Genomic DNA, 57,671 nt, shown 5'->3' with positions numbered 1-57,671 from the left:
CGCGAGATCCACGCCACCGAGTAAGTCGGCCTTGTTCTCGCGATCAGCCAGCCAACTGGCCGCCTCGCTGCTGGCCGCACCATGGGAGATCGTATAGACCGAAGACCCCTGCGCCTCCGGGTTGTCATAAGCATCGGCATGAATGGACACGAAGAGATCGGCTTTGTGCTCGTGCGCGATCAGCGTGCGCTCACGCAGTCCGACGTAATAGTCGCCATCGCGAATCATCACGGCGCGCATTCCGGACTCGCGCTCGATCAGTCGCGCCAGCTTGCGCGCGATGGACAGCGTGACATCCTTCTCGCGCGTGCCACTCGATCCGATGGCGCCTGGATCCTCACCGCCGTGACCGGCATCAATGGCGACGATGGCCGTGCGCTTTTGACTCGACCAGGCCATCGGCGCTGAAGACGCCGCCGAGCTGGAGACCGGGAGCAGACCGCCCGCCTCACCTGACGCCGACGAGCGGGGAATGAGTTCGACGATCAAGCGGTTGGTCGGCCCGCCTCCAGCTTTGGCGGCAAAGCTCTTGACGCGCACCGGAGTCTTGAGGTCGAGCACGAGTCGCAGTTCGTTGTTGGCACGCACCCCGGCACGCACCCCGATCAGCACCGGATCATCCGTGCGCGCTGCCGGCAAACCACCGACAAGCCTGGCGCCGGCAATATCGATCACGACCCGATCGGGCTGATCGAGGGTGAAGATCCGATGCGGGGCCGGAGCCGTTACGTCGAGCAAGAGCTGTGTCTTGCCCGAGTTCGCTGGACTCCAGTGACATTCGACCTCGACCGCAGAGGTGACTGCGGGGAGTGAGATCAGTAGCAGAAAGAGCACGATAAGCCTGTTCACGATGCCGCCTCGAAGCCTGGATGGGGTGCGAGCGTCGCTTAAAAGATAGCAGGTCATCGGCAATCTTTCCAAATTGCTTCCGTCGATTAGATGATATTCCTCAAGTGCTGGATCGAGGCTGTGGCGGGAAAGCGACATCCGCCGTGAAAATCATGTCCGACAGCATGGACTCGCCCACTGGACTGCTGGGGGTCAAGACCAGACGGCGCCCCGCATCGAGATGGGTGATCTCGATCAGCAGATCGGGTTTCGGCAGAAAACCAGTGCCGCGTTCGGGCCATTCGACGATCCAGACGGTTTCGCGCTCCAGCAGATCGCGCAACCCCAGATATTCCAGTTCCTCCGGGTCGCCCAGACGGTAGAGATCGAAGTGATAGAGTTCGAGGTCCGGCAGTGCATAGGGCTCGACGAGGGTATAGGTCGGACTGCGTACCGAACCCAGGTGTCCAAGGCCGCGCAGAATACCACGAGTCAGGGTCGTCTTGCCGGTGCCCAGATCACCCTGCAGAAAAATCACGCTGGGCGGACGCAGCGCGGACGCCAGCCGAGCGCCGAAATCCATCTGAGATTCAGGTGTATCGAGTTCGATCTCCATCAATCCTCTCCGTCGAGACCATTGGACAGGCCGCGTAGTGCGGCGATGATATCGCCGGCGATCAGACCGCGCTCGCCGGTGTGCGCGGCACGGTCGCCGGCCGCCGCGTGCAGACAGACGCCGGCGCGTGCGGCCTCCTCGGCGTCCAGTCCCTGAGCGCGCAGTGCCGCGATCACGCCGGTCAGCACATCGCCCGCGCCGGCGGTCGCCATGCCGGGGTTGCCCTGACTACAGACGGCCGGCAGGCGCGGCGCCGGTCCACGTACGATGGTCCCGGCGCCCTTGAGTACCACCACGCCACCAAACCGCTCCTGGAGTCGCCGTGCGCTTGCGAGCCGGTCGGATTCGATCTCGGCGGTCGTGACGCCGAGTAAACGTGCGGCCTCGCCCGGATGCGGAGTCAGCACCCAGTCCGGCCCGCAACCAGGCGTTTCAGCCAACAGATTGAGCGCGTCGGCATCCACCACCAGCGGCCGCGACAGAGCACGCATCCGCGCCCAGAGTCCACGTCCCCAGTCCGTGCGTCCTAATCCAGGACCGATCGCGACCACATCGGCCCGCTCGATCAGGGCGTCGAGATCGCCCGCCGACTCGACGCCGGAGACCATCAGCTCGGGCCGGTCGAGATTGAGCCACTCGGCATGACGCGGATGGGTCGCGACCGTCACCAGTCCGGCGCCCGCGCGCAGCGCCGCCTCGCCGGCCAGACGCGCCGCGCCCGACATCCCAGGCGCACCGCCGACGACGAGCACATGACCGCAATCGCCTTTGTGCGCGATCCGCGAGCGCGGCGGCAGTGAGCGCGACTCGCGCGCCCAGTCGATCCGCGCCGCCGCCAGGATCTCGCCGGCATAGACCCGAGCCGGGAGATCGAGCGCGCTGAAATGGAGCTCGCCCCGGTACTGAGCGCCGGCCCCGACGAACAGCCCCAGCTTGAGTCCGATGAAGGAAACGGTCGCACTCGCCCGTACCGCTGCGCCCATGACCCGCCCGGTATCCGCATGCAAACCCGATGGCATGTCGAGCGCCACCACCGGCGCGCGCTGGGCGTTCAGGGCTGCAATGACCTCGGCCCAGCGTCCAGTCACCGGACGCTCCAGTCCGGTACCGAGCAGCGCATCGACATAGAGGTCAGTCGCCGGCGGCAGCTCGCGCGCCGCTTCGATGACACCACCGGCGTTGCGATACGCGCCCAGACTCAGGGCCGCCTCGCCGCGCACCCGATCGGTTTCACCCAGTTGCAGTACCCGAACCGCCAGACCATCGGCCTGCGCCAGCCGCGCCACCACATAGCCATCACCGCCATTGTTGCCCGTCCCCGCCAGCACAGTGATCCGGCGCGCCTGCGGCCAGCGCGCGCGCAGCACCCGATAGGCCACAGCCCCGGCACGGTTCATCAACTCGATCCCTGGAATGCCGAACACCTCGATCGCAAGACGATCGAGGCGGCGCACCTGATCGGCGCGATAGAGCGCATAAGGCAGGCGGTCAGTGTCTGGAAGCGGACGGTAATTCATCGAGCGGCTGGTCGTTGGCGGTGGACAGTTCGAGCTTGAACCTGTCCTTGAATCCACGCAAGCTTGGCGCAAAAGCGGATTGATTCCAATCGATCGCGATCTATGGGGACGGTTTCTGCAACCCGAGTGACTGAACGTTCAGCATGACCATCGAGACAGCATTCACCACGTCGGACCAGGCACTGGTCGAACGCCTCAAGGCTTGGGGCCACGAGCTGGGTTTTCAGCAGATCGGCATCACAGATACGGATCTGACAAGCGCCGAGCCGCGCCTGCTCGACTGGCTCGCGCGCGGCTATCACGGCGAGATGGACTACATGATGCGTCATGGCGCCAAACGCTCGCGCCCGGCCGAACTCGTCCCTGGAACCCTGAGCGTGATCTCGGCGCGGATGGATTATCAGCCCGAGTCCCACGCAACCATGCACGAGCGGCTCGCCGACCCGGCCAGCGCCTTCATCTCGCGCTATACGCTCGGACGCGACTATCACAAAGTCCTGCGCCGGCGGCTGCAACGTCTGGCCGACCGACTCGCCGCCCACATCGGCCCCTTTGGTCATCGCGTCTTCGTCGACTCGGCCCCGGTGATGGAAAAACCACTGGCCGAAAAGGCCGGACTCGGCTGGATCGGCAAGCACAGCAACCTCGTCAACCCGCGCGCCGGCTCCTGGTTCTTCCTCGGCGAAATCTACACCGACCTGCCGCTCCCACCCGACCGGCCCATGGCCGATCACTGCGGGCGCTGCCAAGCCTGTCTCGACGCCTGCCCCACAGGCGCCATCGTCGCCCCCTACCAGGTCGACGGCCGGCGCTGCATTTCCTATCTCACAATCGAACTCAAGGGCGCCATCCCCGAACCGCTACGCCCCCTGATCGGCAACCGCCTCCACGGCTGTGACGACTGCCAGCTCGTCTGTCCCTGGAACCGCTTTGCACATCGCACCGAGGAGACCGACTTTCTGCCGCGTCACGGACTGGACACCGCTACCCTGATCGCCCTCTTCGCCTGGGACGAACCCACCTTCCTCACGCGCACCGAGGGTTCAGCCATCCGCCGCCTCGGCCACGAACGCTGGCTACGCAACCTCGCCGTCGCACTCGGCAACGCCCCGCCATCGCCAGCAATCCAGACAGCACTCACCGCCCGCACCGACCATCCCAGCCCACTGGTCCGCGAGCACATCACCTGGGCGCTAGTGCAACACTGTTAAAGTCCTGAGACCGCCCCTGGGCTGGAAGGTTATCATAGGCTTGAAAGTGACTTTTATAGGCGGACGGGTGCCCTGAAACATGACCGAAGCGATTCATCTGACGGAGAAAGAGCGGCGTGATCTGAACGCACTGGTGCGCGAACGGCTGGCACCGCAGTCGCTGGTGGAGCGGGCGCGTATTCTGTTGCAAGCCGATGCCGGTGTGAGTATCCGCGCGACGGCCCAGCGCCTGGGACTGGGGCGGATGACGGTGCAACGCTGGCGTCGGCGGTGGTTGCAGTCGCCGGTGGATTGGACGGTGCGTGAGCGCCTGAGCGATGCCCCGCGCAGCGGCACACCGCCGAGCTTTTCGCCGGAGCAAATTTGTTCGATCCTCGCCTTGGCCTGTGAGCCGGCGCGTCGCGGTGAGCGCGAACTGGTGCGCTGGACACACGCGGAGTTGGCCGCCGAAGCCATTGAACGCGGGATCGTGACGTCGATTTCCGCCGACTCCGTTGGGCGCTTCCTGCGTGAGGTCGACATCAAGCCTCATCATGTGCGTGGTTGGCTCAACACGCCGCGCGATGAACAGTTCGATGAGAAGTGTCATGATGTCTGCGAGACCTACCGCCTGGCCCCCGAGCGGGCCAAGCAGGGCATCGAGACCCGGAGTATCGATGAAATGACCGGCGTGCAGGCGCTGGAGCGCGCCGCGCCCACGTTGCCGGTACGCCCGGGTTTGGTGGAGCGGCGCGAGTACGAGTACATCCGCCACGGCACCCTGACGCTGATCGCCTCCTTCGATGTGGTGACCGGTCGCGTCTCCTACCACCTCGGCCCCACGCGCACCGAAGTGGATTTTGCCACCTGGTTGGCCACGATGCTGGCCGAGCGTGGTCCGCACACGGCCTGGCATCTGATCATGGATAACCTCAACATCCATTGCTCGGAGTCGCTGGTGCGCCTGGTGGCTGAACACTGTGGGCTCGATCTCCCCCTCGGCAAAAAAGGACACTCCGGAATCCTCAAGTCGATGGCCACCCGCGAGCGTTTCCTGCGCGATCCCAGTCATCGCATCGTGTTCCACTTCACGCCCAAACACGCCTCCTGGCTCAATCAGATCGAGATGTGGTTTTCGATTCTGGCGCGCAAAGTCCTGCGTCGGGGACACTTCACCTCGCTGGAGAATCTGCATGAAAAGATCACCGCGTTCATCACGCACTTCAATGCAACCCTGGCCAAGCCGTTTCGCTGGACATTCCGGGGTAAGCCACTCGCCGCTTGAATCATAAAGAGGTATTGGGACTTTCACAGCGTTGCACTAGCCAGACTCAAGCATCGCTAAGAACGCCCACCGCAACCACCCACCACCTACCGCCCAAAGCGTCTCGGGTGACGGTGGTCGGGGGCGTCGACGGCATGGATGCCGTCGTCGAGCCTACAGGGACGTATTCACGGCGCCCCCCGACCGCCGTCACCCGAGACGCTGCCACCACCGCCGCCACGCTCACACAGCCCCCGCTCAACCGCGATCACCGCCGCCTCGACCCGCGAATGCACATCGAGTTTGCGCAGAATCGCCTTCACATGCAGCTTCACCGTCCCCTCCGAGATCCCCAACTCGCGCGCGATGGTCTTGTTACTCTGCCCTTCGGCGAGATGGCAAAGGATCTCCTGCTCGCGCGGGGTCAGATCAGCCGCACCGCCACCCACCACAGGCACCGGCTTGGACTCACCGCGCACCGCCCGCGCCAACACCCCCGTCAGCTCGGACGCCACCACGGTATGTCCCAACACGATTTCACCGAGCGCCGCGATCAGCGCATCCGGCTCCATATCCTTGAGCAAATAGCCCTGCGCCCCGCTCTGGAGCGAATCGATGACATCGCGCTCCTCAGCACTGGTGGTCAGCATCGCAATCGGCATCGATTGATGCGCCGCGCGCAGTTGGCGCAACAGCTCCAGCCCGTTCAGCCCCGGCATCCGCATGTCCAGCAACACCACATCCGGGCGCGTCTCGGCCACCCGCTCCAGTCCGGCGCTCGATTCGCCCACCGCCGCCACCACCTCAATCCCGCGCCGCTCCAGCAATTCCTGGAGACCAAAGCGAAACAGCGCATGATCGTCGATCAGGAGTACGCGCATCGCTCCGCCTCCAACGTTTGAGTCTGACGCCCCGGACGACGGCCAACATCAAAGATGATCTCCACCCGCGTCCCCTCCCCCGGCTCGCTCTCGATACGCAGTTCTGCACCGATGCGTCGCGCGCGCTCCTCCAGGATCGACAGCCCGATGCGCTCGCCCGGCGGCGATTGCTCATCCGGCGGGCTGAAGCCGACCCCATCGTCCTCGATCAGCAGCACATGCCGCCCGCTGCTCTCGCGTGTCAGCAGCACCCGCACCGTATGCGCCTGAGCATGCTTGCGGATGTTGGCAAGCGCCTCCTGAGCGATGCGCAGCAACTGCAACTCCTCGGTGGCTGACAGCTCGAAAGGCCGGCTATCGTTCTGGAACAGGACATGGGCGCCGGTCTCGCGTCCGAGCCGCTGCGTGAGTTTTTCCAGCGCCGGCACCAGCCCGCGCCGGTCGAGTGGCGCGCGGAAACTCGACAGCAGCTCGCGCAGCTCGGTGTGGGCCTCGTCGAGACCATTGCGGATACGCGCCAGATCATTGCGCGCCTCGGGCCGGATCGGACAACCGACCAGCGAGTCATCCAGCATTCGGCACTGGAAGCGCAGACTGGCTAGGGTCTGCGCCAGCGAGTCGTGCAGTTCATGCGCCAGCGCATTGCGTTCCTCGACGATCGAGAGCCGCCGTGCCTCGGCATCCGAGCGCTGCTTGGCAATGGCCACGCCCAGATGGTGGCCGACGGTGAACAGCAGTTCCAGAATGTCCTCGCGGCCCTGGAGTCCGGGGCGATCGATGAAGAGTGTATAGACGCCGAGCAGCGCGTCGCGATGCTCCAGCGGCACGGTCACCACCTCGATCTCGGAGCTGGCGAACATACGCCGGCCATAGATGCGCGAGCAGTAGCGCGCGTCGTTGTCGCAGAGGATGTCGCCGGGAGCGAGCACATTGCCGCACAGACAGAGATCGACCGGCGTCAGGTCCGACTCGCGGACCAGATCATCATTCAGACCGATCGAACCGATCAGACGGCGCGTGCCGTCCGGCAGCACCAACCGCACGGTTGCGGCACGCGCGTTGATCATTTCCTTGAGCACGCGCAGAAAGCGCAACAGCAATTCCTCGACGCTTTCGGTCTGATGGATGCCGGCGGCCACGTCGTAGAGGATCTTGAGCGAGGCGGTCTTTTGCGCCAGACGCCGTGTCTGGCGTGCGACCCGGTTGTCCATATCGTCGTAGAGGTCGGTCAGTTCTTCGTTGAGACTGCGGATGTCCTGGGCGATGCCGCGCAGCACGCCGGTCTCGCTCAGGCTGTCGCTGGCGCCAGGCTCGCCCTGACAGACCTGGGCCAATGAGTGCTCCAGCCGCGCCAGCGGACGCAACAGCCGGTCGCGCAGCCGCTGCCAGACCAGTGCGGCCCCCGCCAGTGCCAGCGCGAGCAGACCGAACAGACCCCAATGCACCCAGTCCGACTCGGGCCACACCCACTGAGCCGCCAATAAAACCGACATCCCCGCGAGCGCCAGCGCCAGTATCCAGAATGGACGCGCCAGATCGGCCACGCGCTCGATCTCACGCGCGCGTATCTCCAGAAACGCCGATCCAGCACCCTCTGAGCGGTGTCCCGGACGTCCTTCAGTCGTCACAGCCGCGCCCGCACCATCGTGACCAACTCCAGGGCTGACTCGAAGTCGAAACCCGCGATCAGGTTCTCGAGTTCGGCCTGCTCGTCGGGCATGAGGATCGCGAGCCGGGCCGATTCACGCTGATAGATCGTGAGCGCGAACGCGTTGTCCTCGCTCAACAGCCTGGCCAACTCATCGAGCAGGATACGCCCCTGCTCGGGATCGAGCGTCGCATCGGCTGGACTGACCGGCTGGGCCGGTATCTGGGACTGCTCGACGGCATTGCGCAATGACAACAGGGCATGGTCGATGGCGTCGATCGCTTCGATCAGCGTCTCCGGATGCTCGAGTGCTTCTGGACGGCGCGCTACTTCCAGCGCTTTGGCCTGCTCAGCGATGGCGACCAGACCCAGGGTGCCGGACACGCCCTTGAGACTGTGCGCCAGACGCGCCAGCCCCTCGCCGTCGCGGCTCGCCAGCGCCTCGGCCAGACGTTTGGGATCATCGGCATGCGAGCCGATGAAGCGCCCGATGAGCTTGAGATATTTCTCCTGACTCCCGCGCAGACTCGCGAGTCCCTGGCGCAGATCGATACCGGGCAGGACGCGAATGGCGGCCAGCAGATCGGCGCGACGCGCGTTGGACAGTGACTGTGACGCTGACGTTTCGGGGGTGGTCGGATTCGCGGCAGACAGCGATAGACTGGCCGATTGCGCTCCGGCCGACTCCGGGTGTCGCTCCGGCAACCAGCGCAACAGCGCGTCGAACAGATCCAATGGCTCGACCGGCTTGGGCACGAAGTCGTTCATGCCGGCGTCCATGCAGGCGCGACGATCCTCCTCGAAGGCGTTGGCGGTCAAGGCCAGGATCGGCTTCTCGCGCCACTCCGGCAGGGCGCGAATGGCGCGCGTGGCCGTCAGTCCATCCATGAGCGGCATCTGCACGTCCATCAGGATGAGATCGTAGTGCCCGCGGCCGGCCATCTCCAGAGCGATCTGACCGTTCTCGGCGGTCTCCACGTTCAGCCCGACACTGTTGAGCAACTCCAGCGCGACCTCGCGATTGATCGGATTGTCCTCGGCCAGCAGCACGCGCCCGCCGGCGCAGCGGTCGCGCATCTCGGACTCAGCGGCCAGTCGATGCGCATGCGTAACGAGCAAACCCGGCTGGCCGGACTGGAGTTTGACCTTGAACCAGAAGGTACTGCCCTGTCCCGGCACGCTCTCGGCGCCTGCCTCGCCGCCCATCATGCGTGCCAACTGCGCCGTGATGGCCAGACCCAGTCCGGTGCCGCCATAGCGACGCGTGGTCGAGGCGTCAGCCTGTTCGAAGGCATGGAAGAGCTTGGACTGCTTGTCCGGTGAAATACCGATGCCTGTGTCTTCGACCTCGAAACGCACCTCCAGTCCATCGGCATCACGCCGCAGCAGATGGATGCGGATGGTGACGCTGCCGCTATGGGTGAACTTGACGGCATTGCTGGCATAGTTGAGCAAGGCCTGGCGCAAGCGCGTCACATCACCCCGCATCCAGGGCAGATCCGGGTCCAGGTCGACCTTCAGAATCAGGCCCTTGGCGCGTGCCTCGTCGAGGATCAGCGAACTGACCTGATCGACCAGCATGGTGACCGAAAAATCCTCCTCAGACAGTTGCAGCTTGCCGGCCTCGATCTTGGATAGGTCCAGGATATCGTTGATCACGGTCAGCAGATGGCGCGCAGCACTTTCGATTTTGTCGAGCCGGTTGATATTGGCCGGATTGATCAGTTCACGCCGCAGCAGATGGGTCAGACCGAGGATGGCGTTCATGGGCGTGCGGATCTCGTGGCTCATATTGGCCAGGAAGGCGCTCTTGGCGCGCACCGCGCTCTCGGCCAGTTCGGCGCGGCGCGCCAGCTCGGCTTCCATCTCGCGCTGAGGTGTGATGTCGCGCGCAAAGCCGACGGTTCCGAGTATCTCGCCGCTGTCATCGATGATGGGGGCCTTGAAGGTCTCGTAGAGCGCGCCTGGATTGGTCAGGCTCGGCTGTTCGAGCGTGCGCTGGCAGCCGCCGTCCATGACCTCGGCGTCATCGATCCGATAACGCTCAGCCATCTCGTTTGGCCAAAGATCGTAATCGGTCAGACCGATGATCTCGCTGGGCGTGCGTCCCTTGGACTCGGCAAAGACCCGATTGACGGCAACGAAACGTCCCTCGCGGTTCTTCATCCAGGCCATCTGGGGCAGATTGTCGATCAGGGCCTGGAGCGAATGGCTCTGCTGGCGCAAGGCCAGCGTGCGCGCCTCGACCATTTCTTCGAGGTGATGGCGATATTGATCCAGCTCTTCGGCCAGACGCTTCTGCTTGGTGATGTCGGCCTTGATCGCCAGATAGTGGGTGATGCAGCCGTTGGACTGCCGAATCGGCGAGATACTGACCAGCTCGGTATAAATTTCGTCATTCTTGCGCTTGTTGACCAGCTCGCCGTGCCAGACACGCCCCTGGAGCAGATGTTCCCAGAGATCCTCGAAGACCTCCGGCGGCGTCTGCCCTGATTTCAGGAGACGCGGATTATCCCCCATGACCTCGTCGCGTGAGTAGCCGGTGTTGCGGACGAAGGCTTCGTTGACATACTGGATGCAACCATCCAGATCCGTGATGACGATACTCTCCGGACTCTGCTCGACCGCCAGCGAGAGCTTGGTCAGCTCGGATTCGATCTGCTTGCGCTTGGTGATATCGCGAAAGACGCCGCGCCGCCCGAGATAGCGGCCATCGTCGCTGAGCACTGGATTGCAGATATGTTCGAGCCAGTACTCGCCTCCGTCGCGCGCGATCAAGCGCACTTCCATGGCCTCATGGTCAGGCTGCTCGGAGCACCGCGTCTCCTGAAAGTGCTGGGTCCAGATGTCCAGATCATCGGGATGGATGAGACGGGCAATGAGGTTCGGGTCATTGATGAAGTCTTGCGCCTGATGGCCGCTCAACCCAAAGCAGGCCGGCGACACATAGCGGTAATGCCCGTCGGGGGTGAGCCAGTATTCCCAGTCGGGACTGTATTCGGCCAGCACCCGATAGTGCTCGCGGCTCTCGCTCAGACGACGCGCGTCGCGTTGGCGCTCGAAATAGACCGCGATGTGCGAGGCGACCGCCTCCAGGAGTGCCTGTTCCTCCTCCAGAAAAACCGCATCCTCGACATTCGATGGCAAGTCGCGATAGATGATCTGGATCTCGCCTTCTCCGACACCGTCGACCACGATCGGCGTCGTCTGCATCCACTCAGTCAGCCTGAAGCCCGTCGTCTGAAAGACAGCCACCGGCAACAGGATGCGCGCCTCGGCCAGCTCGGGAAATTGCCAGGCCGCCGGCAGGCGGTCGACGATCCGCTGCAGGACGTTTTCCATGGGAGCGTCGTGACGGCTAGTCTCGCGCAGGACGTCATAGAGCCCGCGGATCTCTTTGAGACGCTCCTGGAGTTCGGACTCGTGGCGCTGGAGTCGCTCGCTCGATGCGTTGAGTGCCTGACGGTGCTGTACGGACTCGGTGCGATCGATGATGGCGCAGACATACAGCTCGCTCTCGCTCTCGAAATTCAATAAGGGCGCGACATGCAGATCGCCGATAAAACAATCGCGCTCATTGCAGCGAAAGCGGATTTCCTTGAGTGTCAGGCTCTTGCGTTCGCCGGGCAGCCGCCGCTTCCAGAGTTCGGCGACCAGGCCGCGATCGTCCTCTTCGATCAGGCGCGTGAAATAATGCTGATGGATATGGGAATGTTTGAGCGCGAAGAGATCCTGTGCGGCGAAATTCGCTTCCTTGATCAGTCCATAGCGGTCGACCACCAGCTCAGCGATGGGCAGACCGTTGAAAAACCCCGTGAAACGTTCCAGGGCCAACTGGGTCTGACGCTGACTGCGTAGCAGTTCGTCGTTCTGGATCTGCAACTCCGCCTGATAGATGCGCAGACTCTCGACCATGGCAGTGAGCTCGACATTGGCCCCCTGCAACAGCTCGTCGGCGATCTGAAACCGTCCCTGATGCAGCGCCGTCAGGGCGCGCTCACGGATCTCATCAGCGGATAACTCGTCGCCCTTGCTCGGGGCATGACGCAGGTCCGAATGTCTGGAGTCGAGATCAGTGTCTTTCATACGCAATTAGAGTTCGTGCCATCGACGCGCGTCTGAACGCCCAGGCTTTGGCTATGCGCTCCGGTTCGAGGGTCGTGGACCCGGAACGTCTCGATATAGGGGAGGATATTGCACCAGTCGCGCCAGAGATTGCTATCCTTTTGAGCCAATTGTCATACGTTGAGCCTCAGGTCTCGGATAAACTTTAGCATTGTGCCGGGGTCCGTACCTTCCGACAACGCCCAGGAACTCCGCCCATCGAGTGGCCCTGTGCCCATCTCAATCTGGCAGCCCGATATCATGGTCGATCATCAAGGAACACAGCACTCAACCGACCCGTTCATGATCCGGCGCCCCTGGGTGCTCTTCCTGACCATCTCCGGCTTTCTGGCGGCCCTGACGGCGGGCGCGATCTTTCATAGCTATCATCATGAAATCACCGATTACAGCGCGCGCCTGTCGGCCATGGCCACGCTCAAGCAGCATCAGCTCGAAAGCTGGCTCTGGGAACGCGAGAAGGATAGCCGCTTCATTCACAGCAGCACTTTTCTGGCCCAGCTCTATGCGAACTGGCGCCAAGGCGATGAAGACGCCGGGGAACAGCTCCGGTCCCGGCTGACACAATTCATCGGCCCCCACACCTTCAGCGCGGTCACGCTGCTCGACCCGCACGGCCAAAGGCTGTGGGCCAGCGCCGAGGCGCCGCCCACATTGACGCCCACTGTCTTGAGTGCTGCCGCAGCGGCCAGCGCCGATCGACAACGCCACCGCTTCGACCCCTATCTGGGTCTGCGCGGCAATCCACGGCTCGATTTCATCACGCCGCTCGCCCAGATCCAGCCGGCGCCAGTGGTCGTCCTGCACAGTGATCCTGAGTACTGGCTGAGCGATAAGAGCCTGAGCGATCTGGTTGTTGGACAGACCGCCGAGACACTCCTCTTCCGGCGCGATGGCGAGCAGCTCCTGATTCTCGGTCAGATCGAGTGTCTGCGCTCCGAATCACCGCGCCGCGAGCTATCGCTCGACGCACCTGACTCTCCAGGCACCTGGATGTGGGCGGCGAGCGCGACGCCCGGCCAACCCGTCAGCGGTCTCGATGATCGCGGCCGCACGGTCATGGGCGTCGTCAAGCCCATCGAGGGCACCTCATGGTATCTGCTGGCCAAGATGGATCGCGTGGAGATCCTGGAGAGCTTTGTTCAGCGAGCCATCTGGATCACGCTCGCGGGTCTGCTGGCCATCGTCATGAGCGCCGCCGGACTCTCTCTGCTGCGCCAGCGCCAGCGGCTCCTGATCGCCGAGCAGACTCAGGCGGCTCAGGAGGAACTCGAACGCCATCGTCATCATCTGGAAGAACTCGTCGAAGCGCGCACGCTGGAACTGCGTCAGCAGAGCCATTCACTGCATGCCTTGATCGACAACCTGCCGCACCTGGCCTGGATGAAGGATCGCGAGGGCCGATTGCTGGCCATCAACCGGGTCTTCGCCGCGCAACTGGGATATTCACCCAAGGCGTTGATCGGCAAGAACACCCGCGAACTCTGGCCGCCCGAGGTTGCCGAGCGTTATCTGGCTACCGATGCGCAGGTGATGGAGACGCGCCATCAGCTCACCGTCGAGGAACCCTTTGGCGCGGACCCGAACAGTCTCTATGAGACCTTCAAGGCGCCTATCATCGACGAAACGGGCGAGGTGCTCGGGACCGTCGGCTTTGCGCGCGACATCCGCCCGCAGCGCGCGATGGAGGCTGAGCTGGCGCACCGCGCCGAGCTGGCCGAAAGCGCCACGCGCGCCAAGAGCGCCTTCCTGGCCAACATGAGCCACGAGATCCGCACGCCCATGAACGCCATCCTGGGCCTGACCCATCTGCTCCGCCGCGATGGTGTGACCCCGCCCCAGGATGAGCGCTTATCCAAGATCGAGAGCGCCACGCGCCATCTGCTCACCATTCTCAACGATATCCTGGATCTCTCCCGGATCGATGCCGGCAAACTGCAATTGGACAGCGCCGATTTTGCGCTCGAACCCCTGCTCGATCAGGTGCGCTCGCTGGTCGCTGACGCGGCCAAGGCCAAGGGATTGCAGTTGACGGCGGAGGTCGACGCACTGCCGCGCTGGCTGTGCGGCGATGTCACCCGACTGCGTCAGGCCCTGCTCAACTATGCCAGCAACGCCGTGAAGTTCACCGAGCGTGGTTCGATTGTGTTGCGCGCGCGTCTGATCGACGAAGACAGCACGAGCGTACTGGTGCGTTTCGAGGTCGAGGACAGCGGAATCGGCATTGCCGCCGATCAGCTTTCGGGACTCTTCCGTGCCTTCTCGCAGGCCGACGCCTCGACCACGCGCCGCTATGGCGGCAGCGGACTGGGGCTGGCCATCACCATGCAACTGGCGCGGCTGATGGGCGGCGAGGCTGGCGCTGAGAGCACGCCGGGCATGGGCAGCACCTTCTGGCTCCAGCTCCGACTCAAGCGCGGCCAGAATAGTCAGCACGCGCTGAGCCGTGCGGAGGTCTTGGTCGAACAGCGGTTGCGCGAGCGCCATGCGGGCGCGCGGCTGCTCCTGGCCGAGGACAATCCGATCAATCGCGAAGTGGCCCTGGATCTGCTGCAAGCCGTCGGGCTTCAGGTCGAGACCGTCGAAAACGGGCGCGAGGCCGTCGAGCAGGCCATGAGTGGCCGGTATGATCTGATCCTGATGGACGTGCAGATGCCGGTCATGAGCGGACTGGAGGCGACCCAGGCCATCCGTTCGCTGGCCGGCTGGCGTGACAAGCCGATCCTGGCCATGACCGCCAACGCCTTCGAGGAAGACCGCCAGCACTGTATGGACGCCGGCATGAACGATTTCATCCCTAAACCCGTCTCACCGCACGACCTCTTCGAGAGACTGCTCCGCTGGCTCCCCGTGACCACGAATGAACGAACACCGGCCCCGGTCATCGAGCCTCGCGAGCCGCCTGCTCGCGATCCGGCGGCCGAGGCGGCCCTTGCACGTATCGAGAACCTTTCGGGCCTGAATACGGCTCAGGGCCTGGCGGTGATGGGAGGCAACGCGCGCAAATATCTGGCGTTGCTGGACCGCTTCGTCAACAGCCATCGCGACGATGCGGGCAAGATGATCGCCGCGCTCGAATCCGGCTCCCGGACCGAGATCCGCGAGCTGGCGCATGCATTGAAAGGTGTGGCGGCCACGCTGGGGGCGAGCGACATCGCCGAGGCCGCCGCGCGGCTGGATGCGGCGCTCAAGGCGGATCCCGATCTCGACGCCGAGCACCTGCATGAGTTGATCGATCAGATCACCATGGCGTTCGCACCGCTGAATCAAGTCATGGAGGCACTGATGCGCGCCGAACCGGTTGCCGAAATGGCGCCGAATCCGACCCAGGACGATCTGGAGCGCCAGGAACAGGTCTTTACACAGCTCATCGAGTTGCTACGCGAGAACGACACCCGCGCCATCACGCTGCTACGCCAGGAGCGCGCCTTGCTGAACGCGCGCCTTGGTGAGTCGTTCGAGCGTATCGAGCGCCATCTGCTTGCATTCGAGTTCGAGGAAGCGCTCGAACGCGTGGAGCGTGCTCGTCTGTCGGCTCAATGAGCGGGCTTGACGTCTCGCTACTCAATCGGATATCTGGACGCGCGTTCCATCAGCCAGTTCGCGATCAGGATGGACAATCACGGCGGTTCCAATTTCCAGGCCGCCTCGCAACTCGGTCTGGAGCGCACCGCGATGCCCGAGCTCGACCGGGGTGAGTCGGGCGTGTTCATCGACTGCGCAAAAGAGCGCCCAGCCTTCGCCATGCCGGAACAGACTGCTGGTCGGCACCTGAAGCACGTCTTCAGCCTCCCAGAGCACGAAGCGCGCATTGACCCGATAGCCGTCACCCAGCCGTGCCCACTCGGCGCGCCGCGTGGTCAGTGCGACGATGACCCAGACCCGTTGCTCCTCGACCCCGAGCGCCGAGACCTTGGTGAAGGCGACCGGCTCGATCCGCGTGATACGACCCTCCAGGGGCGTGGGCTCGCCCCAGCGCTCGATCCAGACCCGCCTCCCGACCGCCAGCCGCACAGCATCGGCTGAAAGCACATCGACCTCGATCTCCAGCGCGCCCGGATCGCCGAGTTCCAGGATCACATCGCCGGCGCGCACGACGCGCGCGCTCTCGGATTCGCGCTTGAGCACCACGCCATCGACAGGCGCCGTCAGCTCCAGACGTCCCTGCTCACCTGGCGCCAGCTCGCCGGCGTACTTCAGTTCAGCCTGCGCGGCCAGTCGATCGCGCTCGGCGCTCTGGACGCGGAAACGCGCGGCGTCCAGTTCGGCCTCGCGGCCGAGCGACTCGGCGCGCGCCTGATCGAGCTGAGTACGCGAAACCATGCCCGGCTTGGCCAGACGCTCGATGCGCTCCAGTTCGACCCGCGCCAGACTCGCCGATGCCTCGGCGGCGGTGACGGCGGCACGGGTCGCGGCTAGCTCGGATTCGGCGCTCGCCAGACGCGCACCCGCACGCTCCTGACTGCGCCGATCCAGCACCGGCGAGACCTGGGCATCGAGGATGGCGATCACCTGCCCGGCCTGGACCGAATCGCCGACCTCCAGCTCCAATCGTCGCAACTGACCATCGACCGGTGCTGAGATTCGATAGCGCTCGACGACGCGCGTGCGGCCCTCGGCCTCCAGGGTCACGGCCAGCGGTCCGCGCACGACCGGTTCGACGTCGACCAGACGCGGCACCGGCCGAAAGCCCCAGACCAGGAGCGCGAGCAGCGCCAGGGCGCTCAACGCCTGGATGACATGACGGCGGATGGCGGTCCCTTTGGCGTTCATTCTTGGGTTTTGAGCACAGCCACCAGATCCAGTTCGCGCAGACGACGCCCCACCAGCAGGCCGGAGAGCAGCGCCGCGGCGAGGATGACGCTGGCGGCAAAGCTGAACACGCCCGGTTCCAGAATCAGCGGGATGCGATAAAGCTCAGACTCGATGCCGCGCACGATGAGCGCGATCAATCCCCAGCCGATGATGAACCCGACCGGAATGGCGATCGCGGTCAGGAGCGCCAGCTCACCGAGCAGGATGGCCGTGATTTCGCCGAGGCTGAAACCCAGCACCCGCAAAGTCGCCAGCTCGCGTGCGCGCTCGGTGAGGGTGATGCGGGCATCGTTATAGACCACGCCGAAGGCGATGCTGCCGGCCAGAAGCGTACTGACAAAAGCAAAGCTCAGCACGATCTCGGTCATCGAATCCATGAAGCTCTGGATGGCGGTGAGCCGGTCGGTCACGCCGGCCACCCGTGGCGCGGCCTTCAGCTCGGCGACCAGGGCCGCGCGCGCGCCCGGCGCAACCGCGAGCAGCGCCCCGGTCACGGCCTCGCCTTCGCCGAGCAGACGGTTGAGCGCGTCCAGGTCCATATAGGCGGAGAGTCCGGTGAACTCGCGCACCAGTCCCGAGACCACGACCCGGTGCCGTTCGCGCCGTCCCTCCAGGATCTCGACCTCGACCCGGTCGCCCACACCCACGTAGAGCAGACGCGCGAGCTGATCGCTCAGCACCAGTCCCGCAGCGGGGAGCGTCTGGACCTGGAGCTGATCGTCGAGAATGCGCCTCAATCGGCTGTTCGCATCCAGCCCCTGGATGGCGGTCGACTCGCTGGCGTTGGCGTGGCGCAGACGCACCGCGACCTGGCGCATCGGCTCGGCCCAATCGACGCCAGGGCGCGCGGCCAGTTCGAGCACCACCCGACGCGAGGTCGGTTCGCTGAAGGTCACCGTCAGATCATCGCGTTGCGCCAAACCGTATTGAACCTGGATCAAATAGTCCAGAGCGCCCTCCTGAAATCGTCCGACCATGAGGATGCCACAGGCCAGCGCGATCCCCAGAATCGAGAGCAGCGATTTGAGCGGACGTCGCTCGATGTGACGCAGGATCATGCGTGTCGGCTGGCTCAGAAAGCGCTGGAGTCCGAACCGCTCGACCAGCGTGGGCCGATAGCGTGGCGGCGGCTCGGGCCGCATGGCCTCGGCCGGCGGCAGACGCACGGCGCGGCGCACGGCGGCGAGCGTACCGGCCAGTCCGGCGCCCAGTGTCACCAGTGCTGCAATCGCGATCACCTGCGGGCGCAGACTGAACGCCAGATAGGGAAAATGGAAGAAGCCGCGATAGAGCTCGGCCATCATCAGCCCGAACCACAGCCCGGCACCCAGACCGATGATGAGTCCGAGCAGGATGATCACCAGCGCCCATTGCACATAGTGCCCGCCGATCTGCCAGGCGCTATAACCGAATGCCTTGAGGATGGCGATCTGGTCGCGCTGGGTGCCGATCAGACGCCCCAGCACCACGTTGAGCAGAAAGGCCGCCACGCCGAGGAAGACGCCGGGGATGAGCCGCGCCATGCCGGCGAGCTGTTGCAGCTCGGCGGCAAGATAACGATCCGAGAGCTGATCCGAACGCTCGATCGCCCCCAGACCGCCATAGGGTTCGAGTAAGACATCCAGACGCTCGATCACGTCCTTGGGACGGGCTTCGCGCGTGAGCCCGAGCAGCAGATCATTGAAGGCGCCATCCATGTCATAGGCCCGCGCCAGCGGCTCGCGGTTCATCCATAGCACGCCGTGACGCGCGAAATCGGGAAAAAGATCGCCCGGCTTGATCTGATAGATGTACTCGGGTGAAACAGCGATGCCGACGATCTTCAACCGCTGGAGACGACCGTCGATGATGGCGGAGAGATGATCGCCCGGACGAAAGCCATGGGCATCGGCAAAGGCCTGGCTGACTACGGTCTCGTCGTCGCGTTCCGGCTCGGGGAGCCGGCCGGCGAGCAGATGCAGCCGATTGAGTCCATCGCGCGCGGGCACCGAGACCAGCACGCCCGTGGCCGGGTCGGCAAAGTCCGGGATGTCCAGATTGACCGCCGCGACCACCCGCGTCTCGACCCGCTGCACGCCCGGAATGGCGGCGATCGGCTCACGCAGCGACTCGGGCGCCCGCTTGAGCGAAACGAAAACATCGGCGAAGCCATAGTCTCGGTAGAAAGCATCGCGCGTCAGCGTCAATGAATCGAGCGTCGCCAGCGCCATCACCAGCGTCGACACCCCGCCGGCGATGACGACCGCGATGGCGAGCACCTGACCGCGCAGTGCCCAGGTCTCGCGCCAGAGTTTGCGGCTGAGCGTGCTCACCAGTGGATCTCGCGCGGGGCACGCCGCTCAGGATTGGTACGCACCGACTGGATGCGCCCATCGGCCATCTGAACCACGCGATCGGCCATGGCCGCGATGGCGGCATTGTGGGTGATGACCGCCGTGGTGGTGCCCAGCTCGCGATTGACCCGCTCCAGCACCTCCAGCACCCGCACGCCCGTGGTCGAGTCCAGCGCCCCGGTCGGCTCGTCGCACAGGAGTACGCGCGGGCGCTTGGCGATGGCGCGCGCGATGGCCACGCGCTGCTGCTCGCCACCCGAGAGCTGGGCCGGAAAATGATCGAGACGCGCGCTGAGTCCGACCAGATCGAGCGCCGCCTCGGGCGTCATGGGATCCTCGGCGATCTCGGTGACGATGGCGACGTTCTCGCGCGCGGTGAGGCTGGGGATGAGGTTGTAGAACTGGAAGACGAAGCCGACGTCCTGGCGCCGAAAGGCGGTCAGCGCCCGCTCTCCGGCCTGAGTCAGATCGCGCCCGGCGGCAATCACCTGACCGCTGGTCGGCGAATCCAGACCACCCAGGATGTTGAGCAGTGTCGACTTGCCACTGCCCGATGGCCCGAGCAGCACCACCAGTTCGCCTGGATAGAGGTCGAGATCGACGCCCCGCAGGGCCTCGACCCGAACCTCGCCCATGACATAGACCTTGGTGAGTCCGCGCGCCTGGAAGACAGGCGCCGGAGATCCAGTGTCCTGACCCTGAATGGGTCGCGAGGTCAGACCGCGCGATCCACGCATGTCACAGGACGATCAGCCTGGCTCAGCCCTGCTCCAGCAAGCGACGCAGATCGATGATCGCCGCATTGGCGCGCGCGACGTAGGAGGCCAGCACCAGCGAATGGTTAGCCATGGGGCCAAAGCCGGTGCCGTTGAGGATCAGCGGACTCCAGATCGGACTCTGGGTCTCCTGGAGCTTGCGCACGATCTGGTTGACCGAGACCTGAGCATTCTTGCTCTTGAGCACGACCTCGAAGTCGATTGAAATCGCCTGAAGGGTATGCAGCAAGGCCCAGGTATAACCGCGTGCCTCGAAGAAGACGTCATCGATCTTCGACCAGGGTGTGCGGACCAGGGCCTCGCTGCCCTTCGGAACCTCCGGAGCGTCGGCCATTTCGCTCGCGATGTCGCTTGCGGCTGCATCACCAACGGCCTGAGACAGGCGGTGCGCCAGACTGCCCAAACGACGCTCGACCACTTGCAGATAGAGCACCAGATTGTCGGCGCGTGCATAGAAATGCGCCTCGCCGCGCGTGAGTCGATTCAGATAGCTTTCGAGTGCATCGATACCCCGACGATATTCGGATTCGCTCGAAGGCAGCATCCAGGATTCGGAGTTGTAGTTGAACTGTGGCTGCGCAATCAGGAGGTCGCGATCCTCGACCGACTGGGATTGCGAGCGCGTCAGCTCGTTGCGCAGCGAATTGGTCAGATCACGCAGCTCGGTCAGAGCGCCGAATTCCCAATTTGGGATGTTGTCCAGATAGACGCCGGGCGGAAAGAGGTCGTTGCTCAGATAACCGCCCGGCTTCTTCAGCAGGGTATCGCCGATGCGGATGGCCGTAGCAGCGGTGTAGGAACCGGCCACCAGCCGACTCTCATCGCCTCCGACCGTTGCCAGTGCATTGGCGCGCACATCGAAGGTCTCCGGTGAGCGCGACCAGAGCATCCCCAACACGACCACCACGACCAGGTAGGTGACGACGAACAGACCCAGGGTCCAGCCCATGCCCCGCTCACGCCAGACCCTTGGGTTATAGAGCTCTAGTAGCCGGGCGACTCGATCCTTGACCGACTGGATCGGGTTGAAATTTTTTAAGGATGTTTTGACACCCATTCACATTCTCCGTTGAGTTTTTATGGCTCGAATCCGCACTCCAGCCTGCCGACCATCAACATGGCGACAGGCTCGATGGACAGAATTCTATCATCCCTCGAAATCCCGCTCGACGATCTCGATCACGCGCCGACAGATCTCGCGGCCATAGTCGGTCCAGAGACCCTGGCCCCAGTACCGATAGCAGCTAGTCTGCGACGACATCAGATGGAAGAGCGCATTGCGGTAGGACGGATGGTCAGTCGCAATGCCGGGACGCAAGACCTTCTCATTGAAGCGTGAGCTGGCGTCCTCCATGGGACCGAGCACGTTCTCGTAGCCCTTGACCCAGGACAGATCACTGGTCCAGCTTCCGCCTTCCATGTGGAAGCGCCCATCTTCGCGCTTGAGTTCCTCGATCACCTGATTGAGCTTCTCGGGTCCGTCGCCGGGCTGCATCCGCGCCCAGATACGGTCGTGGAAGAGCGGCTGGACTTCGGGCAAATCGGCAAGTTCGACACCACTGGCAAAGAGATGTTCCAGATACTCGCTGGCGTTCATCATTGGCGTGGCCGAGTGACTGGACGCGCGCACCACTTCCATGAACTTGGGCGGAAACTCGTTCATCATGACCCCACCGTTCTCGCCATCGGCGATCTGGGTCACCAGCGGCGGAATCGAGTGGCCCGCCAGCTCGACCCGATTCAGCCCCTGTGCCTCGTACCAGGGCTGCATCTGGGCCACGAGCTTGGTGTCAGACCCCTGGGTCTTGATGATGGCGATGATGCTTGCCGTCTCGCCCTTGGAGTTGGTGCAGACCAGACGATGCGGGATGTGCGGGCGCTCAGGATGGCGGGCATCGGCGACCTGCTGGACCGTGTGCTCCTGAACCAGCACCCATTGATAGCCGCAGTCGACCAGCGTCTTGACGAACTCATAGGCCACGTCTGGATGGTTCGGCAGCGCCATCTCGGACGGCGAGAAGCCGCGCACCCGCTCCAACGCCTCCCAGCCGAAGATGCCCGCGAAGTGATGCTGGAAGGCGCGCACATGCAGGCGGTAGTCCTGCACCGGAGTCGAGGGCGCCACGGCATGGCCCCAGGGCATGCCGAGCCATTCCACGGCCCAGTTGTAATCCGGGTTGCAGGTGACGGTCTTGAGCGCATCGATGACATGATGCTCGCCCATCTTGCGCAACCCGTGCAGCAGGGTGCCGGAGTATTCGAGCATGCAGCGCGGCGAATGGCCCTCGCCAATCAACTGTGGCACGAACTCGCCGATGCGCTTGTAACACCAGACGAAGGTCGGCGCGTTGTGATTGTCGCCGATGTGCTGGTTCTCCATCATGTACTGGAGATTGCTGATGAGCGCGGCGGTCTGGAGATCCGCGCCACCGGCGGGGATGAGCGGCTGATGCTGATGCAGCGCAATGGCCGTAGCGGCACGGATGGCGCCGAAATCGACTCCGCCCTGTTTGATGAAGAGTTCGCGCTCGCGTCCGCGCGCGACGACCTGGGCGACCTCGGCCTCCTGGCCGGACAGATTGGGCACGTCTCCGATGTATTCGGGCATGGGATTCACGGTCGGTTCCTCAGGGTTGGGTGGTCAGTGATTCAGCGTTGGATCGGGCGGATGATGCCGGAGCTGGATCATCGGGTGATTCGACGGATGTCGCGGGTTCCTGAACAGCGGTCTCCGGTACGGGCGTGTCTGGTGCGGCCGTTGACGCGAGGGGGGCAGGCGCTGCCTCGGGCGCGGACGGCGTTTCCGCCGGCGCCGCTGTCTCGACGGATGTGGCCAGATCCACCGCGCGTTCGAGCGCCAGACGCGCGGTGTTCAGATCGGCCTCGGCGCGCGGCACCCAGGACTCGCCCCAGTAGATGTTACAACTGGTCTCGGCGCGCAGCAGATGCCACAGCGCCTCGGCGAGCGCGTCCGACTCTGGCCCCGCGGTCACGCCGCGCTCGCCGGCAAACCAGCGTGCGTCATGGATCGCGCGGCTGGCCGCGGCGTAGTCGGCGACCGTCTGACGCTGGCGCTCCGACCCCAGCCATTGGGTGAAGTCGCGTCCGTGATGCCAGCCGGTGTTCCAGGCGCCGGTGCGCACCCGCACCTCGCCGTGCGCGCCATGCGTGTCGATATAATCGCTGACGAAGGTTGGCTGGATGGCGGCCTCGCCGGCGTCGACCCGGTCGAGCAGCGGCAGATAGAAGGCGCTCCAGAAATTGGCGCCCTCGGTGACATTGCGGAACCAGCCGCCGTTCTCGCCATCCGTACAGGTGGTCACCAGCGGCGGAAAATCACACCACTTGGTGCGCTCGGCGACCTCGCTCAGGAACCAGTCTACGTCCATGCCCGACTCCTGAGCGTCAGACAGCTCGCGGTCGCGCACCACGACGATGATCTCGTCCTCGCCATAGCGGGCGATGTGCGGCCGATAGCGCAGTTCCTGCCAGCTCATCTCGTCGACCGGCTCGACATGCTCGCTGTCAACGAAGACATAGCGATAGCCGAAAGCGCGTAACAGCGGGATCAGCTCCATCGAGAACCCCATCTCGGGCGGCCAGAAGCCCTGGAAGCGCGGACGCCACAGTAGATGTCGGGCGATGTCGAGCCAGCGCCCGAGATGCTCGCGCCGGTCAGCTTCCGGAATCAATGGCAGCACCGGATGGAAGTAGCCGGTGCCGACGACCTCGAACAGCGCCTGATTCTGCAAGTGCCACAGCAAGGCGCCACAGTCGACGATGCCGTAAACGCGCTCCTGGAACAGCGGGTCGGACAGTGTCTCCAGCAGGGTTCCCGAGAGCGACAGATGCACCCGCGCCAGATCCTCGCGTCCCCAGAGGCTGCGCGGAATCCGGTCGAGGGCGAACAGGATCTCCTGGGCCTCCCAGGTCTGGGATTCCAGCAAATCCTGGAGATTACCCGGAGGCTGGTGGAGATTCAGCACGAGCGCGTGATGAGCGATGGCCATGAGAACTCCCTGATGACGGCTTGGGATGGAACTCAAGGATACCAAAGCCAGGCGTCGTGATTCACTACATACGCATAAAAGCGATGGCTCGAACCCCTTGGTCTCAAAGCCAAGGCGTCCGATCGACGGAGTCTGAACGGCACAAAAAGCACGGCAAACTGTCGATTGTTGTGTATCCTATCGACTGCCAACCCGAATCGAGAGGCAAGCGAGTGACATGGCTGACGACAAGATCGTGACCAAGAAAACGGCGGCGAAAAAGGCTGTAGCCAAGAAGACGGCGGCTCGCGCAAGCGAGACCCGGACATCCGACAGCCCGCTCGCCACACCCCATGACATGACCGAATCCAAGCCGACCAAGAAGACGACGTCCAAGTCGACGACGAGCAAGAAGACCGCCGCCACCAAGGCGACCTCGGCGGCGGCCGGCAAGCGCAGTAAATCTGACGCCTCAGCACCGCCCAGTCTTGCCGACCATCAGGGCAGTCTGCGCCAGCTCGCGACCGTCTCTGAAGACGTGCGACAGGACATGATCCGCGAGGCGGCTTACTACAAAGCCGAGAAACGCCGCTTCGCTCCGGGTCACGACGCCGAGGACTGGGCCGCCGCCGAGCGCGAGATTGATGAACTCATCGCGCGCGCCAAGGTGATGACAGGCCGCTGAGTTTCTGCCAACCATCCCTCGCCACGCTGAGACGCCCGGTGCAACGCCGTGCGTCCGGGCGCGGTGAGTGTGGTGTTCAGAGTCCCAGCTCGTCGAGCAGACTCTGATCGACGAGCGTCTGATTGCTCGTACTCGCGAGTGCATTCTCCTGTTGCTTGATTTCCTCAACGATCCGGTCAGGATCGGTCTCTTCGCGCTCGAACTCATGGAGTTGGATGAACTCGGTGCGATCCATCGCCAGCTCCATATAGAAGACATTGCGCTTGGCCGTTGAGAAGGAGACGCGGCGTGCCTGGGCGCGATCCAGATTGGTGTCGATACTGACCACCACCTCCTTGTTGATGGTGAGCATCTTGGGCTGATTCTGATTGATCGAGACCATCAGCTCACTGCCTACATTGCCCGTAAAGTCGCCGACAATCTGGTTCATCAGCTCCCCGAGCATGTTGCCGACCTCCTCGGAGGTATGCTGGGTCGCCAGCTCGGACTCCGGCATGCCCATGCTCATCATGTAGGCCCGATAGAGTTCCATGGCCGACGGGGCGGAGAAATTGATGATGACCAGACCGGAGAACCCGCCGTCGAAGAGCACGAAGCAGCCGATGTCGGGTCGCAGACAGGTGCGCGTGATCTTCTGCACCATCGGCGAATAGTTGATCTGGGTCTGGGTGGCGACTGAGAGAACTTTCTTCACGGAGCTGCACAGCATCAGCAGCACGTCATCGGTCGAGATCGCTTTTGTTTTGGCCACGAGTCTTGGTTCCTAATGTGTCGGTGTTGGCTATGGAATATCCGGGCCAGCGCGTCAGGCGAGACGTCCAGCGCCGCAGATTCTACAGTACGCGATTTGGCGTCCAACGGGGCGCTTGCGTGTTCGTCTTCGCCGGATGGTTAGCGCCGCGGATCGTCGCGGCCCCCATCCCAGCGCGCTGTAAGCGAACTGGTGTCTGGCGCGAAGGCGGCGATGAAGTTGTAACAGACGCGCGGATCGGCGGCCATTTCGAGAAAGTCGATCGCCCGACTGTTTTCGCCTCTGAGGAAATGGGTCCGGGTCATGTGCTCCATGTCACGAAAGCCCATGCTCCAGTCGACAAAGAGCCGCTTGTCTATCCCGTCCTCGAAGACGATGTGCAGATTTTGATGGCGTGGGTCACGCCGGATGCGTTCGAGTACCGCCTGGACCCGCGAGCGCTGCCCTTCGAGAATCTGCATAAAGGATTCGTTGAAGTAGAGCAGGAAGCCCGTAATACCCTGGGCGCGATTGAACTCTCGCGACTCATGGAGCAAGGCCCGTAGCCCGGCCTCAGTCATGGGCTGGGAGGCCTGGCTGACATAGAGCAGCGAATAGAGATCGTCCGAGGACGCCAGACGGCCCGTGGCATTGGACTCGCACAGCAGTGCCTGGAACTCCTCGGGTGGCAGCGGACGATAAAAATGGAACCCCTGGACATAGTCGCATCCGAGGTCGCGCAGATAATCAAACTGATTGGCGTTCTCCACGCCCTCAGCGATCACCTTGAGGTTCATGGCGCGCGCCATGCTACAGACGGCATGCACAATGGCGCGGCTGTCGTGGCGCTTGTCGAGTCCATCGACGAATTCACGGTCGATCTTGAGCTTGCTCAAGGGCAGGCGCAGCAGTTGTGCCAGCGAAGAATAGCCGGTGCCGAAGTCGTCGACCGCGACCCGCAGACCCAGATCAGCGAGCTGGTGCAGCACGCTGAGATTGAAGATGACATCGCTCATCAACGAGGTCTCGGTCAACTCCAGCAGGATGCGCTTTGGATCGGCGCCGGTCTCGTCCATCATGCGCCGGAACTCCTCGACCAGTGACTCATCGTTGAGCTGGCGGGCCGAGACATTGACGCTCACATAGGGTGCCTCGGCGCCGAACTGGTCGCGCCACTGACGTTCAGCCAGACAGGCCTGGTGGAAAACCCACTTGCCGATCGGCACGATCGAGCCGCTCATCTCAGCAATGGGGACGAAGTGGGCCGGTGAGACCTCGCCCCCGCTCGGGAACCAGCGCAGCAGGAGTTCGGCCCCGCGAATAATCTGGCTCTGGGCGCAGAGAATGGGCTGAAAACGGACCTGGAATTCATCGCGCTCGATGGCCTGACGCAGTCCGTTGGTGATGTCGAGCCGCCGGCGTGCCTGATCGTGGATCTCTTCGCTGAAGAAACGCCAGCCATCGCGGCCCTGTTCCTTGGCCTGATACATGGCTGCGTCGGCATTACGCAGCAGATCATCGGCACTGTGCGTGGTTCCATGACCGATGGCCAGGCCGATGCTGGCGGTGGCGAACAGACGCCGTCCCGAGAGATCCACGGGTTTGCGCAGCAGGTCGTTGAGCCGGTCGGCCAGATTGGCCACCGTGGCTGGAGTGTCCACCTGATCGCAGAGCACCACGAACTCATCACCGCCAAGCCGACCGATGGTGTCGCCCGGGCGCACATGATCGACCAGACGCTGCGCGATGGTTTTGAGCAGTTCGTCGCCGGCCTGATGGCCGTGGCTGTCGTTGACGAGCTTGAAACCGTCGAGATCGATGAACAGCAGCGCCACGCTGTGTCCCTGTTTCTTGGAACGGCGAAGCGCCCGCTCCAGGCGCTCGTGGATCATGGCCCGATTGGCCAGACCTGTGAGTGGGTCGTGAATGGCGCGCCAGACCAGTTCCTCCTCGGCGAGCCGGCGCTCGGTGACGTCGAGCATGGTCGCCACCATCACCCAGCGCTCACCGACCCGGATCTTGGACAGCGAGACCTCCGCTGGAAAGGTCGATCCATCCTTGCGATAGCCACTGAGATCGGGACGCTGGCTCATGCGTCGCTCAAGCGTCGATGACTTCAGAAATCCATTCACATGCGCGGCATGGGCCTGACGGAACGGCGGCGGAATCAGTTCCTGGAGCGGCAGCCCGATCAACTCCTCCACACGGTAGCCAAACATATCGCCGACGCGCCGATTGGCCTCGGTAATGACGCCATCGGCCTCGACCGCCAGCACGCCAACGTCGATGCTGGCCAGGATGTGGTCGGTGGTCTCGGGTGTCAGTGCCGTGGATCTCGCCCAGTCGCTCGCGGGAGGCAGCGGGGCCAGGGCCGCTGTCTCCAGACCCAGAGGCCTGACGGCTGGATCTGTGCTTTGACGATAGCGTTCCGGAATCTGCGGCGGCAGACAGCCAAAGGCGGTGACGATCTCGAAGTGTCCATCGAAGGTGGCGCGCGCCAGATAGGTGTTGACGTGCGCGTGATGGGTCGCCGGGTCCATACGCACCCGGCCCTGCGGCCCCTCGACTTCAACCTGCGTCAGGGCGTCGATCAGCGTCTGGGTTTCGAGTGTGGCGGCCTGGTTGCCGGCACGGGCGAAAGCATGCACGCACAGATAGACGCCTTCGCCGAAATTGGTCAGCACGCCATTGCCGTCGGGCCAGATCCCGGAGACCTCCGGAAGCGTGGCCAGGGTCTTGAGATAGCGCTGGTTGACCGGGGTGTCGAGCCCCATGAAATAGGTGTTGCAGGAATAGAATCCCTCGCGCACCTCGGGCGTGAGCGTGGCGGCCATGGCCTCGTCGTAATGGCCCATGACCACGGTGATGCGCCGCTTGAGTCCGAGCTGGGAGAAGCGGGTCAGCAATTGCGCCTGCTCGGCGCCGGCGAAATAGGGCACGAACACGTCGGCGCCCGAGCGGCGCACGCGATCGAGGAGCTTATCGATCGGCGCGCGCCCCAGCGGCAGATATTCCTCGCCCACCACCTCGCCGCCGAGATCGCTCAGGGCGTGCGTGGCCGCGTCGATCGAGCCGCGCGGCCATTCGTAGTTACTGCCGGCGAAGAACATCTTGGGTCCGATCTCGCGCGCCATGTAGGGAATCATGTGCTCGATCTGCTGATTGGGCAGGGCGGCGAAGTGAAAGAAATAGCGGCTCTGGATGCTGCCTTCGTAGAACGAGAAGTTCAGATAGGGCACCTGGCGCACCTCGGCGACCTGACTGGCCACGGCGATACGCGAGTTGGAGAGCAGATTGCCGATCAGGGCCACGCAGCCGTGTTCGTCGAGCAAACGCTCGGCGGCAGGCACGGCCGTCTCGGGCAGGCTGCCGTCGTCCTCGATGATCAGTTCCAATCTCCGGCCCTGGATACCGCCGGCGGCATTGATCTCGTCACAGGCAATCCGCCCGGCCCAGGCGATCTCCTGGCCATACATGGAGACCAGTCCGGTCAGTGGACTCATGAGTCCCAGGCGAATCGGTTTGTCGGTCGAATTGGTCATTGATGATCCAGAGGCCAGCATGGCCAGGGTTGGCTCAATCTCAGAGAGGGATTATAGGCAACTTGTCCGGTTGCCCGTTCGTCAGTCTATCAATTACGGAAAAATGTCGATTTTGTTAAGAGTTCGAGACATCCGTGTGACGATCCGCTAGCATTTCAGGTGGCTTCAGACGCGCGCCTTCGACCTCTTTCCGGACGCTTTTCCACCATGACATCCGTGCCCTCATTCGTTCGCGCCCATTCGCGTGCACTCGCCTGGTGCGCGGCGTTTCTGTTCGTGCTCGTCTGGCACGCGCTGGCCATCTGGGCCAGCGGTTATTTCCTCCAGGTCAAACCCTGGGCATCGGCCTATGCGCGCGACCTCATCGCTCATCTGCTGCTCGGCGCCGTGCTGTTTGCCATCGCCCGCTCACTCACGCGATTCATGATCGCCGCGACAGTCGTCTTCGGCGTCCTGACCTTCGGCAACGCCATGAAGCTCTCGACCCTGGGCGCGCCCGTGATGCCGGACGACTTCGCGGCAGCACGCAACATGTTCCTGCTGCTCGATGGCTGGTCGCTGGTCGCGGCCGTGCTGCTGGTGGCCGTCCCGACGCTGCTGCTCGTCTGGTCGATCGACTGGCAGCGCCGCTGGACCTGGGCCACTCTGGCGCTCATCGGCGCGGCTATCGGACTCGTCGTCAGCTTCCCGGCCGATCTGGTCCGGCTGATGGATCAGCACTTCGGACACTCGGTCTGGAACCAGCCGGCGAACTATCAGTCACGCGGCCTGCCGATCCATCTGCTTCAGGAAACCACGCGCGCGCTGGCCCGGCGTGTGCCGCCACCCACGGCCCCGGAGGTCGAGCAGGCGCGGCGAGTGGTGGCGGGCGAGCGAGCCGATGAATTCGTCAAGGTCACACAGAACACCGCCGACGCCAGTCTCGCCCCACCCACGCGCAATCTGCACATGATCGTCCTGGAATCCTTCTGGGATCCGATGGCGCTCACTGCGTCCCGACTTTCGGCCGACCCGCTCGATCCCGAGTTCCGCCGGCTCTGGGCACAGGCCGGGCACTCGCACCTGCTGGCGCCGGTTTTCGGCGGCTATACGGCCAACACCGAATTCGAGGTCCTCTGCGGCTTCCCGGTGACGGCGCACAATGTCTTCTTCGAGACCGGACTCAAGCGCGATGTGCCCTGTCTGCCGGGTCATCTGAGAGAGGCCGGCTATCACAGTTTGGCCTCGCATCCGAATGCCGCATCCTTCTGGAACCGCGTCAATGTCTATCGGCGCATCGGCTTCGAGACCTACTGGGCGGATAACGACTTCGTGCTCGACGACATGAATCGCACTTTCCTGAGCGATGCGTCGTTCTATCGGCAGGTCATGGAGCGGCTGGGGGAGACGCCCGGCAGTCCGCGCCCGCTTTTCAATTATATGTTGACCTATTTCGGCCATCTGCCCTACCCGCTCAACGAACGCCGCCCGGCAGTCATCACGGCGGCTGAGGGGCATGAGGTCGTCGCCGCCTATGCCAACACCCTCTATTACAAGTCGCGTGAACTCATGGCCTTTCTGCGCGAGCTGCGCGCGGCCGATCCGGATGCTCTGATCGTGCTCTTCGGCGACCATCTGCCGGCGCTGACACCGAACTTCGGCGGCTATACCGAGTCGGGTCTGTTGGCCAAACAGCGCGGCGAGTTTACCGATCCCATGTTCCGCACCCTGGTCGAGACACCACTCATTCTGATCGATGGCCGGCGCGGACCCGTCGCGATCGGTGACATTCCGGCCTACCAACTGCCCGCGCGCCTGCTCGAACGGCTCGGCGATCAACAACCGGGCATCCTCGGACTCGCTGCACAAGAGCGCGCGTTCGGGCGCATCCGTCCGTTGCCGGGGATGCACTTTGTCATCGCCGATGACGCGGACGCTGCCCAGGTCTGTCGCGGCGCTGCGACCGACGCTGCCGAATGCGCCGACGCGTTACGCTGGATCCAGGCCGTTGAAACTCTGCGCACCGATCTCTTCAGCGGCGAACAGCATACCTTGCTCGAATTGCATCTTCCCAACCGCCGTTTTCGCGCGGCCTTGACCCAGTCGTCTGCCAGCGCCTCACTTAACCTGCCGTAGCAGCTGGATGAGTCGCTTCAGGAAGCCAGCCGCGTTCTGGGCGGTTTTCTCGGGCAGGATCTCAACGTAGACTCAGCGCACAGCCCGATCGATGGCGACAAACAGGGACTGAGCACTGGCCTTATCGGGCATTTTGGGCAGATACTTCACATCGACATGGACTCAGCCTGGCTCGTCGTCTTTGAGGGCCTTGACCGGGCGCGCGTCCAGGTCGATGAGCGGGGCTTGAGCGCCTGGAGGTTAGAGATGCAAGGATCGCGCCTTCGCGGAACACAATCACACGGGACGCAACAGCATGAGCATCAAGGAATACCGCACCGCCGTCGAGGCCCGAGGCGGCCTGCTGGTGGTCAGACACACCCCTAACATCGCCTTTGGTGACCGGGTCCACATCGAGGACCACGCCGGCCATATCCGCAACGGCCAGGTCATCCGCGCCGCCGATGACGAGGTGCTGATCCTGGTCTTCGAAGGCACCGACGACCTGGACCTGGAAAACACCTGGGTCCGCTTCCTCGACGAGCCGATCGAAATCGCACTCTCCCCCGAGATCCTGGGGCGAGAGTTCGACGGACTCGGCGTCCCGCGCGATGGACGCCCGCCGGTGCTTTCGAGTCTGCGCCGCCCGGTCGGCGGCTCAGCGATCAACCCGGCTGCGCGCACTTATCCGCGCGAGTTCATCCAGACCGGCATCGCCACGATCGACGGTCTGAACTCGCTGGTACGCGGCCAGAAGCTGCCGATCTTCTCCGGCTCGGGTCTGCCGCACAACCGGCTCGCGGCCCAGATCGTGCGTCAGGCCAAGCTGGTCGACGAGTCCTCCAGCTTCTCGATCGTCTTCGCCGCGATGGGCGTCTCCTACGCTGACGCCAAGTTCTTCCGCGACGAGTTCGCCAACTCAGGCGTGCTGCGCAACGTGGTGATGTTCGTCAATCTGGCCGACGACCCGCCGGTCGAACGCCTGACCCTGCCGCGCACCGCGCTCACCGCCGCCGAATATCTGGCCTATGACCTCGACCGCCATGTGCTGGTGGTGCTCACCGACATGACCAACTATGCCGAGGCACTGCGCGAGGTGGCCACCGCCAAGGGCGACGTGCCGGCGCGCAAAGGCTATCCGGGCTATCTCTACTCAGACCTCGCCGAGCTTTACGAGCGCTGCGGACGCATCCACGAGCGCCATGGCTCGATCACCATGATGCCGGTGGTCTCCATGCCCTCCGACGACATCACCCACCCGATCCCGGATCTGACCGGCTATATCACCGAGGGTCAGATCGTGCTCTCGCGCGAGCTGCACAACCAGGGCGTCTATCCGCCGGTGAACATCTCGCCGAGTCTGTCCCGTTTGATGAAGGACGGCATCGGCAAGGACGACACCCGCGAGGACCATCCGCGCGTCGCCGCCCAGCTCTATGCGCTCTATGCGCGCGCGCAGGAGACACGCAATCTGGCCTCGATCATCGGCGCCGACGAGCTGTCCGAGCGCGACCGGCGCTACCTGACCTTCGCCGACGCCTTCGATCAGCGCTTCGTCGGTCAGGGCGAGACCGAGGACCGCTCGATCGAGGCCACGCTCAATCTGGCCTGGGAGCTGATGAGCCACTTTCCGCGCGACATGCTCACGCGCCTGAAGGAAACCGATCTGGCCAAGTACTATCGGGAGAGCGAGGCATGATCGCGCCATCCCAGGAGACAGTCGTCCCTGAGCCCTCTCCGGCCATCGCGATTCAGGGTGGCGTGCTCGATATCGGAAGCGTCCCGGCGGCGCCGGTCCCAGACCTCCGCATCACCTGCGACGACTGCGCCGCCGCTTGCTGCAAGCTCGAAGTCGTGTGTCTGACCGAGACCGGAGTGCCACGCCACTTCACCACGCGCGATGCCTGGGGCGCGATTACCATGGAGCGTCTGGACGATGGCTGGTGCGCGGCGCTCGACCGCGACACCCTGCTCTGCCGCATCTACGACCGCCGCCCGCTGCTGTGCCGCGAGTTCGAGATGGGCGGCCCCGACTGTCTCGCCGAGCGGGAGGGTGCATGGGACAACAGTTGATCAAGGTTCCGCCGACCAAGAACACTCTGCTCAAGCTCAAGAAGCAGGTCCGGTTCCTGGAGGACGGTCACGACCTGCTGGAGCGCAAGCGCGAGTTGCTGACACGTCTGGTCTATGAACGCATCGGTGAATATCGCCGGCTACGCGCTGAGTCCGAACAGGCGTTGGCCGAGGCCTATCAGTGTCTGGCCATCACCCATCTGCGCATGGGCAGCCGCGCCATCCGTCAGGCCTCACTCGGCGTGGAACCGGCGCTGGAGGTCGACATCCTGCCCAGGCGCGCGCTCGGGGTGGAATATCCGGCGGTCACGAGCGAGCGTCTGCCGCTCAAGCCGGTCGGGTTGCTGGGCACGGATGTGAGCTTTGATACCACGCGCGACCATCTGGCCGATGCCGCCGTGCGGCTCGCGCAGCTCTCGGAGGTCGAGATCGCGCTCCATCGTCTGCTCGAAGAACAGCGCAAGGCGCAAAAGCGGGTCAATGCGCTCAAATACAACATCATCCCGCGCTATCACCGCACCATCCGCTTCATCCAGTCCTCGCTGGAGGAGGAAGAGCGTAACACCCTGTTCCAGGTCAAGCTGCTGCGTAGTCAGGCGCGCTAGCGCCCCAGAATGTGCGCGTTGACGTCGTACAGCACCAGGCTCCTGAACTTCTTGGCGCGCAGACGATCAGCCTCGGTCCAGGGTTCGGACTGGCGTGCGTTGGTCTCGATCCAGCGCGCAAAGGACGAGCGCGGCGAGAGCACCTGGCGCTGCTCATCGAAGAGCGCGCTCTTGCGCGGGTCGCCCGCCCAGTGGACGCTATGCGGCTGCTCGGGACGCCACCACAGAAACCAGCGATCGCCGGTGTCGCGATAGCCATCCACGCGCACCGCCAGCAACCCGCTCGCCAGTTCGGCACAGGCGATGGCATCCGGAAACAGCGACGAGAGCCGATCCGTGGCGAAAACCAGATCAGGTACCGTCTCGTGCAGCCAGTTGACCATGGCGCGAATGTCCAGCGTCTCCGGCGTCTGGCCGAAGGTCACGATGGTTTGATCATCGACGAGCGCCGCCCCCGTGGCGCGCACGAGCGACAACAGAACCTGACCGAGCGTCTGGTCGACCAGATCCCCCCGTCCATCCTCCAGCTCAGTGACCCGATCGCGCTCATCTTCGGACAGCCGCAGCGCCGAGAGCAGCGCCAGGATTTCCTGATCGCTGTCGTTGAGATCCATCAGCCGCTGGGTGCTCTGATAGCCCGAAACGGCGAGCGTGAAGACTTGCGTCATTTCAGTGCAGCGCAGGCGGACCGGCAGCGGCAGATGACGCGGCTCGGAATGATGACAGGCGATCAGTCCCCACAGCTCGCCGCCGATGAGGATGGAGAACGACATCGAGGCGGTGACGCCCATGTTTTTCAGGTATTCCAGATGTACCGGCGAGACGGCGCGCAGATCCGAGAGCGTGAGGTCGGTGATCTCGCCGGCGTCGAGACTCAGGACCGGGACATCAGTCGCCTGGATGTCCGGGATCTGACGATGCGAGTTGAGCCGATAGAGATTACGCGCAATCAGGGGAATGTCGGAGGCCGGATAACGCAGGCCCAGATAGGGCGGCAGCCCCTCCTTCAGGCTCTCAGAAATGACCTCGCCGCAGTCATCGTCGAGAAAACGGTAGATCATGACCCGCTCGAAGCCGGTCGCCGCGCGCATCTCGTCGGCCAGGTACTGACAATGGCTTGCCCAGTCGCGCTCGGAATACGGCATCCGATAGAGCCGATGCGGCACGGGCCTGTAGGCTTCGACCTGCTGCGCGACGGGCAACCCGATTTCCAGCTCCAGCAGCCAGTTGTGTTCGTTGCAGGAGAGCAGACCATCGAGGACACCACGCGGCCCCGACAGCAGCGCCGGATAGAGACGCTTGCCGGCCGCGGCTTGCGTCCAGGCATCAGGCGCACTGGTGATGTCAACCAGCTCGGTGCGCGGCGGAAATTCCGGCAAGCACTCGGTGAGCGCCCGCCCCAGAACCGAGTCGAGCGTCCAACCGGTCCAGTCTGTGAGGTTGGCACTGGCGAAACGAATGACCGACTCCCCCGTTCGTCCGCCTAGCAGGCAACCCCAAGGTTGGATAGACTGCACGCGATGAAGCTGTTCACGCTCACATTCGGCCAGAAAACCTGGGGTCAAGGGTTCAGTCATAGGTCTGTGCTCAGGGTGTTCTCCAATGTGTTGTGGAGATCTTAAACCATGCCGCCGCAGCTTGCGTAAATGCCTGGAATCGCACACTGGACGAGTTAAGCGCGAGAGGCTGCAACGATCGCCGCTATCCGTCTGCATCGAGGGATCAGGATTCTTGAGTCATGCCAGACCCACAATATTCCCATACGCCACAACCGCACCTCGATCTAGCGCTGGCATTGCGTCGCGCCACGGCGGGTATCCATGCCGAGATCGAGCGCCTGCCGCTGATGGTGCGTCTGAACTCGGAGACGGTGACACTCGAAGATTACCGATACTATCTGCAAGCCATCGTCACTATCCACGCTCCGCTCGAAGGCGCACTCTACGAGCGGCTCGACGCCGAGACGCTGCAACGTCTAAACATCCAGCCTAAGCTGCCGGCCTTGCTGGCGGATCTGGAAGAACAGGGTCTGGAAGCACAAACGCACCGGATAATGGCCATGCCGATGCTGATGTTGCCGGAGAGTCGCGGGGCCACAGTGGGCGGACTCTATGTCCTGGAAGGAGCGACGCTCGGCGGACGGACGATTGCTCGGCATCTGCGCCGCTTCATCGGTGAATCGCTCGGCACCTCGCGCTTCCTCGACTTCCATGGTCAACAGACGTCGGCCGCCTGGAAGGGGTTCACGAGCGCGCTCAATGGGCTGTCTGCTGAGGGTGTCCTGACCCCGGATGCGGTTATCGCCGGCGCGCTGGCCGTGTTCACGCATGTCCACACCTGTCTTGAGCGCATTCGTTGAATAGACCGCTTGAACCGCGTCCAGGCTGTCACCGGGCGCGGTTCAAGGTCCGGTCGACTCAGGCTTCCTCGGCTGACGACTCTAATCGCGGACGCGCGAAATAGTCACGGGTCAGACGGAAGACGACTGGACTGAGCAACAACAGCGCAATCAGATTGGGCAGGGCCATGAGCGCGTTGAGCGTATCGGCCACCAGCCAGATGAAGTCCAGTTGCGCGATAGCACCGATCGGCAGCGCCAGCACCCAGAGCACCCGGAACGGCAGGACGGCCCGGTCGCCGAGCAGATACTGGGCACAGCGCTCACCATAGACGCTCCAGCCGAGCGTGGTGGTATAGGCGAAGAGCATCAGCCCAATCGCCACGATGTAGGCGCCGACACCGGGGAGCGCGCTCTCGAACGCCTGTGAGGACAGCGCCGCGCCGGTCACACCCGAGTCCCAGACACCCGTGACCAGGATCACCAGACCCGTGATGCTACAGATGACGAGCGTGTCGATGAAAGTACCGACCATGGCCACCGCGCCCTGCGCGATCGGATCGTTCGACTGCGCAGCCGCATGAGCGATCGGGGCGCTGCCAAGACCGGCCTCATTGGAGAAGACGCCGCGCGCCACGCCATACTGGATCGCTGCCGCAACCGTGGCACCCGCGAAACCGCCGGTCGCCGCTGTCGGGTTGAACGCCTGCGTGAACACCAGATGCAGCGCCGGCATGATCTGATCGCTATTGAGCGCCAGCACCACCAGACCGCCGCTGACATAGATGATCGCCATCAGCGGCACCAACGCCGCCGAGACCTCGCCGATCCGCTTGATGCCGCCGAGCAGCACCAGACCGGCGAGCACCGCCATCACCACGCCCGTGATCCAGAAGGGCACGCCAAACGCGTCATGGGTCGCATGGGCTACCGAGTTGGCCTGGACCGTGTTACCGATGCCAAAGCCCGCGAGCACGCCGAAGATAGCGAAGGCCGTCGCCATCCACAGCCATTTCTGGCCCAGCCCCTGCTTGATGTAGTACATGGGACCGCCGAGATGGCGGCCCTTGCCGTCGACCTCGCGATAGTGCATTGCCAGTACGGCCTCGGCGTACTTGGTCGCCATGCCGACCAGGGCCGTGCACCACATCCAGAACAGCGCCCCCGGTCCGCCGAGAAAGATGGCCGTGGCCACGCCGGCGATGTTACCCGTGCCGACAGTCGCCGAGAGCACGGTCATAAGGGCGTGATAGGGTGGAATGTCGCCATCGCCCTGCTTGACGCGCCCGCGCCAGAGCATGCGGAAACCGAAGCCAAGCTTGATGAGCGGGATCAAGCGCAGCCCCAGCATCAGAAAGAAGCCGACCCCCAGAATCAGGATCAACATCGGCGGCCCCCAGACCCAGCCGTTCAAGACGTTGATCCAAGCGGTTATCTGTTCCACCGTCATCATCCCCCGTAATGTGTCGAGTTGAGTCGTTGTCGAAAAATTGCGATTCCCGCGCGACACTATAGCAAGGCCAATCAGTCGACAAGGGATGCACGCGGCTTTACCCCGAGCGCCCTCAAGCCGTATGCTCGCGCGATTGTTTTCAAGCACCAGATCTTCATGAAACTCCTCATCGACTTTCTTCCGATCCTGCTCTTCTTCATCGCCTACAAGTTCGCCGGCATCTACTGGGCGACGGCTGTGGCCATCGGCGCTTCAGCGCTTCAGGTCGCCTGGCTGTGGGCGCGTCAGCGTCGGGTCGAAACGATGCCGCTGGCCACGCTCGGACTGCTGATCGTCTTCGGCGGTCTGACCATCGCGCTCCATGATCCGATTTTTGTGATGTGGAAGCCGACCCTGGTCAACTGGCTGTTCGCGGCCGCCTTCATCGGCAGCCACTGGATCGGCGAGCGCACCCTGATCGAGCGCCTGATGGGCCAGGCCATCGAGCTGCCCAAGCCGATCTGGACGCGGCTCAATGCGCTCTGGAGCCTGTTCTTCGTCTTTCTCGGGCTGGCCAACCTGTTTGTGGTCTATGTCGGCAGCGGTTTTTACGAGGCGCATCAGGCGCTGCTCGCGACGACGGGAGAATCCGGCGTGGATCTTTCTGCCTGCGCGACGCTCTATACCGGGGCGGTGCTCGATCTCTGCAACACCGCCCAGGCACGCGAGGAGACTTGGGTCAACTTCAAGCTCTTCGGTATGATGGGACTGACGATCGCCTTTGTGATCGCGCAATCGCTCTATCTCGCGCGCCATATCAAAGAAGACCCTGAACCCCAAGCCCTGGAGACGGATTGACGTGCTTTACGCCATCATCGCTGTCGATCAACCCAACAGCCTGCCGGCACGCCTGCAGGCGCGCCCGGCGCATCTGGCCCGATTGGAGGCCCTGCGTGATGCGGGACGGCTGATTCTCGCCGGTCCGCATCCGGCCATCGACAGCCCGGACCCCGGCGAGGCCGGCTTCACCGGCTCGCTGATCGTTGCGGAGTTTGCCGATCTGGCCACGGCCGAGGCCTGGGCGGCGGCCGATCCCTATCGTGAAGCCGGCGTCTACAGCGCCGTCAGCGTCAAACCGTTCAAACAGGTCTTGCCCTGAATCTCGGGCTTCAGGTCTGTTCATACGACGTCCCGGCCAGATCACCCAGTTCTGACCACTGTATTCTGTTCAATCAATGGATATCTTTCTATGAAGAAAACACCGCTTGCACTGTTGCTTTGCACCCTGCTCACGACCGGCAGCGCCTTCGCCGAGGAGGCGCCGGACACCGACTCGCCGGAGACCCTGATCGCTACGGTCAATGGCACACCATATAAGCTCGATGTGTTCCGCGTCTTCTTCATGGAGCGCCTCCAGGGACGCCCGACCAACAATGATCCGGCTGTCCAGCAGCAGCTTTTCGATGAATTCATGAACCTGGTCGTGGCCTCGCAGGAAGGCGATCGTCGCAAACTTGAAGGTGATCGCAACGTGGTCGCGGCGCTGGAACTCGAACGCATGAAGGTCATGTCCAACGCCGCACTCTCGGCGATGGCCGAGGAGATCGAGCCGAGTGAAAAGGAACTGAAGGAAGCCTATGACCGGGTCAAGGAGCAGGCCACCCGCACCGAATACAAGGCGCGCCACATTCTGCTCAAGGACGAAGCCGAGGCCAAGAAGCTGATCAAACAGTTGGAAAAGGGCGCCAAGTTCGATGAACTGGCCAAGAAGCACTCCGAGGGACCGACCGGCAAGGACGGCGGCGATCTGGGCTGGTTCGATCCGGCGCAGATGGTCGCTCCCTTCGCCGAGGCCGTAAGCAAGCTGGAGCCGGGCTCCTACACCAAGGAGCCGGTCCAGACCCAGTTCGGCTGGCACATCATCGAGCTTCAGGAGACCCGCAAGGCCGAGCCGCCAGCTTTCGAGGACGCCAAGGAGCAACTGGCCGCGCTCGTCAAGCGCCAGAAGCTCGGCGAGAAGCTCGCCGATATGCGTAACAACGCTATGATCGAACTCAATGAAGAGATCGTGCGCCTGAAGCCCGAAGGCGAGGACGCCAAGAAGGACTGATCGCGATCGCCGCCGGCCGGGATGGGTTCAGTGCTGAATCCATCGCCTGGCTGGCGAACACAGGGCTTTTCGGCCTTGCAATTGCACCATTAAATATTAGAATGAACTTATTTAGTGAAATTGCAGAGGCTGATCATGTCGTCTTGTACCGCCATGCGCACGCTCGTTCTGGTGTCAGCTGGCTTGCTGACGTCGGGAACCCTGTTGCTGCTGTTCGTCGAAGCCACCGGCCGACTGCTGGCCGTCGCGCCCTTCTCGCTGCCGCTGGTTCTGAGCGGTCCGCTGCTGCTGGGGATCGCGTTGCTCATCGCCTTCATTCCAAGGCATTCAAAACCCTGCTCGTAACGCGCGGCGTTCCGATCTCGGCTCATCCAGCGTCTTCTGGTCAGACCCCGTCACTCCGGGCGTGGTTTGGCCAGCAGCCTGTCGGCCGTGCCCGGCTCCAGACCGAATTCCTCCTCGATCATCCGATTCCAGGCGTCGCGCTTGAAAGTGCGCTCGTCCGGCACCGGTCGATGCACCAGATTGGTATGACAGTCGATACAGGTCTTGCCCTCGGTTTCCTCGCGATGGATGGCGGCCGTGTGGGTGCGCTCGCCCTGGATCGCCTCCTGGACATGACAGTACCGACAGCTCGCTGAATCGCGCTTGCGAAACCACTCGCGCGCCATGAAGGCCGATTCAGGCAGATGGAGCGCGTTGATGACCGGATCGTCGTAGTTCTCACCGAAGAGCTGCTTGAAAAAATCCGTGGCGCCCACGACATGGTCCCAGGTCGAGGCCAGCAACCCCGGCGAGACATGACAGTCACCACAGGAGGCGCGTACCCCGGAGGCCGAGTTGTAATGCGCCGATTGCTGGTAGACCGTCTCGGCGAAGGTCATGGAATGACAACTGGTACAGAACTCGTTGCGGCTGGCGAAATGATGGAATTCGTTGAGAAAGCCGATGAACACCATGCCGCCGATGCCGCCGATCACCAGGGCAATCACCACCGGGCGCGTGATGACACTGAACAGACCTGAGCCGGCCATTACTCGGCCTCCTCGTGCGTGTCGCGTGCAAAGCCCAGGATCGGACTCGACTGCCCCGGATCGTTCAGCCACTGATGCGACTCGACCGCGCCAATCACCGCGTCGACCAGCTCGTCCGCGCGCTCGCCGGCGATGGCGCGTGCCTCAGGCAGGAAGCGCGCATAGAAATTGCGCCCCACCACATACATCCCCTCCCACCAGGCATGATTGGGACTCATCATGGAGGCGCCGTGACGGGCACGCGCGCCCTCGTCATGCCAGAGTTCCCAATAGGTGAACTCGATCGGCTCGTCGAAAGGCGTGGGCGTGAGCAATTCAGCGGCATAGAGTCCGGCCATGACGTCGCGGGCCGGACGGCCAAACTTGTCGTTGAACAGCTCGACGACCGCATCGAACTGGCTCATGAAGCTCTCAGTGAAGCTCTTGGCGTGACATTCGAGACAGACCATGGACATGGCCTGACGCCGGCGGTCGGGCGCGGCCAGGGTCTTGACCTGACCGACGGTGCCATCGAGCCGGGTCAGCTCGGCGCCGCGCTTGGGGATCTCCGCCCCCTCGGGCAGCTCCATCTTGGCGCCATCCTCAAAGACGACCAGAAACTGACGGTTCGACACCGGGCTGTTGAGGCTCCAGGCATTGCGCATGCCGACATCATGAGTCGAGGGCAGCTTACCGGCGGCGCCCATGTGACAGGTGACACAGGTCGGCGCGGCTGTATAGTCGCGTCCGGCAACCCATTCAGGCGCGTCCAGGTTCATCTCGTGACGGTGAGCGGCATAGACCATGCCGTGCTTGGAGGCCTCGAAGATCTCCTTGTCGGGAGAATCCGGTCCCGAGTGACAGCGCACGCAGGCTTCCGGCTCGCGCGCCTGGGCCTTGGAGAAGCGATGGCGGCCATGACAGGCCGAGCAAGAGCCCTTGGAGCCATCTGGATTGATGCGCCCGATGCCGGAGTTCGGCCAGGTGGCGGGATCGAGCCGGCCGTCGCCCTGCACACCGACCCGCGACCCGTGACACTGATCACAGGAGGCGGCACGCATGATCGGACCGCCGACATGGTCAGCCAGGGCCGGCAGGCGCGCTTCGATGAGCGCGAAAGCCTCGGCATGGACCGACCCCTGCTGCTCTTCGTACTCCTTCTGGTGGCAGCGCCCGCAATCCTTGGGCGAGACGATGGTGGCGATGATCTGGCCTTCGTGCACCATAGAGTCCGGGTCGGAACGCTCGGCCTGATGGCAGTCCATGCAGTTGACACCGGCCGCGTGATGGGCACTCTCGCGCCATTGACTGGCCAATCCGCTCGACGCCTTGGAATGACAGCTCACACACTTCTCGCCGGCTTCATGCCCCCAGTGCCTTGGGTCAAGCTTGACCGGTTCGGCCAGTGCCGGTCCGGCCAGCATCCATCCCAATAGAACCAAGACCCCCACCCACTGTCCACCGATCGTCTCGAACCCCTTGCGCATCTGAATGACCCCGAACATTTTTCAGGATTGAGAATTATCAATTCAGATTATTAGTGATTTCGGGCGCTCGGGCAATTGCTTTGAAAATAAGAATTTACGACTATTTGTTTATTAAAGAATAATGAATTACGGATAAACAAATAGACGATGCGGATATTTAATGCTCACCGTCACACACCGACTAGACCAGGCACCGCCTCATCGACCACAATAAAAGCGCTCAATAACAATGACGCCCAACCACAACCGGGCGAATCCAAGCAGAGGAGTGACACCCGTGATACGACAGCGATCAATCATCTCGCTCATGACATCCGGCTGGCTGGCGCTCGCGGCGCTGGCCATCCAGTCCCCCAGCGCCCTGGCCGAGTCAGAGGCCGAACCCATCTACCGCGTCTCATCCGAGGTCTGCGCGAACTGCCATCAGGACATCTATCGTCAGTGGAAAGGATCCATGCATGCCCAGAGCACCGCGCTCTCCGATCCCATCCATGGCGCGTTCTACCAGCAGGAAGTCGGCGATCCGACCGCCGAGGGCATGATCCACAAGAAATCGGGCAAGTTTCCGCTCTGTCTGAACTGTCACGCCCCCAATGCCGCGCGCGACCAAACCACCAAGCTCGACGCGCACCCGGCCTATAGTGAAGGCGTCAACTGTGTCGCCTGTCATACCCTCAAGACCTACAACGGCATTCAGGACGAACAGGGCAAGATTCGCTATGGCATCAAGGCCTATGCGCTAGCCGACACCCTCCAGGCGCCGCTCGGCTTCCCGCGTGAACTGGAGCGGCTCAAGGCCGGCGCCGACGATCTCTTCGGCGGTGCGGTCGACGCCGCAGTCGATCCGAAACCCAATCCGCATCTGGGCGAGCCGGTCGACCTGGATGGCAAGACCATCCCAGCCCTGACGATGGAAGCCAATCCGCGTCTGATGCGCACCTCGGATGCCTGCATGGGCTGCCACGATCAGCGCGACAATCCGCAGGGCGTGCCGCTGTGTCAGACCGGCAACGAGTTCATCAAGAGCGGCAGCGAAGTGGCTTGTCAGAGCTGTCACATGCCGGTCGCGGGCGGATTCGCTGATCACACCATGGGCGGCGGTCATCACGAGGGGATGCTCAAGCGTTCCATCGTTTTCGATCTGACGACCAACGCCGGTGACGAGACCATCGACGCCCAGGTCTGGATTCGCAATCTCCAGCCGCACGCCATGCCGACCGGTGCGCCCTTCCGCAATCTCTATCTGAAGCTCACGGCCTATGACGCCAGTGGTGAGGTGGTGTGGGAGAATGCCGCCGGTCATCCGTCCAAGGACGACCCGCGCGCCTATTTCGCCTATGGGTTGGCCGACGACCATGGCAAGCCGGCCCCACCGCCGACCGCCACCAAGCCGGGCGAGGACACGCGCTTGCAGCCGCACGAGACCCGTGAGCTGAACTATGAGATTCCAGCCAAGGATGTGGTACTGGTGCGCGGCGAGCTGTACTACAACCTGCTCTGGCCGTCGCTGGTCAAGAAGTTCACGCAGTTGCCCGCTGAGTTGACCGCGCCTGTGCTCATCGCCGTATCGGAACAGCCGATCGGGTCAGAGTGATTTGAACGGATGACGCTCTGTTAGGTGCGAATTCATTTGCACCTAACAGAGCGTCGAAAATCTGTCTCAAATCAGGTGCTGATACACGCCATAATCGCCTCACGGCCAAGGCGTATTTACATCAGGCCGAGCTGTAGTCGCGCCTCATCGCTCATGTTGTCGGCGTTCCAGGGCGGATCCCACACCAGCTGCACGCTGACCTGCCCCGCACCCTCGACCCGCTCGACCGCGCTCTTGACCATCAGCGGCATCATGCCGGCGACCGGACAGCCGGGCGCCGTCAGCGTCATGTCGACCGAGATATCGCCATTGGCGGCGATGTCGATGCGATAGATCAAACCCAGGTCATAGATGTTGACCGGGATCTCGGGGTCATGGACGCCGCGCAGCGAGGCGATGATCGGCTCGCGCAGTTCCTCGGGGTCCATGCGCTCCACGGAAACCTCGACCTCCTCCTCGTGGAGGACAGTCGTGTCTCCATCCTGTGCTTCAGATTCTTGCTTGCGCCGGCCAAAACCGGCAAAGCGGGCCAGTCTGTTCATTACTTCCTCCGCGAGACACCAGGCGCGGTTTGACTCAATATCTTCAATTCACTTCGCCCATTGCTGTCAGGTCAGACGCTGCCCGACCGCGGCGGCCACATGCTCGCGTACCGCCTCGACACCGAGCTGATCGATCACCTCACCGGCGAACCCCAGACACAGCATCCGCCGCGCCTGCGAGGCGTCGATGCCGCGCGAGCGCAGATAGAACAGCATCTCGGGTTCGATCTGACCGACCGTGGTGCCGTGACTGCAACGCACGTCATCGGCATAGATCTCGAGCTGCGGCTTGGTGTCGATCTCGGCCTGTTCGGAGAGCATCAGATTGCGGTTGGACATAGCCGCATCGCTCTTCTGCGCCGACTTGGCAACCAGCACCCGACCGTCGAAGACCGCCCGCCCCTGCCCGGTGAGCAGGCCCTTGAAGTTCTCCTCACTGCGGCAGTTCGGGACGGCGTGCTCGACGTCGAGATGGTAGTCGAGCAACTGACCGTCACCGGCCAGATAGAGTCCGTGCAGCACGCATTCAGCCTGCTCGCCCCGGAAACGGGTATTGAGATCGGTGCGTGCCCAGCGCGCGCCAAGGCCAATGTTGATCCCTGAGTAGCGGCTGTTTTCGTCCTGGAGCAGATAGAAGCCGCTGAGATGAAAAGCGTTGCGGCTTTCCATCTGCAACCGTTCGTGCTTGAGTACGGCATCGCGCCCGAGCACGACCTCCATGACCGCGTTGGTGCAATAGAGCGCCTCGCCCAGACTGACATAGCGCTCGATCAAGCGTGCCTGGGCGCCGGCCTCCAGATGCACCAGATGACGCGGCTGGGCCACGCGCGGCTCGTCGAGTCCGACCGAGAGATGGATGAGTTCGATCGGGCGTTCGAGCACGGCGCCGCGCTCCAGCCAAACCACCAGACCATCGTCCAGCCCAGCGCTGTTGAGCGTGGCGAAAAAAGCCTCCGAGTCGCCCAGCGCCGCGTCGAGCTGTCCGCGCAGCGACTCGGGATCGTGCTGCAACCAGTCGCGCAGTCCGCCGATGCGCACGCCCGCCGGCAGCTCGCCCAGCATCGACAGCTCAGGCGCATAGCGCCCATTGACCAGCACCAGACGATGACTCTCGAATCCAGGGATCAGGACCGTGTCGAGATCTTCCGGCTGGAGCGCGCTCAGCGGCTCGTCGATGGCGGTAAACTGCTGTTCGAGCAAACTCTTGAGACTGGTGTAACGCCAGGCTTCCTGTTTGGAATGCGGCAGTGCCCGGGCGCTCAGTCGTGCGCGCGCCCCGTGGCGACGTTCATCCAGCCAGGCGAGATCCGGTCCGTCGTCCGGCGCGTTCAACCAGTATTCCAGACCGCTGTGCAGTGGCGCGTTCATGCCGCCAGCTCCGCGTCGATCCAGCCGTAGCCCTTTTCCTCCAGCTCCAGCGCCAGTTCCTTGCCGCCTGAGCGGATGATGCGACCGTGCGCCAGGACATGCACATAATCGGGCTGAATGTAGTCGAGCAGCCGCTGATAGTGGGTGACGACGATCATGGAGCGCTCGGGCGAGCGCAGGGCATTGACGCCCTCGGCGACCACGCGCAGGGCATCGATATCGAGTCCGGAGTCGGTCTCATCGAGGATGGCGAATTTTGGCTCCAGCAGGGCCATCTGGAAGATTTCGTTGCGCTTCTTCTCGCCGCCCGAGAAACCGGCGTTGACGGCGCGCTTCAGGAGCGAGTCGTCAAGATGCAGGATCTTGAGCTTCTCCTTGATGAGGCGCAGAAAGGCGACAGCATCGAGTTCCGGCTCGCCGCGCGCCTTGCGCAGACTGTTGAGCGCGGCCTTGAGGAAATAGGTGTTGTTCACGCCCGGCAGCTCGACCGGATACTGGAAGGCGAGAAAGAGTCCGAGCTGGGCGCGTTCCTCGGGTTCGAGTTCGAGCAGGTCGTGACCCTCAAAAGTCGCCGAGCCGGCCGTGACTGTGTAGCCATCGCGTCCCGACAGGACATGCGAGAGCGTGCTCTTGCCCGAGCCGTTCGGTCCCATGATGGCGTGGACCTCGCCTGGCCCGATCTCCAGATCCAGTCCTTTGAGGATCTCTTTATCACCCACGTTGGCCCGCAGGCCCTTGACAGACAACATCGTTGTGACTCCTGAACCGCGTCGGGCGCCAGACTCGCCCGGCGTCAGCAATGACGCGGTTTGGCTGAAATTGGATTGAACGGACGCGCGATCAGCCGACCGCGCCTTCCAGGCTGATGCTGAGCAGCTTCTGAGCCTCGACCGCGAACTCCATCGGCAGCTCGTTGAAGACCTCCTTGCAGAAGCCGTTGACGATCATCGACACCGCGTCTTCCTCGGTCAGACCGCGCGAGCGGCAGTAGAAGAGCTGATCGTCGCTGATCTTGGAGGTGGTCGCCTCGTGCTCCATCTTGGCCGAGGGATTCTTGACCTCGATATAGGGCACGGTGTTGGCGGCGCAGCGGTCGCCGATCAGGAGCGAGTCGCACTGGGTGTGGTTGCGCGCGCCCTCGGCGCGCTGACCGATGCGCACCAGTCCGCGATAAGTCTGCCGGCCCTCGCCGGCCGAGATGCCCTTGGAGACGATGGTGGAACTGGTGTTCTTGCCGATATGGATCATCTTGGTGCCGGTATCGGCCTGCTGGCGGCCCTTGGTCACGGCGACCGAATAGAACTCACCGACCGAGCCATCGCCGCGCAGGATGCAGCTCGGATATTTCCAGGTGATGGCCGAGCCGGTCTCGACCTGGGTCCAGGAGATCTTGGAGCGTGCGCCGCGACAGTCGCCACGCTTGGTGACGAAGTTGTAGATGCCGCCGACGCCCTGGGCATCGCCCGGATACCAGTTCTGCACCGTCGAGTACTTGATCTCGGCGTCTTCCATCGCGATCAGCTCGACCACGGCGGCGTGGAGCTGGTTCTCGTCGCGCTGGGGCGCGGTGCAGCCTTCCAGATAGCTGACATAGCTGCCGGCCTCAGCCACGATCAGGGTGCGCTCGAACTGGCCGGTGTTGCGGGCGTTGATGCGGAAGTAGGTGCTCAACTCCATCGGACAGCGCACGCCCTTGGGCACATAGACGAAGGTGCCGTCGCTGAACACAGCCGCGTTGAGACAGGCGTAGAAATTGTCGGTATAGGGCACGACCGTGCCCAGATAGGGTTTGACCAGCTCGGGGTAATCGTGCAGTGCCTCGGAGATGGAGCAGAAAATGACTCCGGCCTCGGCGAGCGTGGCGCGGAAGGTGGTCGCCACCGAGACGCTGTCGAACACTGCATCGACGGCGATGCCGGCCAGCGCTTTCTGTTCCTCGATCGGGATGCCGAGCTTGTTGTAGGTTTCGAGCAGCAGCGGGTCGATTTCGTCGAGGCTCTTGGGCATGTCCTCGGGGCGCTTGGGCGCCGAGTAATAGGAGATGGCCTGAAAATCGATCCTGGGATAGTCGACGGCCGCCCACTCGGGTTCGCGCATGGTCAGCCAGTGCCGGTACGCCTTGAGGCGCTGCTCGGTCATGAACTCAGGCTCGCCTTTGCGCTGGGAGATGGCCCGCACGACCTCCTCGTCCAATCCCGGCGGCAGGGTATCGGACTCGATTTGGGTCGTGAAGCCGTGCTCGTATTCTGACTTGACGATGTCTTCGACGGCTGAGGCTCCGGTCATGCTCCTGGCTCCGCTTTCTTGAGTGAATCTCTGGGTTTTTGATATGCGCCCACTCGGTTTGGAATCAACACCTTCACACCCGAGTCATGGGGTCTATATCCGCTTCGCCGTCCAGTGTTTCAAGACGGTTCTGTGAACGCTTGATTATATTCCGACTTTTTCGCTTTGCCTAAAACTCGCGGTGCTTAAGGCTCAAAACCGCTGCGGATCATGAGCGGTGCGCGTCAGTCACGCCGGACTCGACCGGCATCTTGATGTAGAAGAGATCCAGCCCGTCCCGGCCAATGTGGTCGAGAAAGCGGTTGGCTTCGTCCTCGCTGACGACGAAGCCGACCTCGACCGGCAGGTCGCCTGATAGCTCGAAGAAGCGTTCTTCGTGCAGCCGACCGTGGCGGCCGAAACCGGCCAGGGCGCGAAAGGCCGAGCCACCCTGGAGTCCGAACGATTTGGCCTCCTCCAGCAGCCATTCGTAGATCAGCGTGTGATGATGACGACGGCTCTCGGCGACATAGAATTTCAGAAAGCAGCTCGACATGGTTCGAGGTCTCCAGTGGTTGAAATCACGGTGATGGCGTCTATGGCGCCTCTGATCAAGTACGCGCCAGCAGCAGATGCACGAGCCAGATCCCCAGCGCCGTCATGCTCAGGGAGCCGATCAGATGCACCCCGATCGCGGTCAGGCCCCAGAGCAGTTCGCCTTTGGACAACAGGGTGACGACTTCGGCGGAGAAGGTCGAGAAGGTGGTCAGGCCACCGAGAAAGCCGGTGATGACGAGCAGACGGAGTTCGGGCGGCAGACCGGGATGACGTCCGAGCCAGGCGATGGCCAGGCCGATCAGCAGGCCGCCGAGCAGGTTGGCAGCGAGGGTGCCGAGCGGCAGGCTTGGGACGATGGCGTTGAGTCGCTGGCCGAGGAACCAGCGCAGCAGCGCGCCGAGACCGGCGCCGGTGAAAATAGCGATGACAGCGTTCATGGGTGCTCAGGCTCGACCGATGAGGATCGCCCGCACCGGGGCCGGATGGCCCTCGATGGTGCGGCGCGGGTCTGCCGGGTCGAGATGATCCGGCAGGGACTGGAAGCGCATCCACTCGGTCGGGCGTTGTTCCTCGACCGTGGTGCGGCTGACGTCGACGACATCGACGTCCTTGAATCCGAGCCGCCCCATCCAGACCGCGAGCGCCTCGACGCTCGGGATGAACCAGACATTGCGCATGCTGGCATAGCGGTCGGGCGGCACCAGCGCTTGCGGCCCTTCGCCGTCGAGAACCAGGGTTTCCAGCACGAGCTGGCCGCCCGGGCGCAACAGGGCGCGCAATTCGGCCAGATGGTCGAGCGGCGAGCGGCGATGATAGAGCACGCCCATCGAAAAGACCGTGTCGAAGCCGGTCAGTCCGGGCGGCAGATCCTCGATGCCGAGCGGCAGTACGGCCAGATCGTCACGCGCCAGATAGCGGTTGATGGCCAGGAACTGGCACAGAAACACCTGGGTCGGGTCGATCCCCATGACCAGCCGCGCACCCGCGCCCAGCATCCGCCAGGCGTGATAGCCGTTACCGCAACCAACATCGAGCACCAGCCGTCCATCTAGCGGGTCGATTGCGTGGGCGAGTCGATCCCATTTCCAGTCCGAGCGCCATTCGGTGTCGATCTGTAGATCATGCAGGCGGAATGGTCCTTTGCGCCAGGGATGCAGTTCCAGCAGGGTTGTGCGCAGACGGGCGGCGATCTCGGGCGGAAGTGGATGATCCGAATGACGACCGACGCCGGACTGATCGAGCACGGCTCGACCGGGCGGTAGTTCGGGCAGCGCGGCCAGCGCCGCTTCCCAGCGCACAAGATCACCATGTGCGCGCTGTCCAAGACGTTCGCCCACGGCGGCTGACAGCGGTTCGACCCAGGGCGCGAGTGCCGTCTGGGTCAGACGCTCCAGAAAGGGGTTGAATGGCGTCAGGTCCATGCTAGCCAGGCCACGAAGTTGAGACTTTGGAACCAGCGCACCGAGCCGGCGAAACCGGCCTCGGCAAGCCGGCGCTCGTGTTCCTCCAGCCTTTCGGGGATCAGCACTTGTTCCAGCGCGGTGCGTTTGCGCGCGATGGCCAGCTCGCTGTAACCGTTGGCGCGTTTGAAATCCTCGTGCAGAGCGGTCAGCCAGTCGCTTTCGCGCCCCACGGGAGCGGCAAACTTTTCGGCCAGGATCAGTACCCCGCCTGGCACCAGCCCGGCGCGGATGCGTTGCAGGAGTCCGAGCCGCTCCTCGATGGGGACGAATTGGAGTGTCAGATTGAGCACCACCAGGCTCGCCTGTTCGATGGCGATCGACTGGATGTCGGCACATCGCGTCTTGACCCGCCCGGCATCGATGCTGGACTCATCGGCCAGACGCGCGCGCAGACCTTCGATCATCGCCGGCGCATTGTCGACCGCAATCACCGAGACATCCGGGCCAGTCTGGCGCAGGATCGAGCGCGTCACCGCCCCCAGCGAACAACCCAGGTCATAACAGCGCGCCCCCGGCCCCGCCACGCGCCGCGCGATCAGTCCGCTGAGACCAACCAGCTCGGCATAGCCCGGCACCGAGCGGCGCACCATGTCAGGGAAGACGCGCGCCACATCGGCATCGAACTCGAAGGGACGGACCGGCCCGGCAGCGCGGTCGAACAGATCATCGATCACAGTGTCTTTCATCGGTGCGATTGTACAAGCCAAATCCTGTGTGATCGATCACGCTTTCCTGGCGCGTAATGCAATCTCGACATCTATTGGGTATAGAATTTGAAGATCCATGCCGACGAGGACCGAGACCGCCATGAGCACGAGCCAAGCCCTGACCGAAGACGCGACCCGCATCGAGTCGACCGCCGAGGAGATCCCGCTCCCGCCGCCTGAAATCGACCTCGACGATCCCAGCCTCTACCTGAGTCGCGAACTGACCTGGCTCGCCTTCAACCGCCGCGTGCTCCACGAAGCCGAGGATCTGCGTACCCCGCTCCTGGAGCGGGTCAAGTTCCTGGCCATCGTCAGCAGTAATCTCGATGAGTTTTTCATGAAGCGCATCGGCGGTCTCAAACAGCAGATCGCCGCCGGCATCCATACCGCCGGACTCGACGGGCGCACCCCGGCCCAGCAGCTCAAGGAATGCCAGGCGGCCGTGGGTGAATTCCAATCCGAACTGCGTCGCATCCATGTCGAACTCATGCGTGAACTCGACGCCTACGACATCCGGATCCTGCTGTACAAGGATCTCCCCGACGACGCCCGCGAGCGCCTGCGCGAACACTTCCGCGCCAACATCTTCCCCATGCTCACGCCTCTGGCAATGGACCCGGCGCACCCCTTCCCCTTCATCTCCAACCTGGCGCTCAATCTGCTCGTCACCCTGCGCTACCCCGGCGGCACCGAGATCTACATGGCCCGCCTCAAGGTTCCTGTGCACAAGGACGTCTCCAAACGCCTGGTCTCGGTCGACGGCACCCACACCTATGTCACGCTCGAAGACCTGATCGTCAACAACCTCGACATGCTGTTTCCGGGCATGGAGTTCGTCTCCTGCGCGCTGTTCCGCGTCACCCGCAACGCCATCGTCGAGCCGGACATGGAAGCAGCCAACGACCTGCTGGAGATGATCGAGAGCGAACTGCGCGAGCGCCATTTCGCGCCCATCGTGCGGCTGGAAGTCGATCCAGGCATGGAAGCCACCCATCGCGGCATGCTTGCCGCCGAGCTGGGTCTGAACGAGGCCGAGGACGTCATCGAGGTCGAGGGCATGTTCGCCCTGCGCGATCTGTTCGAGATCGCCGGCATCGAGATCCCGGATCTGCACGACAAACCCCACCGTCCGGTCGATCATCCGCTGCTGGCCAAGGATCGGCGCAACATCTTCCATATCATCCGCGAGAGCGGCCCGATCCTGCTCCAGCATCCCTATCAGCCGTTCAGCACCTCGGTCGAGCGTTTTCTGCGCACGGCGGCTGATGACCCCAAGGTGCTGGCGATCAAGATGACGCTCTACCGCACCTCCGCCGGGGCCATCCTGGATTCGCTGATCCAGGCCGCGCGCAACGGCAAACAGGTCGCGGTGCTGGTCGAGCTCAAGGCGCGTTTCGACGAAGCAGCCAACATCCAGTGGGCGCGGCGGCTTGAAGCCGAGGGCATCCATGTCAACTATGGCGTCATGGGACTCAAGACCCACAGCAAGCTGATCTTCATCGTCCGTCGCGACTATTCACAACTGCGCCGCTACTACCATATCGGCACCGGCAACTATCACGCCGGGACCGCCAAGCTCTACACGGATCTCGGGATGCTCGGCTGCGACGAAGACATCGGGCAGGATCTGACCGAACTCTTCAACTACCTCACCGGCTACTCGCCGCCGCCGAGCTACCGCAAGATCCTGGCTGCGCCCTATAACCTCAAGCGCGCCCTGATCGACAAGATCAACCGCGAGATCGAGCACCACAAGCGCGAGGACGGCGGCGGTGTCATCCAGATGAAGATGAACGCCCTCGAAGACGCCGACATCACGCGCGCGCTCTACAAGGCCAGCCGCGCCGGGGTGCAGGTCGATCTGATCGTGCGCGACACCTGCCGCTTCCGTCCGGGTCTGCCCGGCATCAGTGAGCGCGCGCGCGTGGTTTCGATCATTGGACGCTTCCTCGAACACGCGCGCATTATCTATTTCCGCAACGGCGGCGAGGAGGAGTATTACATCGGCTCGGCCGACATGATGCGGCGCAATCTCGAAAGCCGGGTTGAGGTCCATGCCCCGGTCGAGAATCCCGAGCTGCGTCAGGAGCTGCGTCTGATCCTGGATGTGCAGTTCGCCGACACCCGCTCGGCCTGGGACATGGACGCCAACGGCAATTACACTCAACGCATACCTGAAGACGACAGCAAGAAGGGCGCTCAGGAAACCCTGATCGGCGTGGCCGAGAAGCGTCTGGCCGCCGCCGCCAAGCACAAAGAAAAGAAGGTCCGCTCCAGGCTGCTGAGCCATTTCCAATGGCGACTGCGCGAGAAGGGACAGGCTTGAGGCCGAACCCGACATGCGACTGCAAACCTTCCTCAAGCACTATCTGCGCTCGAAACTCAGAAACCCAGGGCGGCTCTCGGCGCGTTCGGTCGGCGGAGTCGCCCTGGCTGTGCTCGGACTCTGGGCCGTCGAGCACTGGGGCGGCGATCTGATCCCGAACGCCTGGAAGCTCCCCCTGAGCGGCAAGGACTGTCGGGTCGAGAAGATCAGCGACGGCGATACGATGCGTCTGCGCTGCGGCACCCAGTTGGTGAAGGTGCGCCTTTACTGCATCGACGCGCCCGAAATGGCACAGAAACCCTGGGGCACGCGCTCGCGCGATGCGCTCAAGTCTATTACACCCAGCGAGGTGCGATTGCTCAAGATCGACCAGGATCAGTACGGGCGCACGGTCGGCGAGATCTACACCACGGACGCCGAGCCGCGACTGCTCAATCTGGAGCAGGTCGAGAACGGTCAGGCGGCGGTCTACCCGCAGTACTGCAACAGCCGGCGCTATTTTAGTGCCGAGCGTGAAGCGCAGGCGGCCAAGCGCGGCATCTGGAGCCGCCGGGGCACGCATCAGACACCCTGGGACTACAGACGTCGCTCGCGGGGGTAGGAATCCGTATTGAACTCGCTCGCGAAAGGCTCGACACTCCAGTGTGACGATAGGATGACGTCATGGGCAGGCGTGAACGCACCCATCACCGGCCGGAGCCAGGCCAACATCACTGAGACATAACACGCTCGGGAGGACGAATATGACAACCACGACCATGAGCGGGATCCTCAATCCAAACGCGATCCCCGCGACCGATCCCGACTTTCCGCAGGCCCCCGTCGACTGGAACCGCTCGGTCGCCGAAGAGGCGGCCCAGCACGACGGACTCGAACTCACCGCCGATCACTGGCGCACGATTCAGGCGCTACAGGACTATTTCGGGCGCCATGACCACCCCAATGTCCGCGAACTCCATGATGCACTCGACGAATCCTTCCACGCCCAGGGCGGCATCAAGTACCTCTATGGTCTCTTTCCAGGCGGCCCGGTCGCCCAGGGTTGCCGTTTCGCCGGTCTGACGGCCCCCTCAGGCGCAGTCGACAAGTCGTTCGGTAGCGTTCAATAACCTCGATCCAGGCGCGCACCGACTTCGCCGGCGCGCGCCGATCCCATTAGAGTCACATGCACATGCTCTCACGCGCTCCATTCTTCGTCCTGGCCACCAGTCTCTGTCTTGTCGCACCGGTTCGGGCCGACGAGGTGACCGACCAGCTCGATATCGCCCACAAAGCCTATGAGTCGGGTGAGCTGAGAACCGCCATCGAGACGCTCAATTTCGCGGTGGCCAAGATCCAGGAGCAGATGACAGCCAATCTGGTGAAGCTCCTGCCCGAGCCGCTCGCCGGTTGGACGGCCGAGGCGCCCGAGTCACAGTCCGGCGGCATGGCGGCCATGATCACAGGCACGACCCTGACCCGGCACTATCGACGCGAGGACGGCGCCGAAATCACGCTCAGCCTGATGGCCGACTCACCCCTGATGCCCATGCTGACCATGGCCATGTCCATGCCCTTCGTGATGCAGAACAACCAGGACATGCAGACCTATTCGTTCAAGGGCTATCGCGGCATGCTGGAGCACGCCGCCGACAGCACCGACTATGAGATCACGCTCATGGTCGGCAATCGGCTGGTAATTCAGGGCAAGGGCAGTCAACTGGCTGACAGCCGCGCGATCGAAGCCTATTTCGAGCAGTTGGATCTGGAGGCCATCCAGACCGCTCTGACCCAGTGAAATGGCATCCGCAGCTCTGATCGAGAGGCGGACACCCGCGACTGGATTCAGCGCGGCAGGCTCAGCCCGCTAGAGACACCCAGGCTCTCCATCATCCCGAGTCCGACCAAGGCCCCGAAGCGCTTGGCGATGGAGTCGAGCAGATCGCGCTTCTTGGTGTATTCGACGATCTTCTCGGCGCCGATGATCTCGCGCGCCACCTGGCTGGAACTGCCGAAGCCATCAGCCAATCCCAGTGCGACCGCTTCCTGACCGCTCCAGAACAGCCCGCTGAAGAGTTCATCGCCGCCCTTGAGCTTGTCGCCGCGCCCCTGTTTGACCTCGTCGATGAACTGACCATGCAGCTGGTCGAGCACGCTCTGGATGAAGTCGCGCTGAGCGGCATCGAGCGGCGAGAAGGGATCGAGGATGCCCTTGTTAGCGCCCGCCGTCAGCAGACGGCGCTCGATGCCCAGGTCCGCCATCGCCTCCTGGAAACCGAAGCTGTCGATACGCACGCCGATGGAGCCGATCAGACTGGCCTTGTCGACATAGATAGCATCGGCGCCGACAGCGACGTAATAGCCGCCCGAGGCACAGAGATCGACCGCTACGGCATAGACTGGCATGTCCTTATCCTTGTGGTCCTTTTTGTATTTTTCCTTGAGCCGTTTGATCTCGTCGTTGATGTAGCCGGCTTGAACCGGGCTGCCGCCGGGGCTGTTGATGCGCAGGATGATGCCCTTGACGTGCTTGGCTTCGAAAGCCGCGCGCAGTGCCGTGATGACACGATCGGCGCTGGCGTCCGAGTCGGATGCGATGACGCCCTTGACTTCGATGAGCGCCGTATGGTCCTCACCGACCTTGACGGCATCCGACAGCCCAGCGCTGTTGGCAACGATCAGTACGCCGATCAGATAGACCAGGATCAGGAGCTTGAATACCGTCGACCAGCGCCGGCGCTTGCGCTGATCGTCCAGATACTCGACAGCGAGCCGATTGAGCAGGGCGCGTTCCCAGTCCGGCTGACCGGGTGCAGGCATCGGCTCGCGCCGTTTCTTCCAAAATGTCCAGTTCATGCGTGTCCTCGAAACAGTGGGGGCGTCGGATGTCTCAACGGGCCTGTTCGGTCAGCCAGGCGCGAACGGCCCGGAGCGAATCGAGACAGGCGAGCGGCTCACACGCCAGCAGCCGCTCCGGCGTATGAACGCCGTAGCAGACCGCCAGCGAACGCACACCGGCATTGTTGGCCATTTGCAGATCGTATTCGGTGTCGCCGATCATGAGCGTTTCCTCGGGGCGCGCGCCCAGCTCGTCCATCAGTTCCAGCAGCATCTGTGGATGCGGCTTGGAAAAGGTCTCGTCGGCGGTGCGCGTGGCATGAAAAACGCTGCGCAGTCCGCTCTCGTCGAGCGATTTGTTCAGACCCGTGCGACTCTTGCCGGTGGCCACCGCCAGCCGGTAGCCCTGCCCGGTCATCCAGTCGAGCGTCTCGCGCGCGCCCGGAAACAGCACAGAGGGCGCCTGATCGCCGCCCAGGAAATGACGGCGATATTGAAGTGCGACCTCGGTGTGCAAAGCCGCGTCACCCGTGGGCAACAACCGTTCCATGGCCTGCTCCAATCCAAGTCCGATGACGTCGCGGGCCACTGCGGGCGTCGGCTCGGGAAGCCCCAGGTCACGGAAGGCGGCCTGAATGCAGGTGACGATCAGCGCCTCGGAATCCATCAGGGTTCCATCCCAGTCGAAAACGATCAGTTCGAAATTCACGCGTTAATTCTCCAGGGCGTTCAGCACCTGTTGTAGTTCATTCGGCAAGGGCGATTCCAGACGCAGTGGACGGGCCATGTAATCGAGTTTGAAACTCAGCGCGGCGGCGTGCAGAAAGAGCCGTGTCAGCCCATAGCCCTTGAGTCGGCGATTGGCCGCCTCGTCGCCATATTTGTCATCGCCCGCCAGCGGTGCGCCGAGATGGGCGGCATGGACACGGATTTGATGGGTGCGGCCGGTGATGAGTTCCGCCTCGACCAGCGTCAGTGGCTGGCCGTCGATGGTAAAGCGCTGCAAACGCCGAAAGCGGGTGCGCGCCGCCTTGCCTTCGTGCGCATCGACCCGGACCAGACGCTCGCCGCTGCTCAGAACGTTTTTCTTCAACGGCGCATCGACCAGCAGTTCCGGGCGTGGCAGTTCGCCCAGGATTAGGGCCAGATAGCGCTTATCCATGCCGCCGCCCTCGCGGATCAAGGCATGCAGCTCGCGCAGTGCGCTGCGACGCTTGCAGATAACCAGGCAGCCCGAGGTGTCGCGGTCGAGCCGGTGGACCAGCTCCAGTTCGCGTCCGGGACGCAACTGGCGCAGTGACTCGATCAGGCCATAGCTCAGACCGCTGCCGCCATGCACCGCCAGGCCCGACGGCTTGTCGATCACCAGCAGCCGCTCGTCTTCATAGATGACCGCGCGCTCCAGGCGTGCCAGTTGCGCTTCGGGCGCGCGTCCCGGCGGTGCCGACTCACCGAGCCGGATCGGCGGAATACGCACCAGATCACCGGTGCGCAGGCGGTACTCGGCCTTGATCCGACCCTTGTTGACCCGCACTTCACCGCGTCTGAGCAGTCGGTAGAGATGACTGCGCGGTACGCCCTTGAGGACACGCAGCAGAAAGTTATCGATACGCTGACCATCTGTCTGCTCATCGATCTGGAGATATTGTGGCGCTTTCGACGCCTCCCCGGACTGCACATTCGCGCGCGGTTGCTGGGGATCGCGGGTCGAGCGGCCCGAGGCGTTGGATTTCTTGACGGAGGCTGAAGATTTCAATTTGAACCTGAGCGTTTGGGTGCGACCATAACTGATGCGCGCCACGTCGTTGTCAGGCCGCTTGTTTAATCAGGTCTTGCCAATAGTCCTCCCAGTGGCCATTGACGCGGTTGAGGCGTAGCGCCAGCATGGCCTCGGCCTGCTCAAGGCGCCACCACGCCCCGGGACGCTTGAGACGTTGTTGAAC

47 protein-coding genes and 2 pseudogenes (1 of these 49 running past the window's edge) are annotated in these 57,671 nt (G+C 63.3%); 18 read left to right on the top strand and 31 right to left on the bottom strand.

Going from position 1 to position 57,671, the window contains the following annotated elements; translation table 11 throughout:
• The 3 genes from GJ668_RS07880 to GJ668_RS07870 form a co-directional block, all read right to left on the bottom strand.
• Positions 1-849 carry the 5' portion of an N-acetylmuramoyl-L-alanine amidase gene (locus tag GJ668_RS07880; RefSeq protein WP_186342965.1) on the bottom strand. Its footprint begins 558 nt before the window's first position, so 849 of the gene's 1,407 nt are visible here — the first part of the coding sequence; its start codon is at positions 847-849; its stop codon lies beyond the left edge, outside the window.
• A 100-nt stretch (positions 850-949) separates the two neighbouring features.
• The gene (tsaE, locus tag GJ668_RS07875; protein ID WP_155449600.1) at positions 950-1,444 is read right to left on the bottom strand and encodes a tRNA (adenosine(37)-N6)-threonylcarbamoyltransferase complex ATPase subunit type 1 TsaE; all 495 of its coding nucleotides are present in this window, start codon (positions 1,442-1,444) and stop codon (positions 950-952) included.
• Complete coding sequence (locus GJ668_RS07870) at positions 1,444-2,961, bottom strand: NAD(P)H-hydrate dehydratase (RefSeq protein ID WP_155449599.1); 1,518 nt, start codon at positions 2,959-2,961, stop codon at positions 1,444-1,446. The genes tsaE and GJ668_RS07870 overlap by 1 nt, the downstream gene beginning before the upstream one ends.
• Before the next feature lie 143 nt (positions 2,962-3,104).
• On the opposite strand from GJ668_RS07870, the gene queG reads away from it, so the two are divergent.
• Both queG and GJ668_RS07860 read left to right on the top strand, forming a co-directional pair.
• On the top strand, positions 3,105-4,172 hold the full coding sequence (gene queG / locus GJ668_RS07865; protein WP_155449598.1) for a tRNA epoxyqueuosine(34) reductase QueG: 1,068 nt from the start codon (positions 3,105-3,107) through the stop codon (positions 4,170-4,172).
• Positions 4,173-4,251: 79 nt separating this feature from the next.
• Positions 4,252-5,436 carry an IS630 family transposase gene (locus GJ668_RS07860; protein WP_246194703.1) on the top strand — a complete coding sequence of 395 codons (1,185 nt, stop codon included), beginning with the start codon at positions 4,252-4,254 and terminating at the stop codon, positions 5,434-5,436.
• 167 nt (positions 5,437-5,603) lie between these two features.
• Here GJ668_RS07860 and GJ668_RS07855 read toward each other — a convergent pair whose 3' ends face one another.
• Genes GJ668_RS07855 through GJ668_RS07845 form a run of 3 tightly spaced genes read right to left on the bottom strand, consistent with a single transcriptional unit; the run spans position 5,604 to position 12,030 of the window.
• Positions 5,604-6,296: a response regulator gene (locus GJ668_RS07855; protein ID WP_155449597.1), complete on the bottom strand. Its 693-nt coding sequence runs from the start codon at positions 6,294-6,296 to the stop codon at positions 5,604-5,606.
• Positions 6,281-7,924, bottom strand: a complete 1,644-nt coding sequence (locus GJ668_RS07850; RefSeq protein ID WP_343032190.1) for a sensor histidine kinase — start codon at positions 7,922-7,924, stop codon at positions 6,281-6,283. The genes GJ668_RS07855 and GJ668_RS07850 overlap by 16 nt, the downstream gene beginning before the upstream one ends.
• Positions 7,921-12,030 carry a PAS domain S-box protein gene (locus GJ668_RS07845; RefSeq protein ID WP_155449596.1) on the bottom strand — a complete coding sequence of 1,370 codons (4,110 nt, stop codon included), beginning with the start codon at positions 12,028-12,030 and terminating at the stop codon, positions 7,921-7,923. The genes GJ668_RS07850 and GJ668_RS07845 overlap by 4 nt, the downstream gene beginning before the upstream one ends.
• A gap of 249 nt (positions 12,031-12,279) precedes the next feature.
• Here GJ668_RS07845 and GJ668_RS20545 point away from each other — a divergent pair, with 249 nt between their 5' ends.
• Positions 12,280-15,609, top strand: coding sequence for a response regulator (locus tag GJ668_RS20545; RefSeq protein WP_186342964.1), 3,330 nt, complete (start codon positions 12,280-12,282; stop codon positions 15,607-15,609).
• Positions 15,610-15,630: 21 nt separating this feature from the next.
• Here GJ668_RS20545 and GJ668_RS07835 read toward each other — a convergent pair whose 3' ends face one another.
• The 6 genes from GJ668_RS07835 to GJ668_RS07810 all read right to left on the bottom strand — a co-directional run bounded on the left by GJ668_RS07835 (position 15,631) and on the right by GJ668_RS07810 (position 24,000).
• Complete coding sequence (locus GJ668_RS07835) at positions 15,631-16,839, bottom strand: efflux RND transporter periplasmic adaptor subunit (protein ID WP_155449594.1); 1,209 nt, start codon at positions 16,837-16,839, stop codon at positions 15,631-15,633.
• A complete protein-coding gene (locus GJ668_RS07830; protein ID WP_186342963.1) occupies positions 16,836-19,193 on the bottom strand; it encodes an FtsX-like permease family protein in 2,358 nt (785 codons plus the stop codon). Before GJ668_RS07830 ends, GJ668_RS07835 begins: the two co-directional genes overlap by 4 nt.
• The gene (locus GJ668_RS07825) at positions 19,190-19,849 is read right to left on the bottom strand and encodes an ABC transporter ATP-binding protein (RefSeq protein ID WP_246194706.1); all 660 of its coding nucleotides are present in this window, start codon (positions 19,847-19,849) and stop codon (positions 19,190-19,192) included. The genes GJ668_RS07830 and GJ668_RS07825 overlap by 4 nt, the downstream gene beginning before the upstream one ends.
• Positions 19,850-19,973: 124 nt before the next feature.
• Positions 19,974-21,047 carry a DUF2333 family protein gene (locus GJ668_RS07820; protein ID WP_155449591.1) on the bottom strand — a complete coding sequence of 358 codons (1,074 nt, stop codon included), beginning with the start codon at positions 21,045-21,047 and terminating at the stop codon, positions 19,974-19,976.
• A 90-nt stretch (positions 21,048-21,137) separates the two neighbouring features.
• On the bottom strand, positions 21,138-22,607 hold the full coding sequence (locus GJ668_RS07815; protein ID WP_186342962.1) for a glycosyl hydrolase family 57: 1,470 nt from the start codon (positions 22,605-22,607) through the stop codon (positions 21,138-21,140).
• A 10-nt stretch (positions 22,608-22,617) separates the two neighbouring features.
• Positions 22,618-24,000 carry a polysaccharide deacetylase family protein gene (locus GJ668_RS07810; protein WP_155449590.1) on the bottom strand — a complete coding sequence of 461 codons (1,383 nt, stop codon included), beginning with the start codon at positions 23,998-24,000 and terminating at the stop codon, positions 22,618-22,620.
• 217 nt (positions 24,001-24,217) lie between these two features.
• Here GJ668_RS07810 and GJ668_RS07805 point away from each other — a divergent pair, with 217 nt between their 5' ends.
• The gene (locus GJ668_RS07805; RefSeq protein WP_155449589.1) at positions 24,218-24,664 is read left to right on the top strand and encodes a DUF2934 domain-containing protein; all 447 of its coding nucleotides are present in this window, start codon (positions 24,218-24,220) and stop codon (positions 24,662-24,664) included.
• Between the two features lie 76 nt (positions 24,665-24,740).
• Here GJ668_RS07805 and GJ668_RS07800 read toward each other — a convergent pair whose 3' ends face one another.
• Both GJ668_RS07800 and GJ668_RS07795 read right to left on the bottom strand, forming a co-directional pair.
• Positions 24,741-25,415, bottom strand: a complete 675-nt coding sequence (locus tag GJ668_RS07800) for a DUF3334 family protein (protein ID WP_186342961.1) — start codon at positions 25,413-25,415, stop codon at positions 24,741-24,743.
• A 140-nt stretch (positions 25,416-25,555) separates the two neighbouring features.
• Positions 25,556-28,936 carry an ABC transporter substrate-binding protein gene (locus tag GJ668_RS07795; protein ID WP_155449588.1) on the bottom strand — a complete coding sequence of 1,127 codons (3,381 nt, stop codon included), beginning with the start codon at positions 28,934-28,936 and terminating at the stop codon, positions 25,556-25,558.
• Positions 28,937-29,143: 207 nt separating this feature from the next.
• Here GJ668_RS07795 and GJ668_RS07790 point away from each other — a divergent pair, with 207 nt between their 5' ends.
• Positions 29,144-31,051: an LTA synthase family protein gene (locus tag GJ668_RS07790; protein WP_155449587.1), complete on the top strand. Its 1,908-nt coding sequence runs from the start codon at positions 29,144-29,146 to the stop codon at positions 31,049-31,051.
• 6 nt (positions 31,052-31,057) lie between these two features.
• On the opposite strand, the pseudogene GJ668_RS20540 reads toward GJ668_RS07790, so the two are convergent.
• Positions 31,058-31,299: pseudogene (locus tag GJ668_RS20540) on the bottom strand (IS481 family transposase); the annotation flags it as partial.
• Between the two features lie 47 nt (positions 31,300-31,346).
• On the opposite strand from GJ668_RS20540, the gene GJ668_RS07785 reads away from it, so the two are divergent.
• The 3 genes from GJ668_RS07785 to GJ668_RS07775 are packed head-to-tail and all read left to right on the top strand — an operon-like array spanning position 31,347 to position 33,708.
• Positions 31,347-32,729, top strand: a complete 1,383-nt coding sequence (locus GJ668_RS07785) for a V-type ATP synthase subunit B (RefSeq protein ID WP_155449586.1) — start codon at positions 31,347-31,349, stop codon at positions 32,727-32,729.
• On the top strand, positions 32,726-33,103 hold the full coding sequence (locus GJ668_RS20535; RefSeq protein WP_246194701.1) for a YkgJ family cysteine cluster protein: 378 nt from the start codon (positions 32,726-32,728) through the stop codon (positions 33,101-33,103). Before GJ668_RS07785 ends, GJ668_RS20535 begins: the two co-directional genes overlap by 4 nt.
• The gene (locus GJ668_RS07775) at positions 33,088-33,708 is read left to right on the top strand and encodes a V-type ATP synthase subunit D (protein ID WP_155449585.1); all 621 of its coding nucleotides are present in this window, start codon (positions 33,088-33,090) and stop codon (positions 33,706-33,708) included. Before GJ668_RS20535 ends, GJ668_RS07775 begins: the two co-directional genes overlap by 16 nt.
• Here GJ668_RS07775 and GJ668_RS07770 read toward each other — a convergent pair.
• Positions 33,705-35,285, bottom strand: coding sequence for a GAF domain-containing protein (locus tag GJ668_RS07770; RefSeq protein WP_155449584.1), 1,581 nt, complete (start codon positions 35,283-35,285; stop codon positions 33,705-33,707). The genes GJ668_RS07775 and GJ668_RS07770 overlap by 4 nt on opposite strands.
• A gap of 161 nt (positions 35,286-35,446) precedes the next feature.
• Here GJ668_RS07770 and GJ668_RS07765 point away from each other — a divergent pair, with 161 nt between their 5' ends.
• Complete coding sequence (locus tag GJ668_RS07765; RefSeq protein ID WP_155449583.1) at positions 35,447-36,067, top strand: biliverdin-producing heme oxygenase; 621 nt, start codon at positions 35,447-35,449, stop codon at positions 36,065-36,067.
• Between the two features lie 58 nt (positions 36,068-36,125).
• On the opposite strand, the gene GJ668_RS07760 is transcribed toward GJ668_RS07765, so the two are convergent.
• Entirely contained in the window at positions 36,126-37,490 is a 1,365-nt protein-coding gene (locus GJ668_RS07760; protein ID WP_186342960.1) for an amino acid carrier protein, read from the bottom strand.
• A gap of 165 nt (positions 37,491-37,655) precedes the next feature.
• On the opposite strand from GJ668_RS07760, the gene GJ668_RS07755 reads away from it, so the two are divergent.
• From GJ668_RS07755 to GJ668_RS07740, 4 genes are all read left to right on the top strand, one after another.
• Positions 37,656-38,336, top strand: coding sequence for an inner membrane-spanning protein YciB (locus GJ668_RS07755; RefSeq protein ID WP_155449582.1), 681 nt, complete (start codon positions 37,656-37,658; stop codon positions 38,334-38,336).
• A 1-nt stretch (position 38,337) separates the two neighbouring features.
• On the top strand, positions 38,338-38,637 hold the full coding sequence (locus tag GJ668_RS07750; RefSeq protein ID WP_186342959.1) for a YciI family protein: 300 nt from the start codon (positions 38,338-38,340) through the stop codon (positions 38,635-38,637).
• 90 nt (positions 38,638-38,727) lie between these two features.
• A complete protein-coding gene (locus tag GJ668_RS07745; RefSeq protein WP_155449580.1) occupies positions 38,728-39,588 on the top strand; it encodes a peptidylprolyl isomerase in 861 nt (286 codons plus the stop codon).
• Positions 39,589-39,723: 135 nt separating this feature from the next.
• Entirely contained in the window at positions 39,724-39,933 is a 210-nt protein-coding gene (locus GJ668_RS07740; protein WP_155449579.1) for a hypothetical protein, read from the top strand.
• A gap of 50 nt (positions 39,934-39,983) precedes the next feature.
• Here the strand turns inward: GJ668_RS07740 and GJ668_RS07735 are convergent, their stop codons facing one another.
• Both GJ668_RS07735 and GJ668_RS07730 read right to left on the bottom strand, forming a co-directional pair.
• Positions 39,984-40,622, bottom strand: coding sequence for a cytochrome c3 family protein (locus tag GJ668_RS07735; protein ID WP_155449578.1), 639 nt, complete (start codon positions 40,620-40,622; stop codon positions 39,984-39,986).
• Positions 40,622-42,106: a multiheme c-type cytochrome gene (locus tag GJ668_RS07730; protein ID WP_246194699.1), complete on the bottom strand. Its 1,485-nt coding sequence runs from the start codon at positions 42,104-42,106 to the stop codon at positions 40,622-40,624. Before GJ668_RS07730 ends, GJ668_RS07735 begins: the two co-directional genes overlap by 1 nt.
• Positions 42,107-42,365: 259 nt before the next feature.
• On the opposite strand from GJ668_RS07730, the gene GJ668_RS07725 reads away from it, so the two are divergent.
• Complete coding sequence (locus GJ668_RS07725; protein WP_343032189.1) at positions 42,366-43,682, top strand: cytochrome c family protein; 1,317 nt, start codon at positions 42,366-42,368, stop codon at positions 43,680-43,682.
• A 116-nt stretch (positions 43,683-43,798) separates the two neighbouring features.
• Here the strand turns inward: GJ668_RS07725 and GJ668_RS07720 are convergent, their stop codons facing one another.
• From GJ668_RS07720 to cmoA, 8 genes are all read right to left on the bottom strand, one after another.
• Positions 43,799-44,224 carry an SUF system Fe-S cluster assembly protein gene (locus tag GJ668_RS07720; RefSeq protein WP_155449577.1) on the bottom strand — a complete coding sequence of 142 codons (426 nt, stop codon included), beginning with the start codon at positions 44,222-44,224 and terminating at the stop codon, positions 43,799-43,801.
• A 66-nt stretch (positions 44,225-44,290) separates the two neighbouring features.
• Positions 44,291-45,592, bottom strand: coding sequence for a Fe-S cluster assembly protein SufD (gene sufD, locus GJ668_RS07715; RefSeq protein WP_155449576.1), 1,302 nt, complete (start codon positions 45,590-45,592; stop codon positions 44,291-44,293).
• Entirely contained in the window at positions 45,589-46,341 is a 753-nt protein-coding gene (gene sufC, locus GJ668_RS07710) for a Fe-S cluster assembly ATPase SufC (protein ID WP_155449575.1), read from the bottom strand. Before sufC ends, sufD begins: the two co-directional genes overlap by 4 nt.
• 91 nt (positions 46,342-46,432) lie before the next feature.
• Positions 46,433-47,878: a Fe-S cluster assembly protein SufB gene (sufB, locus tag GJ668_RS07705; protein ID WP_155449574.1), complete on the bottom strand. Its 1,446-nt coding sequence runs from the start codon at positions 47,876-47,878 to the stop codon at positions 46,433-46,435.
• A gap of 208 nt (positions 47,879-48,086) precedes the next feature.
• Positions 48,087-48,413 (bottom strand): DUF190 domain-containing protein, encoded by a 327-nt coding sequence (locus tag GJ668_RS07700; RefSeq protein WP_155449573.1) that lies wholly within the window; start codon positions 48,411-48,413, stop codon positions 48,087-48,089.
• A 55-nt stretch (positions 48,414-48,468) separates the two neighbouring features.
• Complete coding sequence (gene crcB / locus GJ668_RS07695; protein ID WP_155449572.1) at positions 48,469-48,852, bottom strand: fluoride efflux transporter CrcB; 384 nt, start codon at positions 48,850-48,852, stop codon at positions 48,469-48,471.
• A gap of 6 nt (positions 48,853-48,858) precedes the next feature.
• On the bottom strand, positions 48,859-49,836 hold the full coding sequence (gene cmoB / locus GJ668_RS07690) for a tRNA 5-methoxyuridine(34)/uridine 5-oxyacetic acid(34) synthase CmoB (RefSeq protein WP_222930761.1): 978 nt from the start codon (positions 49,834-49,836) through the stop codon (positions 48,859-48,861).
• Positions 49,827-50,564 (bottom strand): carboxy-S-adenosyl-L-methionine synthase CmoA, encoded by a 738-nt coding sequence (gene cmoA, locus GJ668_RS07685; protein ID WP_155449571.1) that lies wholly within the window; start codon positions 50,562-50,564, stop codon positions 49,827-49,829. Before cmoA ends, cmoB begins: the two co-directional genes overlap by 10 nt.
• A 121-nt stretch (positions 50,565-50,685) precedes the next feature.
• Here cmoA and ppk1 point away from each other — a divergent pair, with 121 nt between their 5' ends.
• From ppk1 to GJ668_RS07665, 4 genes are all read left to right on the top strand, one after another.
• Positions 50,686-52,911 carry a polyphosphate kinase 1 gene (gene ppk1 / locus GJ668_RS07680; RefSeq protein WP_155449570.1) on the top strand — a complete coding sequence of 742 codons (2,226 nt, stop codon included), beginning with the start codon at positions 50,686-50,688 and terminating at the stop codon, positions 52,909-52,911.
• Between the two features lie 13 nt (positions 52,912-52,924).
• The gene (locus GJ668_RS07675; protein WP_155449569.1) at positions 52,925-53,512 is read left to right on the top strand and encodes a thermonuclease family protein; all 588 of its coding nucleotides are present in this window, start codon (positions 52,925-52,927) and stop codon (positions 53,510-53,512) included.
• 142 nt (positions 53,513-53,654) lie between these two features.
• Complete coding sequence (locus GJ668_RS07670) at positions 53,655-54,020, top strand: TusE/DsrC/DsvC family sulfur relay protein (protein ID WP_246194698.1); 366 nt, start codon at positions 53,655-53,657, stop codon at positions 54,018-54,020.
• 62 nt (positions 54,021-54,082) lie between these two features.
• Entirely contained in the window at positions 54,083-54,688 is a 606-nt protein-coding gene (locus GJ668_RS07665) for a hypothetical protein (protein ID WP_155449568.1), read from the top strand.
• Positions 54,689-54,735: 47 nt separating this feature from the next.
• Here the strand turns inward: GJ668_RS07665 and GJ668_RS07660 are convergent, their stop codons facing one another.
• From GJ668_RS07660 to GJ668_RS07645, 4 genes and pseudogenes are all read right to left on the bottom strand, one after another.
• On the bottom strand, positions 54,736-55,746 hold the full coding sequence (locus GJ668_RS07660) for a S49 family peptidase (protein ID WP_155449567.1): 1,011 nt from the start codon (positions 55,744-55,746) through the stop codon (positions 54,736-54,738).
• A gap of 34 nt (positions 55,747-55,780) precedes the next feature.
• A complete protein-coding gene (locus GJ668_RS07655; RefSeq protein ID WP_186342958.1) occupies positions 55,781-56,437 on the bottom strand; it encodes an HAD-IA family hydrolase in 657 nt (218 codons plus the stop codon).
• A gap of 3 nt (positions 56,438-56,440) precedes the next feature.
• Positions 56,441-57,484, bottom strand: coding sequence for an RluA family pseudouridine synthase (locus GJ668_RS07650; protein WP_155449566.1), 1,044 nt, complete (start codon positions 57,482-57,484; stop codon positions 56,441-56,443).
• Positions 57,485-57,536: 52 nt separating this feature from the next.
• Positions 57,537-57,671, bottom strand: a pseudogene (locus GJ668_RS07645) (ISKra4-like element ISTvi1 family transposase); the annotation flags it as partial.

This window comes from Allochromatium palmeri (assembly GCF_009720725.1).
GTDB lineage: Bacteria > Pseudomonadota > Gammaproteobacteria > Chromatiales > Chromatiaceae > Thermochromatium > Thermochromatium palmeri.
This window is presented reverse-complemented; position numbering and strand designations above follow the sequence as displayed.

Bases quoted from the DNA above. Each gene is read 5' to 3' on its own strand.
- tsaE (WP_155449600.1), bottom strand. From the start codon at position 1,444: ATGGAGATCGAACTCGATACACCTGAATCTCAGATGGATTTCGGCGCT.
- GJ668_RS07870 (WP_155449599.1), bottom strand. From the start codon at position 2,961: ATGAATTACCGTCCGCTTCCAGACACTGACCGCCTGCCTTATGCGCTC.
- queG (WP_155449598.1), top strand. From the start codon at position 3,105: ATGACCATCGAGACAGCATTCACCACGTCGGACCAGGCACTGGTCGAA.
- GJ668_RS07860 (WP_246194703.1), top strand. From the start codon at position 4,252: ATGACCGAAGCGATTCATCTGACGGAGAAAGAGCGGCGTGATCTGAAC.
- GJ668_RS07855 (WP_155449597.1), bottom strand. From the start codon at position 6,296: ATGCGCGTACTCCTGATCGACGATCATGCGCTGTTTCGCTTTGGTCTC.
- GJ668_RS07845 (WP_155449596.1), bottom strand. From the start codon at position 12,030: ATGAAAGACACTGATCTCGACTCCAGACATTCGGACCTGCGTCATGCC.
- GJ668_RS07835 (WP_155449594.1), bottom strand. From the start codon at position 16,839: ATGAACGCCAAAGGGACCGCCATCCGCCGTCATGTCATCCAGGCGTTG.
- GJ668_RS07825 (WP_246194706.1), bottom strand. From the start codon at position 19,849: ATGGGCGAGGTTCGGGTCGAGGCCCTGCGGGGCGTCGATCTCGACCTC.
- GJ668_RS07820 (WP_155449591.1), bottom strand. From the start codon at position 21,047: ATGGGTGTCAAAACATCCTTAAAAAATTTCAACCCGATCCAGTCGGTC.
- GJ668_RS07810 (WP_155449590.1), bottom strand. From the start codon at position 24,000: ATGGCCATCGCTCATCACGCGCTCGTGCTGAATCTCCACCAGCCTCCG.
- GJ668_RS07805 (WP_155449589.1), top strand. From the start codon at position 24,218: ATGGCTGACGACAAGATCGTGACCAAGAAAACGGCGGCGAAAAAGGCT.
- GJ668_RS07795 (WP_155449588.1), bottom strand. From the start codon at position 28,936: ATGACCAATTCGACCGACAAACCGATTCGCCTGGGACTCATGAGTCCA.
- GJ668_RS07790 (WP_155449587.1), top strand. From the start codon at position 29,144: ATGACATCCGTGCCCTCATTCGTTCGCGCCCATTCGCGTGCACTCGCC.
- GJ668_RS07785 (WP_155449586.1), top strand. From the start codon at position 31,347: ATGAGCATCAAGGAATACCGCACCGCCGTCGAGGCCCGAGGCGGCCTG.
- GJ668_RS20535 (WP_246194701.1), top strand. From the start codon at position 32,726: ATGATCGCGCCATCCCAGGAGACAGTCGTCCCTGAGCCCTCTCCGGCC.
- GJ668_RS07775 (WP_155449585.1), top strand. From the start codon at position 33,088: ATGGGACAACAGTTGATCAAGGTTCCGCCGACCAAGAACACTCTGCTC.
- GJ668_RS07770 (WP_155449584.1), bottom strand. From the start codon at position 35,285: ATGACTGAACCCTTGACCCCAGGTTTTCTGGCCGAATGTGAGCGTGAA.
- GJ668_RS07765 (WP_155449583.1), top strand. From the start codon at position 35,447: ATGCCAGACCCACAATATTCCCATACGCCACAACCGCACCTCGATCTA.
- GJ668_RS07755 (WP_155449582.1), top strand. From the start codon at position 37,656: ATGAAACTCCTCATCGACTTTCTTCCGATCCTGCTCTTCTTCATCGCC.
- GJ668_RS07745 (WP_155449580.1), top strand. From the start codon at position 38,728: ATGAAGAAAACACCGCTTGCACTGTTGCTTTGCACCCTGCTCACGACC.
- GJ668_RS07740 (WP_155449579.1), top strand. From the start codon at position 39,724: ATGTCGTCTTGTACCGCCATGCGCACGCTCGTTCTGGTGTCAGCTGGC.
- GJ668_RS07735 (WP_155449578.1), bottom strand. From the start codon at position 40,622: ATGGCCGGCTCAGGTCTGTTCAGTGTCATCACGCGCCCGGTGGTGATT.
- GJ668_RS07730 (WP_246194699.1), bottom strand. From the start codon at position 42,106: ATGTTCGGGGTCATTCAGATGCGCAAGGGGTTCGAGACGATCGGTGGA.
- GJ668_RS07720 (WP_155449577.1), bottom strand. From the start codon at position 44,224: ATGAACAGACTGGCCCGCTTTGCCGGTTTTGGCCGGCGCAAGCAAGAA.
- sufD (WP_155449576.1), bottom strand. From the start codon at position 45,592: ATGAACGCGCCACTGCACAGCGGTCTGGAATACTGGTTGAACGCGCCG.
- sufC (WP_155449575.1), bottom strand. From the start codon at position 46,341: ATGTTGTCTGTCAAGGGCCTGCGGGCCAACGTGGGTGATAAAGAGATC.
- sufB (WP_155449574.1), bottom strand. From the start codon at position 47,878: ATGACCGGAGCCTCAGCCGTCGAAGACATCGTCAAGTCAGAATACGAG.
- GJ668_RS07700 (WP_155449573.1), bottom strand. From the start codon at position 48,413: ATGTCGAGCTGCTTTCTGAAATTCTATGTCGCCGAGAGCCGTCGTCAT.
- crcB (WP_155449572.1), bottom strand. From the start codon at position 48,852: ATGAACGCTGTCATCGCTATTTTCACCGGCGCCGGTCTCGGCGCGCTG.
- cmoB (WP_222930761.1), bottom strand. From the start codon at position 49,836: ATGGACCTGACGCCATTCAACCCCTTTCTGGAGCGTCTGACCCAGACG.
- cmoA (WP_155449571.1), bottom strand. From the start codon at position 50,564: ATGAAAGACACTGTGATCGATGATCTGTTCGACCGCGCTGCCGGGCCG.
- ppk1 (WP_155449570.1), top strand. From the start codon at position 50,686: ATGAGCACGAGCCAAGCCCTGACCGAAGACGCGACCCGCATCGAGTCG.
- GJ668_RS07675 (WP_155449569.1), top strand. From the start codon at position 52,925: ATGCGACTGCAAACCTTCCTCAAGCACTATCTGCGCTCGAAACTCAGA.
- GJ668_RS07670 (WP_246194698.1), top strand. From the start codon at position 53,655: ATGACAACCACGACCATGAGCGGGATCCTCAATCCAAACGCGATCCCC.
- GJ668_RS07665 (WP_155449568.1), top strand. From the start codon at position 54,083: ATGCTCTCACGCGCTCCATTCTTCGTCCTGGCCACCAGTCTCTGTCTT.
- GJ668_RS07660 (WP_155449567.1), bottom strand. From the start codon at position 55,746: ATGAACTGGACATTTTGGAAGAAACGGCGCGAGCCGATGCCTGCACCC.